General features: G+C 72.9%; 55 protein-coding genes and 1 tRNA gene (1 of these 56 cut by a window edge). 30 read left to right on the forward strand and 26 right to left on the reverse strand.

All coding sequences use genetic code 11. From position 1 onward, the window contains the following. A partial coding sequence (locus tag M8C11_RS19100; RefSeq protein WP_252451882.1) for a helix-turn-helix domain-containing protein occupies positions 1 to 99 on the reverse strand: 99 nt, incomplete at its 3' end. Positions 100 to 1,008: 909 nt separating this feature from the next. Here M8C11_RS19100 and M8C11_RS19105 point away from each other — a divergent pair. Beyond that, positions 1,009 to 1,638 (forward strand): EcsC family protein, encoded by a 630-nt coding sequence (locus M8C11_RS19105; protein ID WP_252451646.1) that lies wholly within the window; start codon positions 1,009 to 1,011, stop codon positions 1,636 to 1,638. A 128-nt stretch (positions 1,639 to 1,766) separates the two neighbouring features. Here the strand turns inward: M8C11_RS19105 and M8C11_RS19110 are convergent, their stop codons facing one another. After that, positions 1,767 to 2,540, reverse strand: coding sequence for a CPBP family intramembrane glutamic endopeptidase (locus tag M8C11_RS19110; RefSeq protein WP_252451648.1), 774 nt, complete (start codon positions 2,538 to 2,540; stop codon positions 1,767 to 1,769). Positions 2,541 to 2,662: 122 nt separating this feature from the next. Between M8C11_RS19110 and M8C11_RS19115 the strand changes: the two genes are divergently transcribed. Continuing rightward, on the forward strand, positions 2,663 to 3,784 hold the full coding sequence (locus M8C11_RS19115) for a globin domain-containing protein (RefSeq protein ID WP_252451667.1): 1,122 nt from the start codon (positions 2,663 to 2,665) through the stop codon (positions 3,782 to 3,784). A gap of 122 nt (positions 3,785 to 3,906) precedes the next feature. Here M8C11_RS19115 and M8C11_RS19120 read toward each other — a convergent pair whose 3' ends face one another. Further along, positions 3,907 to 5,439 (reverse strand): peptide deformylase, encoded by a 1,533-nt coding sequence (locus tag M8C11_RS19120; RefSeq protein WP_252451681.1) that lies wholly within the window; start codon positions 5,437 to 5,439, stop codon positions 3,907 to 3,909. A 321-nt stretch (positions 5,440 to 5,760) separates the two neighbouring features. Between M8C11_RS19120 and M8C11_RS19125 the strand changes: the two genes are divergently transcribed. Continuing rightward, positions 5,761 to 6,543, forward strand: coding sequence for a hypothetical protein (locus M8C11_RS19125; RefSeq protein WP_252451884.1), 783 nt, complete (start codon positions 5,761 to 5,763; stop codon positions 6,541 to 6,543). Between the two features lie 4 nt (positions 6,544 to 6,547). On the opposite strand, the gene M8C11_RS19130 is transcribed toward M8C11_RS19125, so the two are convergent. Further along, the gene (locus M8C11_RS19130) at positions 6,548 to 8,326 is read right to left on the reverse strand and encodes a hypothetical protein (RefSeq protein WP_252451684.1); all 1,779 of its coding nucleotides are present in this window, start codon (positions 8,324 to 8,326) and stop codon (positions 6,548 to 6,550) included. A gap of 208 nt (positions 8,327 to 8,534) precedes the next feature. Between M8C11_RS19130 and M8C11_RS19135 the strand changes: the two genes are divergently transcribed. Next, entirely contained in the window at positions 8,535 to 9,245 is a 711-nt protein-coding gene (locus M8C11_RS19135; protein WP_120572621.1) for a bifunctional 2-polyprenyl-6-hydroxyphenol methylase/3-demethylubiquinol 3-O-methyltransferase UbiG, read from the forward strand. A gap of 33 nt (positions 9,246 to 9,278) precedes the next feature. Here the strand turns inward: M8C11_RS19135 and M8C11_RS19140 are convergent, their stop codons facing one another. Further along, the gene (locus M8C11_RS19140) at positions 9,279 to 9,812 is read right to left on the reverse strand and encodes a YbhB/YbcL family Raf kinase inhibitor-like protein (protein ID WP_120572620.1); all 534 of its coding nucleotides are present in this window, start codon (positions 9,810 to 9,812) and stop codon (positions 9,279 to 9,281) included. Positions 9,813 to 9,852: 40 nt separating this feature from the next. Then, positions 9,853 to 10,542 carry a DNA alkylation repair protein gene (locus M8C11_RS19145; protein WP_252451687.1) on the reverse strand — a complete coding sequence of 230 codons (690 nt, stop codon included), beginning with the start codon at positions 10,540 to 10,542 and terminating at the stop codon, positions 9,853 to 9,855. 140 nt (positions 10,543 to 10,682) lie between these two features. On the opposite strand from M8C11_RS19145, the gene M8C11_RS19150 reads away from it, so the two are divergent. Next, entirely contained in the window at positions 10,683 to 11,510 is an 828-nt protein-coding gene (locus M8C11_RS19150; RefSeq protein WP_252451689.1) for a hypothetical protein, read from the forward strand. Positions 11,511 to 11,568: 58 nt separating this feature from the next. Here M8C11_RS19150 and M8C11_RS19155 read toward each other — a convergent pair. Beyond that, a tRNA-Ser gene (locus M8C11_RS19155) sits at positions 11,569 to 11,655 on the reverse strand. Between the two features lie 95 nt (positions 11,656 to 11,750). On the opposite strand from M8C11_RS19155, the gene M8C11_RS19160 reads away from it, so the two are divergent. Together M8C11_RS19160 and M8C11_RS19165 are read left to right on the forward strand one after the other, a co-directional pair. Continuing rightward, entirely contained in the window at positions 11,751 to 12,290 is a 540-nt protein-coding gene (locus M8C11_RS19160; protein ID WP_252451691.1) for an AAA family ATPase, read from the forward strand. 9 nt (positions 12,291 to 12,299) lie between these two features. Beyond that, complete coding sequence (locus M8C11_RS19165) at positions 12,300 to 13,274, forward strand: NAD(P)H-quinone oxidoreductase (RefSeq protein WP_252451693.1); 975 nt, start codon at positions 12,300 to 12,302, stop codon at positions 13,272 to 13,274. Between the two features lie 3 nt (positions 13,275 to 13,277). Here the strand turns inward: M8C11_RS19165 and soxR are convergent, their stop codons facing one another. Further along, a complete protein-coding gene (gene soxR, locus M8C11_RS19170) occupies positions 13,278 to 13,730 on the reverse strand; it encodes a redox-sensitive transcriptional activator SoxR (protein ID WP_120572617.1) in 453 nt (150 codons plus the stop codon). Between the two features lie 46 nt (positions 13,731 to 13,776). Between soxR and M8C11_RS19175 the strand changes: the two genes are divergently transcribed. Beyond that, positions 13,777 to 14,466, forward strand: coding sequence for a transketolase (locus M8C11_RS19175; RefSeq protein ID WP_252451695.1), 690 nt, complete (start codon positions 13,777 to 13,779; stop codon positions 14,464 to 14,466). An 8-nt stretch (positions 14,467 to 14,474) separates the two neighbouring features. After that, positions 14,475 to 15,350: a transketolase family protein gene (locus tag M8C11_RS19180; protein ID WP_252451886.1), complete on the forward strand. Its 876-nt coding sequence runs from the start codon at positions 14,475 to 14,477 to the stop codon at positions 15,348 to 15,350. A gap of 69 nt (positions 15,351 to 15,419) precedes the next feature. On the opposite strand, the gene M8C11_RS19185 is transcribed toward M8C11_RS19180, so the two are convergent. The 6 genes from M8C11_RS19185 to M8C11_RS19210 all read right to left on the reverse strand — a co-directional run bounded on the left by M8C11_RS19185 (position 15,420) and on the right by M8C11_RS19210 (position 20,806). After that, positions 15,420 to 16,130, reverse strand: a complete 711-nt coding sequence (locus M8C11_RS19185; RefSeq protein WP_120572614.1) for a glycosyltransferase family 2 protein — start codon at positions 16,128 to 16,130, stop codon at positions 15,420 to 15,422. A gap of 79 nt (positions 16,131 to 16,209) precedes the next feature. Then, a complete protein-coding gene (locus M8C11_RS19190) occupies positions 16,210 to 16,797 on the reverse strand; it encodes a hypothetical protein (RefSeq protein WP_121684354.1) in 588 nt (195 codons plus the stop codon). 64 nt (positions 16,798 to 16,861) lie between these two features. Next, positions 16,862 to 18,268, reverse strand: a complete 1,407-nt coding sequence (locus M8C11_RS19195) for a HAMP domain-containing sensor histidine kinase (RefSeq protein ID WP_308212756.1) — start codon at positions 18,266 to 18,268, stop codon at positions 16,862 to 16,864. Beyond that, positions 18,261 to 18,944: a response regulator transcription factor gene (locus tag M8C11_RS19200; RefSeq protein WP_252451697.1), complete on the reverse strand. Its 684-nt coding sequence runs from the start codon at positions 18,942 to 18,944 to the stop codon at positions 18,261 to 18,263. The genes M8C11_RS19195 and M8C11_RS19200 overlap by 8 nt, the downstream gene beginning before the upstream one ends. Before the next feature lie 68 nt (positions 18,945 to 19,012). Continuing rightward, positions 19,013 to 19,525, reverse strand: a complete 513-nt coding sequence (locus tag M8C11_RS19205; RefSeq protein WP_120572611.1) for a hypothetical protein — start codon at positions 19,523 to 19,525, stop codon at positions 19,013 to 19,015. Positions 19,526 to 19,633: 108 nt separating this feature from the next. Continuing rightward, positions 19,634 to 20,806, reverse strand: coding sequence for an acetyl-CoA C-acyltransferase (locus M8C11_RS19210; protein WP_013289257.1), 1,173 nt, complete (start codon positions 20,804 to 20,806; stop codon positions 19,634 to 19,636). 99 nt (positions 20,807 to 20,905) lie between these two features. Here M8C11_RS19210 and M8C11_RS19215 point away from each other — a divergent pair, with 99 nt between their 5' ends. Then, positions 20,906 to 21,337: a PH domain-containing protein gene (locus tag M8C11_RS19215; protein WP_252451700.1), complete on the forward strand. Its 432-nt coding sequence runs from the start codon at positions 20,906 to 20,908 to the stop codon at positions 21,335 to 21,337. 3 nt (positions 21,338 to 21,340) lie between these two features. On the opposite strand, the gene M8C11_RS19220 is transcribed toward M8C11_RS19215, so the two are convergent. Both M8C11_RS19220 and M8C11_RS19225 read right to left on the reverse strand, forming a co-directional pair. Further along, entirely contained in the window at positions 21,341 to 22,282 is a 942-nt protein-coding gene (locus M8C11_RS19220; protein ID WP_252451703.1) for a rhomboid family intramembrane serine protease, read from the reverse strand. 25 nt (positions 22,283 to 22,307) lie between these two features. Next, complete coding sequence (locus tag M8C11_RS19225) at positions 22,308 to 22,838, reverse strand: peptidylprolyl isomerase (RefSeq protein WP_121684352.1); 531 nt, start codon at positions 22,836 to 22,838, stop codon at positions 22,308 to 22,310. 84 nt (positions 22,839 to 22,922) lie between these two features. Between M8C11_RS19225 and M8C11_RS19230 the strand changes: the two genes are divergently transcribed. Next, positions 22,923 to 23,780, forward strand: coding sequence for a hypothetical protein (locus M8C11_RS19230; protein ID WP_252451705.1), 858 nt, complete (start codon positions 22,923 to 22,925; stop codon positions 23,778 to 23,780). Between the two features lie 105 nt (positions 23,781 to 23,885). Here the strand turns inward: M8C11_RS19230 and corA are convergent, their stop codons facing one another. Then, a complete protein-coding gene (gene corA, locus M8C11_RS19235) occupies positions 23,886 to 25,034 on the reverse strand; it encodes a magnesium/cobalt transporter CorA (RefSeq protein ID WP_252451720.1) in 1,149 nt (382 codons plus the stop codon). Positions 25,035 to 25,377: 343 nt separating this feature from the next. Further along, entirely contained in the window at positions 25,378 to 26,472 is a 1,095-nt protein-coding gene (locus M8C11_RS19240) for a PLP-dependent aminotransferase family protein (RefSeq protein WP_013289263.1), read from the reverse strand. A 197-nt stretch (positions 26,473 to 26,669) separates the two neighbouring features. Here M8C11_RS19240 and M8C11_RS19245 point away from each other — a divergent pair, with 197 nt between their 5' ends. Both M8C11_RS19245 and M8C11_RS19250 read left to right on the forward strand, forming a co-directional pair. Next, a complete protein-coding gene (locus tag M8C11_RS19245) occupies positions 26,670 to 27,548 on the forward strand; it encodes a 3'(2'),5'-bisphosphate nucleotidase CysQ (RefSeq protein ID WP_252451723.1) in 879 nt (292 codons plus the stop codon). A 101-nt stretch (positions 27,549 to 27,649) separates the two neighbouring features. Next, on the forward strand, positions 27,650 to 29,263 hold the full coding sequence (locus tag M8C11_RS19250; RefSeq protein WP_252451726.1) for a hypothetical protein: 1,614 nt from the start codon (positions 27,650 to 27,652) through the stop codon (positions 29,261 to 29,263). A gap of 61 nt (positions 29,264 to 29,324) precedes the next feature. Here M8C11_RS19250 and M8C11_RS19255 read toward each other — a convergent pair whose 3' ends face one another. Genes M8C11_RS19255 through M8C11_RS19270 form a run of 4 tightly spaced genes read right to left on the reverse strand, consistent with a single transcriptional unit; the run spans position 29,325 to position 32,291 of the window. Further along, positions 29,325 to 30,239, reverse strand: coding sequence for a glycosyltransferase family 2 protein (locus M8C11_RS19255; RefSeq protein ID WP_210943051.1), 915 nt, complete (start codon positions 30,237 to 30,239; stop codon positions 29,325 to 29,327). Further along, a complete protein-coding gene (locus M8C11_RS19260; protein WP_252451729.1) occupies positions 30,236 to 31,237 on the reverse strand; it encodes a sulfotransferase in 1,002 nt (333 codons plus the stop codon). The genes M8C11_RS19255 and M8C11_RS19260 overlap by 4 nt, the downstream gene beginning before the upstream one ends. Next, complete coding sequence (locus M8C11_RS19265; RefSeq protein WP_252451731.1) at positions 31,234 to 31,815, reverse strand: glycosyltransferase; 582 nt, start codon at positions 31,813 to 31,815, stop codon at positions 31,234 to 31,236. Before M8C11_RS19265 ends, M8C11_RS19260 begins: the two co-directional genes overlap by 4 nt. Continuing rightward, positions 31,815 to 32,291, reverse strand: coding sequence for a polysaccharide biosynthesis protein (locus tag M8C11_RS19270; RefSeq protein WP_013289269.1), 477 nt, complete (start codon positions 32,289 to 32,291; stop codon positions 31,815 to 31,817). Before M8C11_RS19270 ends, M8C11_RS19265 begins: the two co-directional genes overlap by 1 nt. 499 nt (positions 32,292 to 32,790) lie before the next feature. On the opposite strand from M8C11_RS19270, the gene M8C11_RS19275 reads away from it, so the two are divergent. The 9 genes from M8C11_RS19275 to M8C11_RS19315 all read left to right on the forward strand — a co-directional run bounded on the left by M8C11_RS19275 (position 32,791) and on the right by M8C11_RS19315 (position 46,211). Continuing rightward, positions 32,791 to 34,632, forward strand: coding sequence for a Wzz/FepE/Etk N-terminal domain-containing protein (locus M8C11_RS19275; RefSeq protein ID WP_252451734.1), 1,842 nt, complete (start codon positions 32,791 to 32,793; stop codon positions 34,630 to 34,632). Next, complete coding sequence (locus M8C11_RS19280) at positions 34,629 to 35,636, forward strand: DUF3048 domain-containing protein (protein WP_252451737.1); 1,008 nt, start codon at positions 34,629 to 34,631, stop codon at positions 35,634 to 35,636. The genes M8C11_RS19275 and M8C11_RS19280 overlap by 4 nt, the downstream gene beginning before the upstream one ends. Further along, on the forward strand, positions 35,633 to 37,117 hold the full coding sequence (locus M8C11_RS19285) for an O-antigen ligase (protein ID WP_252451740.1): 1,485 nt from the start codon (positions 35,633 to 35,635) through the stop codon (positions 37,115 to 37,117). The genes M8C11_RS19280 and M8C11_RS19285 overlap by 4 nt, the downstream gene beginning before the upstream one ends. After that, positions 37,117 to 38,322: a hypothetical protein gene (locus M8C11_RS19290; protein WP_252451743.1), complete on the forward strand. Its 1,206-nt coding sequence runs from the start codon at positions 37,117 to 37,119 to the stop codon at positions 38,320 to 38,322. Before M8C11_RS19285 ends, M8C11_RS19290 begins: the two co-directional genes overlap by 1 nt. Positions 38,323 to 38,339: 17 nt before the next feature. After that, a complete protein-coding gene (locus M8C11_RS19295; protein WP_121683229.1) occupies positions 38,340 to 39,203 on the forward strand; it encodes a sulfotransferase in 864 nt (287 codons plus the stop codon). After that, positions 39,170 to 40,783, forward strand: a complete 1,614-nt coding sequence (locus tag M8C11_RS19300; RefSeq protein WP_252451746.1) for a polysaccharide biosynthesis C-terminal domain-containing protein — start codon at positions 39,170 to 39,172, stop codon at positions 40,781 to 40,783. Before M8C11_RS19295 ends, M8C11_RS19300 begins: the two co-directional genes overlap by 34 nt. Positions 40,784 to 40,811: 28 nt before the next feature. Further along, complete coding sequence (locus M8C11_RS19305; RefSeq protein ID WP_121683231.1) at positions 40,812 to 41,744, forward strand: sulfotransferase; 933 nt, start codon at positions 40,812 to 40,814, stop codon at positions 41,742 to 41,744. Between the two features lie 144 nt (positions 41,745 to 41,888). Then, a complete protein-coding gene (locus tag M8C11_RS19310) occupies positions 41,889 to 42,908 on the forward strand; it encodes a glycoside hydrolase family 26 protein (protein ID WP_121683232.1) in 1,020 nt (339 codons plus the stop codon). Between the two features lie 216 nt (positions 42,909 to 43,124). Beyond that, positions 43,125 to 46,211, forward strand: a complete 3,087-nt coding sequence (locus M8C11_RS19315; RefSeq protein ID WP_121683233.1) for a malectin domain-containing carbohydrate-binding protein — start codon at positions 43,125 to 43,127, stop codon at positions 46,209 to 46,211. A 98-nt stretch (positions 46,212 to 46,309) separates the two neighbouring features. Here M8C11_RS19315 and M8C11_RS19320 read toward each other — a convergent pair whose 3' ends face one another. After that, entirely contained in the window at positions 46,310 to 46,702 is a 393-nt protein-coding gene (locus M8C11_RS19320) for a cyclic nucleotide-binding/CBS domain-containing protein (protein WP_013289279.1), read from the reverse strand. 112 nt (positions 46,703 to 46,814) lie between these two features. Here M8C11_RS19320 and M8C11_RS19325 point away from each other — a divergent pair, with 112 nt between their 5' ends. From M8C11_RS19325 to M8C11_RS19340, 4 genes are all read left to right on the forward strand, one after another. After that, positions 46,815 to 47,270, forward strand: coding sequence for an NUDIX domain-containing protein (locus tag M8C11_RS19325; RefSeq protein WP_233585397.1), 456 nt, complete (start codon positions 46,815 to 46,817; stop codon positions 47,268 to 47,270). 70 nt (positions 47,271 to 47,340) lie between these two features. After that, complete coding sequence (locus M8C11_RS19330; RefSeq protein WP_121683234.1) at positions 47,341 to 48,072, forward strand: sugar phosphate nucleotidyltransferase; 732 nt, start codon at positions 47,341 to 47,343, stop codon at positions 48,070 to 48,072. Then, positions 48,060 to 49,127, forward strand: coding sequence for an iron-containing alcohol dehydrogenase family protein (locus M8C11_RS19335; RefSeq protein ID WP_252451748.1), 1,068 nt, complete (start codon positions 48,060 to 48,062; stop codon positions 49,125 to 49,127). Before M8C11_RS19330 ends, M8C11_RS19335 begins: the two co-directional genes overlap by 13 nt. Further along, entirely contained in the window at positions 49,102 to 49,824 is a 723-nt protein-coding gene (locus M8C11_RS19340; RefSeq protein ID WP_252451750.1) for a CDP-alcohol phosphatidyltransferase family protein, read from the forward strand. Before M8C11_RS19335 ends, M8C11_RS19340 begins: the two co-directional genes overlap by 26 nt. A 12-nt stretch (positions 49,825 to 49,836) precedes the next feature. Here M8C11_RS19340 and M8C11_RS19345 read toward each other — a convergent pair whose 3' ends face one another. The 3 genes from M8C11_RS19345 to M8C11_RS19355 all read right to left on the reverse strand — a co-directional run bounded on the left by M8C11_RS19345 (position 49,837) and on the right by M8C11_RS19355 (position 51,826). Continuing rightward, complete coding sequence (locus tag M8C11_RS19345; protein ID WP_252451752.1) at positions 49,837 to 50,229, reverse strand: type II toxin-antitoxin system VapC family toxin; 393 nt, start codon at positions 50,227 to 50,229, stop codon at positions 49,837 to 49,839. Further along, positions 50,226 to 50,510: a type II toxin-antitoxin system Phd/YefM family antitoxin gene (locus M8C11_RS19350; protein WP_252451754.1), complete on the reverse strand. Its 285-nt coding sequence runs from the start codon at positions 50,508 to 50,510 to the stop codon at positions 50,226 to 50,228. Before M8C11_RS19350 ends, M8C11_RS19345 begins: the two co-directional genes overlap by 4 nt. A 65-nt stretch (positions 50,511 to 50,575) precedes the next feature. Next, positions 50,576 to 51,826, reverse strand: coding sequence for a glycosyltransferase family 4 protein (locus M8C11_RS19355; protein ID WP_252451756.1), 1,251 nt, complete (start codon positions 51,824 to 51,826; stop codon positions 50,576 to 50,578). A 24-nt stretch (positions 51,827 to 51,850) separates the two neighbouring features. Here M8C11_RS19355 and M8C11_RS19360 point away from each other — a divergent pair, with 24 nt between their 5' ends. The 4 genes from M8C11_RS19360 to M8C11_RS19375 all read left to right on the forward strand — a co-directional run. Next, on the forward strand, positions 51,851 to 52,711 hold the full coding sequence (locus M8C11_RS19360) for an Fpg/Nei family DNA glycosylase (RefSeq protein WP_047890506.1): 861 nt from the start codon (positions 51,851 to 51,853) through the stop codon (positions 52,709 to 52,711). A gap of 324 nt (positions 52,712 to 53,035) precedes the next feature. Then, on the forward strand, positions 53,036 to 54,541 hold the full coding sequence (locus M8C11_RS19365) for a sugar transferase (RefSeq protein ID WP_120572591.1): 1,506 nt from the start codon (positions 53,036 to 53,038) through the stop codon (positions 54,539 to 54,541). Positions 54,542 to 54,574: 33 nt separating this feature from the next. Beyond that, positions 54,575 to 55,798: a sensor histidine kinase gene (locus tag M8C11_RS19370; protein ID WP_252451758.1), complete on the forward strand. Its 1,224-nt coding sequence runs from the start codon at positions 54,575 to 54,577 to the stop codon at positions 55,796 to 55,798. After that, positions 55,795 to 56,098, forward strand: the 5' end (the start) of a protein-coding gene (locus M8C11_RS19375) for a LytTR family DNA-binding domain-containing protein (protein ID WP_252451760.1). The gene runs 464 nt beyond the window's last position; 304 of the gene's 768 nt are visible here — the first part of the coding sequence; it begins with the start codon at positions 55,795 to 55,797; the stop codon falls past the right edge of the window. Before M8C11_RS19370 ends, M8C11_RS19375 begins: the two co-directional genes overlap by 4 nt.

Raw genomic sequence — 56,098 nt, forward strand, 5'->3', positions numbered from 1 at the left:
GTTCCGCGAGACCCCCAGCCGACGGCAGATGGCCTTGATCGCCATCCGCTCCGCTCGGTGCAACCGACGGATCTCCGCCCAGTCCTCCACGCTCAGCACCTCCCGATGCTTCCGGAAGGGGTCAAAATTCAGCCGGAACCACGGGGTCAGTTTTCAGGCGGAGCCGACAAGCAGAAGGCGGCGGGACCTGCCACGCCCGGCACCCGATCGGGTGACCCGGGCACGGCTGAGCCGCCGCCGGTACCAGGGGAGCCCGCTCCGAGGGCCGGAGAACGCGACCCCGCAGCGGCGACACGTCGGGCAGGAGGCGGGGAGGCCGCATCGACGGCGGATGAGGTGTCCGCCACAGCGGAGCGGCGTCCAGTTGGAGGGCCGTCGGTCACCGAGCCGACGACCGGTTCAGACGCACCATCGGCCGCGGAGGTGACGCCGAAGCGGACGCGCCGCGCACCTGCGGCCAAGAAGGCCGCCCCGGGCGCGAAGAACGCAGCTCCGGCGGCCAAGAAGACCGCTCGGAAGGCGTCGTCCCCCAAGCCGGAGGCACCGTCTCCCGAGCCGGAGGCGCCGGTCGAACCCACGTTCACCGCACCGGGGCCGCGAGCCGGCGAGCGGGAGCCCGACGGCACCGAGCCGATCGCGGCGGAGAAACCGGCCACCGCGCCTCGACCCGGGCGACCCGTCAAGGCCGAGCCTGCGGCGGAGAAGGCGAGCCCGGCGAAGCGTGCGAAGCGCGCAGCACCGGCCGCCGCCGCGCCGGCCTCCGAGACCACCACCGTCTTGGCGACCGCGCCCGCCGCCCCGGATCTTGCCGCTTCCGAATCCGAGCCCCCGGCCGCCGACCAAGCGCCCGAGACAGAGCCAGCCGTCATCGAGCGGACCCCCGAGACAGAGCCAGCCATCATCGAGCGGACCCCCGAGACAGAGCCGGCCACCGTCGATCGGACACCCCAGGCAGAGCCGGCCGCCGTCGAGCAGAAGCCCGGACAACCCGGCTTCGCGCGTACCCCGGTGGTGGGCTGGCGGGCGGTGGGGCCGCAGCTGCGCGACCACCCCGGGTTCGCGCCGGAGCTGCTGGCCCTGGCGGCGGTCGACGTGCTCGGGCCGCGCGCCCGGGACTGGGTGGATCAGGTCCGGCGGGCCTATCCGGAGGCGGACGCCGACGGGGTGGCCCGGCTGGCGACGCGGCGGTTCGTCCGGATGGCCGGTACGGGTGGGGCGCTGGCGGCGGGTGCCGGGCTGTTCGCGCCGGTCGCGGAGCTGGCGGCGGTGCTGTGGACGCAGGCGAACCTGGTGCTGCATCTGGCGGCGGCGTACGGGCGGGATCCGGCGCATCCGGATCGGGCGGCCGAGCTGCTGGTGCTCACGTTGGTGCACCCGGACGACGGCACCGCGCGGGCGGCGCTGGCGTCGGCTCGGGCGGCAGACGCTCCGGCGGAGGGTCCGTGGGGTCGGGTGGCGGAGGCGGCCTGGCGGCTGGCCACGCCGGTGGCCGCGCAGGCGGGCGGCTGGCTCGGGCTGCGGTTGGCCGCGCGGTTGCTGCCGGGGGCGGCGGCGCTGGCGGCCGCGACGGGCGGTACGGCGACGGCGGAGCGGGTGGCCGCGCGGGCGGTCGCCCGGTACCGGCCACGCCGCGCCTGATCGACACACGTTCGGCGAGGTGGCGGGGTCCGTCGGGCCGCGATACCGCCACCTCGCCGATCCGGCGCAAGCCGACGATCGTGCCCGGGCCCACGAGACCACCATGCCGGGCATGCCGGCGGCCGCGGTCAGAGCCAGTCGAACCAGGACTTCGGCAGCATCGCGTAGCCGACGAACGCGAAGATGTCGAGCAGCGTGTGCGCGACGATCAGCGGGGCCACTCGGCGGGTGCGCAGGTAGAACAGCCCGAAGATCACGCCCATGACGGCGTTGCCGACGAACGCGCCGAAGCCCTGGTAGAGGTGGTACGAGCCGCGCAGCAGGGCGCTCGTGGCGAGCACGGCGCCGATCCGCCAGTTGAGCTGCCGCAGCCGGGTGATCAGGTAGCCGACCACGATCACCTCCTCCAGCACGGCGTTCTGCACGGCGGCGAGGATCAGCACCGGCACCGTCCACCAGAGGTCCGGCAGCGCGGCCGGGACCAGCGTGGCGTTGAGGCCGAGCTGCGCCGCCACCCAGAACAGCGCCAGCCCGGGCAGGCCGATGAGCGCGGTCAGGCCCGCACCCCGGGCCAGGTCGGAGGCGGGCCGCCGGAAGTCGACGCCGAGCGTCCGCGCCGGGTCGCCGGGGTCACGCGCCAGCAGGTGTACGGCGAGCAGCACCGGCAGCAGCGCGAAGACGATGCCGAGCAGCTGGTACGTGAGGTCGAGGTACGGGCGGGCCGACGCGGAGGTGTTCAGGGCGGCGGTCTGCTTGGACAGTCCACCGGTCGCGGTCAGCTTCGCGATCAGCGAGACGAGTGCGTACACGGCCGACTGGCCGAGGGACAGACCGAGCACGAGCAGCGTCTCGGTGCCCAGCATCCGGCGGGAGACCGGGCGGGCCAGCTCGTCAACCGTCACCGGACCATGAAAGCACTTCGGCGACCGGGCCGGACGGTCGCACAGTCTGTGCGACCGGCGTACACGCTCCGTGGACATTCTATGGGGGCCGATCCGCCCGTACGGAGAAGGAGCGTGCCCCTGTGGAGAACTTCGCGCGGCTGCTGAAGGAGAGCTGGACCCTGGTCGAGGAGCACCGGGAGCGGCTCAGCGGTCACTTCTACGCCCGGTTGTTCCTCCTCGACCCGGAGCTGCGCAAGCTCTTCCCGGTGCAGATGAACGGCCAGGGTGACCGCATCCTGGAGGCGATCGTCACCGCCACCCAGACGGTGGGCGACCCGGAGAGCTTCGACGAGTACCTGCGGGCGCTGGGCCGGGACCACCGCAAGTACCACGTGGCGGCCGAGCACTACGCGACGATGGGCGTCGCGCTGCTCGACGCGCTGCGCAGCACCGCCGGGGACGGCTGGAACCTGGAGTACGACCAGGCGTGGCGGGATGCGTACGCGAGCATCAGCGCGCGGATGCTGGCCGGCGCGGAATCCGACGAGAACCCGCCGTTCTGGCACGCCGAGGTGCTGACGCACGAGCGGCACGGCCCGGACACGGCGGTGCTGACCGTACGCGCGCTCCAGGATCCGCTGCCCTGGCGGGCCGGGCAGTACGTGAGCGTGGAGGTGCCCCGCTACCACCCGCGGGTGTGGCGGACGTACTCGGTGGCGAACGCGCCGAACGAGGAGAACGTGCTGGAGTTCCACGTCCGGACGCCGCCGGGCGCGGCCGGTTGGGTGTCCGGCGCGCTGGTGCGCCGCACCAAGCCGGGTGACCTGCTGCGGGTGGCCGCGCCGATGGGCTCGATGACGTTGGACCCGGAGTCCACCCGGGACGTCCTCTGCGTGGCCGGCGGCGTCGGCCTGGCGCCGATCAAGGCGCTGGTGGAGGAGCTGACCCGGGTCAACCGGACCCGCTGGGTGCACGTCTTCTACGGCGCCCGCCGCCCGGACGAGCTGTACGGGCTGCCCGGCCTGGAGGAGCTGGTGGCCTCCCACCCGTGGTTGTCGGTGACGCCGGCGTGCAGCGAGGACCCGGACTTCGGCGGCGAACTCGGTGACGTCTCCGAGGTGGTCACCCGGTACGGACCGTGGACCACGCACGACTGCTACGTCTCCGGCTCGGCGGCGATGGTCCGGGCCACCCTGCGGGCGCTCGCCGCCGACGACGTCCCGCCGGACCACATCCGGTACGACACGTTCGGCAACCTCTGAACCTTGCTCCCCCCGAGCCGGGTCGCGTGCCCCCGCCCCCTGGGGATCTTCGCCGTCTCCTGAGACCGCGGCCGGGGGGCCCCCCCCCCCCCGGGGGCCCCCGCCCCCCGGCCCCCCGTTTCTCAGTAACGCCAGGGGGTTCCGGTCTCGCGGTATTCCTCCACCGGCACCAGCGGCACGCCGGGTGCCATCCGGTCGACGTAGAGCCGCCCCTCCAGGTGGTCGATCTCGTGCGCGACCAGCCGCGCCATCGCGTACTCGTAGGACGTGATCACCCGGCTGCCGTCCCACAGGGCGTGTTCCACGTCGATCCGCAGCGGCCGGGGCACCAGGCCGCGGTGGTCGAAGAAGGAGAGGCACCCCTCGTACTGCTCGTCGGTCTCGGTCGCGGCGTCCACCACCCGGGGGTTGAGCAGCACCACCGGGTCGGCGGCCCGGTCGGCCGGGCGCACGAGCGCCGCGGACCAGCCGATGCCGAGCTGGGGCGCGGCGAGGCCGACGCCCTTGCTGAACGGGTGCAGCTCGTCCAGGCGGACCAGCATCCCGGCGAGCCGGTCGATCACCTCCCGGGCGTGCTGTTCGTCGGCCGGCAGGTCGAACTGTCGGGCCCGCTGCCGCAGCAGGTCGTCGCCGCGCTGCACGATGCCCACGGCCCGCATCCGGTCGCTGGCCCGCACCCGGGCGCCGCCGTTGGGCGCGGTGTCCGGTTCGGCGTCCGGCTCGGGGCTGCGGAACCGCCACTGCATCCGGTAGCGGGCGTTCAGCGGCGGGTCGTCGGTCCCCCAGTCGAAGACCACCCGGCCGCCGTCCACCGAACGCTGGATCGGGGTACGCAGCGGCCCCTCCTCCGCCGACAGCGAGGTCTCCGCGCCCCACACCTTGGGGTCGAGGTCCGCGGGCAGGTCGAGCCGCACCGCCAGGTGCCGGGTGGGCAGGCGTACGGCCCGCTGGAACCAGGGGCCCCACTTGTCCCGGCCGACGCGGTACGCGTACTCGATGGTGACCCGGTCGCCGGGGTAGAGCGGGAAGCGTCCCTCGTCGTTCTCGAACAGCAGCCAGATCTCCTTGAACGCGTCCCGGTCGTGCTTGGCCCGCCAGTGCATCGGCTCGCGTCCGCTGCCGTCGTCCCGGTAGGCGTTGAGTTGCAGTTCGGCGAAGGTGAGCGGGTGTTCCCGGTGGTGCCGGTTGGAGCGGCCCGGGTCGTTGGGGTAGCGGTCGACGGCGACCCGGACCAGGTAGCGGGTGACCGGTTCGGTGCCGGCGTTGTACAGCTCCCGCCGGATCGCGCAGTGGTAGCCGTCACCGGTGTGGGTGAGCGTGGCCACCTCCCGTTCCACCACGAGGCCGGTGCCGGGGGGAAGCCACTGACCGGGGACGGGTGGATCGCGGTGCGCGGTGCCGGACCGGCCGTGCCGCAGTTCGTCGTACTCCCGGAAGCGCTGCCAGATCGCGCCGCTGGCCTCCAGGACGGCCTCGGCCCGGCGGGCGAAGTCCTCGGTGGGCCGGTGCCGGCGCCCTTCGACGTGGCTGACGTAGGACGGGTCGAAGCCCATCATCGTGGCCAGTTGCTTCTTGGACAGCCCTCGGCCGGTCCGGTGCCGGGCGAGTTCGGCCGCGAACGAGTCGGCGGCACGCTCGATCGGTGAGGTCGTCATCAGCTTCCTCGTACGCGGGAAGACCATTTTCACGTTGGGTGGCCGAACGTGTACGGAAACTGCCTCGTATTCGACACTCACCTTGACTTTTCAGCGGCGTACGTCGATCCTTACGCCGTCCGCCGCCGGTTCTCCGGCGGCGTTTTCCGTCTCCGAGGCCGGGTAGTACGCCACGGCCGTGGAGTGACGGGGGCCTCCCCGCGATGCCGCGGTACCTCTTCCCCTCCCGCCGGGAGGGTAGTTAGGCTAGCCTTAGCTTGGGTCGACGGCAGGCGCCGACCGCAGGGCGACAGGACAGGGGACGGCCAGGTGACTGCGGTGATGCCGGGGCGCGACGCCGCCACCCCGCTCGCCCCGGTGACCGCGACGCTGCGCGCCATGTTCGGCACCGACGACCTGCCCGGGCTCGCACCCGGCCTGCTGGTCCACGACGAGCTGGACCGCTGGTCCCCGGCCACCCGCCTGATCGACGGCACGCTGCTGAGCGAGTTCCTGACCGCCGCCGGCCGCCGCTGGGGCGGCACCCCGCACGCCTGTGCCGCGCTGGCCTGGAAGTCCTACAGCTACTGGACCGCGCTGCCCGCGGTGCTCGGGTGGGCGTCGGCCCGCCGGGTGCCGCTGCTCGACCCGGCCGACGTGCTCGTGCACTTCGAGGACCACCACCAGCTCCTCACGCTGGGGCTGCGCGCCTCCACCCCGGTGGCGGTGCTGCCCGGCGACCCGCTGGCGCTCGCCGGCGCACCGGGCGTGCGGGTGGTGCCGGACGAGGCGGCGCTGCTCGGCGCGCTGCGCGCGTCCCTGCTCGACGCCCACTTCGCGCCGCTGATCGGCGCCATCCAGGGTGAGGTCCGGATCGGCACCCGTACGCTGCTCGGCTCGGTGGCCTCCGGCATCGCGCACGGCATCCTGCGCGCCTCGGACACGCTGCCCGGCTCGGCCGCGGCGGCCGTCGGCACGGTGCTGGACGCGCTCGACCTGAGCGACCTGGTCGAGCTGGTGCCCGGCCCGGGCGGCGAGCCGACCGTGCAGCGGCGTACCTGCTGCCTGGCGTTCACGCTCCCCCGGCCCAAGGTGTGCCAGGGCTGCTGCGTCCGCCAGGGCTGACCGCTCAGTCGGCCAGCGGCCGGACGTCCCACAACCACACCCCGCCGGTACGCCTCGGCGTGATCCCGCTCAGCTCGGTCATCGCCCGGCGCAGCGCCTCGGCCTGCGGCAGCCGGGGGTCGAGGATCACCGCGCCGGCCCGCCAGTGGCGCAGGTCGTCCACGGCGGCCACCCGGTCCTGCGGGGTGATCGGCGGGACCGCGTCGGTGCGCCGTACCGTCTCGAAGAACGTGCTGGTGGGGCGCGGCGGCGCGGTGAAGAGGGCGATCCGGTCCCCGCCGGGGCGGGTGTCCGGATAGAGGAAGTAGCCCCGGGCCAGCGGCATGTCCAGCCGGGTCTCGGCGGACCAGCGCAGCGGGACCGCGTACGTGGTGTCGGGCAGCGGCAGCGTGACGATGCTCCGCCCGTCGGCGACGTAGGGACGCCAGGCGCCGGAGGTGACGAACGCCGGGGTCGGGTCGAGGCGCTTCGCGGGCAGCGGGGTGGGCAGGACCGGCACCAGCGCCATGGCGAGCACGGTGACCGTGGCGAACCGGATCCGGTCGTGCGCGTCCGGGTGCCGCACGGCGAGCCGCCGGGCCCGGTCGGCGCCGAACGCGAGCAGCACGCCGATGATCGGGGTGAGCGCGAGCGACCAGCGGGTGGGCACCACCGAGTGCAGGACCGGCAGGTTCTCCAGCGCGGCCCACGGGCCGGGGATGCCGGTGTCGCGTCCGTCGTAGCGGATCTCCCGGCCGAGCGAGAAGAGCGCGAACACGAGCCCGACCGCCGCGAGCCCGAGCACCACGGCGTTGCGGCGCAGCCACCAGACCAGCGCGACCACCAGGATCACCAGCGGCCAGCCGAAGAACGCGTTCTCCTCGGTGGCGTTCTTGACGAGCGGTTCGCTGCCCCGGGCGTCGCCCGCGAGCGACTCGCGCGACCAGGCCACGTACGCGGCGAGGTCGGTGGAGTAGCCCCGGATCAGCGTGGAGAGCCCGCTGTACGCGCCCGGGCCGAAGAACTGGACCCAGAGCGGGTACGCGAGCAGCGCGCCGGCGACCACAGCGGCCACCCCGAGCCCGGCGGCGAACGGGCGGGCCGCCGACCGCACGGCGGGCCGCCCGAGCGCCAGCGCGAGCACCACCACGCCGAGCCCGATGGCGGTCATCAGCAGGATCTCCAGGTTGAGGAACGCCTGCCAGACGATCACCAGGCCGAGCAGGACGCCGTTGCGCAGCCAGCGGCCGGGGTCGGCCAGGCGCAGCGTCCGCCAGATGATCAGCGGCACCACGTACTGGCTGACGATGTTGGGGTGCGAGTTGGCGTGCGAGATCATCGCGGGCGCGAACGCGCAGAACGCCGCGCCGAGCCAGGCCGGGCCACGGGCGCCGATGACCACCCGGGAGAGAAGGAAATACCAGGACGCTCCGGTCGCGGCGAGCCCGAGCGTGAGGAAGAGCAGGAATGACCAGCGGGGACCGGCCCAGAGCGTTATCGGGGTCAGCGGTATGGATACGGATAATACGGACGTATTCGCCATAAGATTGACGACGTCCGGCACATTCATCCGGTCCGAGGTGAACGGATAGGCGAAATCGGTGACGACCCGCGCACCGTGCGCCATCATCCATTCGAACTGCGCCTGATCGGTACGATTGTCGCGGACTCCATTGCGCGGATCGACCCAGAGTCGGGCGGTAACCCAGAACGCGAGCAGCACGAAGCTGAGCACGGCGAGCGCGTCGATCCGCCTACCCTGCCCCGATTTCGCCGCGCTTGCGTCGCTTTCCGGAGTAGTCATGACATTTCAGAGCGTAGTCAGGGTATGACGGGCACGTGCAATGTTCCGGGGAATCACGTACTATGTGCCGAGTTCGCCGACCGCGGAGCAGGCACCCCTCCGGATCACAATTCGGCCCCCCTCCGTCCCCCGATTTCCCCATCAGCCATCCAGATGGTTGACTCTGACGGTCCAGGCGCGGGTCAGTCATATCGTGAGGAATCGACGCATGGCAGAAATCACTGGGGATCAGCGCGTCCAGTCCGAGGTGCTCGAAGGCCTCGCGACGGCTGTCAACCACCGGCAGTGGTTCGTCGAGCTGGCGGTGCCCTACCTCGGTGACAACCCGATCGAGATCGGCAGTGGCCTGGGCGACTACGCCTCGGCCTGGGCCGCCCACGCACCCCGGATCACCGCCACCGAGGCCGACCCGGACCGGCTGATCCAGCTCAAGGAGCGGCTGTCCGACCACCCGGGCGTCGAGGTCCGGCAGATGCTGCTCCCGCACCACGAGCGCGGCGACTACAGCGCGGCCGTCTCCTACAACGTGCTGGAGCACATCGACGACCACGTCGGCGCGCTGCGCAGCATGCGTGACCTGGTCCGCCCCGGCGGCGCCGTGGTCATCATCGTGCCGGCGTTCCAGTTCGCCATGAGCCCCGCCGACATCGCCACCGGCCACGTCCGCCGCTACACGAAGAAGACGCTCGCCGCGGCGATGACCGAGGCGGGCCTCACCGTCGAGCGGATCCACTACGCCAACGCGCTCGGCCTGATCGGCTACTTCATGGCCACCAAGGTCTTCCGGCTGATGCCGAAGGAGGGCCCGATGGTGAAGGTGTACGACACGCTCGTGCTGCCCGTCACCAAGGCCGCCGAGCAGCGCGTCCGGCCGCCGTTCGGCCAGTCCGTCTTCGCTGTCGCCCGCGTACCGGCCTGAGGGCCGGGGGCCGCGACGGCCCCCGGCCGCCCGTCACTCCTTGATCTGGTACGTCGGGCGGATGACCGCCCGGGCCAGGGTGTGGAACGCCAGGTTGAAGCCGACGAAGGCCGGGCTGGCCCCGGCGGGGATGTCGAGGCGGTCCACGTCCACCGCGTGCACCGCGAACACGTACCGGTGCGGGCGGTCCCCGGCCGGCGGCGCCGCGCCACCGTAGCCGGTGTCGCCGTAGTCGTTGCGGACGCTGAACGCGCCGCCGAGGTCGGCCTCACGCACGCCGGTGGGCAACTCGGTGACGGACGCGGGCACGTTCACCAGCACCCAGTGCCAGAAGCCGCTGCCGGTCGGGGCGTCCGGGTCGAAGCAGGTGACCACGAAGCTCCTGGTCTCGGCCGGGAAGCCCGACCAGGACAGCTGCGGTGAGACGTTCTCGCCGCCGGTGCTGCCGTGCGCGTACCGCGCGTCCATCGGCTCGCCGTTGTGCACGTCGTCGCTGGTCAGGTCGAACGACGGCACCGTCGGCAGCAGCTCGTACGGGTCCGGGGCGATCGGTCGTTCCAGGGTCATCGAAACGGTCCTTCCGGGTACGCGAATGTCCTGCGCCCCTTCATACCCCGTTGTCCGCGCCGGCGTGCTGCCGCCGCACCATCTCGTTGATCCAGACCGGCGCGTACGGGGACGTGCAGCCCGGTGGCGTCGGATAGTCCTTGAGCACGCCGAGCCGCTCGCCGATCCCGATCGCGCGCTCCCGGTACGCCGGGTGCTCGATCCCGATCTGCGCCAGGCAGTGGTTCATCGCCCACTGGAGGCGCTCCGGCGCGTCCGCCATCTCCGCCTCGACCACGTCGAGCAGGGCGGCCAGGTCCAGCCCGTCCGGGTTCCGCGCCACCCGCTCGGTGGTGAGCGCCCAGCCGGCGCTCGCCACCACCGGATCCCTGTCGGCCGACCAGGCCAGGCGCAGCGGCTCCGCGTGCGGGCTCTTCTTCACCACGTAGTTGACGAGCCAGTCGTGCACCTTCGGCGTGCGCGCCTCGCGCAGCATGGCGTCCAGCTCGTCCCGCCCGTACGCCTTCGGCCGGCAGATCAGCAGCGCCAGCAGCCGGGCCGCGCTGTCCCCGGTCGCCCACAGCTCGCGGGCCAGCTCCTGCTGCGTCTTCAGCCGCTTCGCGATCGCCCGCAGCTTGCCCAGGTTGACCCCGTGGTCGTCGCCGTGGCGCTCGTTGACCGCGCGGATCTTCGGGTCGTCGAGCGCGGCCAGCTCGGCCGTCACCCCGGCCACAGTCGTCGTCTCCGCCATCCCGGCCTCCCGTCGTCGCCGCGTCACGCAGCCTACGACCGGTCCGGTGCTCTCGCGCCCTCCGCCGCCCACATCCTGTCGAACGCCTCGCGCCTCAGAGCCGGCTGGACTGTCGCATCCCGTGGCTAGCCTGAACGACCATGAGTTTCGATCTCATTCTGCTACCCGAACCCGTTGGCCAGTCTTGGGTGGACGCCCTGAAGGCCGAGCGGAAGGACACCGGTGAATCGCCGGACCCGCAGGCGTGGGACGCCATCGTCGCCGGCGTGCGGGACGTCGTCGGCGAGGTGGTCCTGAGCGAGGACAGCCGGAGCCGCGCACTGACGCACAAGCCCAGCGGCCTCACGGTGCGCTACCTGTCGGGTGAGGCGACCATCAGCGTGCCGCACTGGCACATGGGCGCGGAGGCCGAGTGGGCCGTCCGGGCCGCGTACCGCATCGGCCACGTGGTGGCGGATGCGACGGGCCTTGCCGGCTACGACCCGCAACTGGGCCTGCCGTTGACCGGAGCAGAGTCCAAGGTTGATGACGCGGTGGCCATCTACGCCGACGCCGATACCGAGACCGCGCACCTCTGGACGCGCGACGGTTTCCGGGTCTACTTCACCGGGCCTTTCACCCTCGCCGACGCCGCGCAGAGACTGAGCGAGATGGTGGTGACCAAGGAGAGCGACCGGTTCACCGTACGGTTGGGTGATGGTCCCCAGATGGAGTTGACCTTCGATGAGGGGTCACGGATTCGCTTCGAGGCCATTGAGCTCGCCGAAGACTATGGCATCCCCGAGATGGCCGCCTTCGACCGCCGCTTCGAGGTCATGTTCGACGACATCGGCGAGGTGCTCGATGACTTCAACACCCTGTTCGAGGTGCAGGTGCATCTCCAAGACCTCACCGGGGGGTACGTGATGCGGTCCTGGAACGGTGAGGTGTCACCGCCGTACGTCGACGACCCGGCGGACGCCGGCTGAACGTTGGGCGCCGGGGAGGTCGGGTAGCGCCGACACGGATACAAAACGATCAGAGATGCGGAGGGTGTGGGATTCGAACCCACGAAGACATCGCTGCCTTACCGGTTTTCAAGACCAGCGCCATCGGCCACTAGGCGAACCCTCCCGGCACGCCCCCGAGGGGTGCGCGACCGGGACCAGTCTGCCACGAACGCCGTACCGGGCAAGCCGCCGTCCCGCCTCCCTTGCGAGAATGGGTGCATGTGGGAGAGCCCGGCAGTGGTGCTGATCAGCGGAATCATGGCGGCCGGAAAGTCCACAGTGGCCGAAGGGCTGGCGCGGCGGCTGCCCCGGTCGGTGCACCTACGCGGTGATGTGTTCCGCCGCATGATCGTCAGCGGGCGGGCCGACATGACCGCCGAGCCCACCGACGAGGCGCTGCGGCAGCTCCGGCTCCGCTACGACCTGGCCGCCTCGGCCGCCGATCGGTACGCGTCCGCGGGCTTCACAGTCGTACTCCAGGACGTGGTTCTCGGCGCGGACCTGCCGGCCATGGTCGGCCGCATCCGGCACCGGCCGCTGGCCGTGGTGGTGCTCGCGCCCCGCCCGGAGGTGGTCGCCGCCCGCGAGCGGGACCGGTCGAAAAAGGGGTACGGCGACTGGCCGGTCGCGGACCTGGACGCCGGGTTCCGGGCCGACACCCCCCGGATCGGGCTCTGGCTGGACACGTCCGGCCAGACCCCGGAGGAGACCGTGACGGAGATCCTCGCCCGCGCGTGGACCGACGGGCAGATCGGGTAAGACTGAACCATGCGCGCGATCACGATCACGGAACCCGGCGGACCCGAGGCGCTCGTCTGGGCCCACGTGCCCGATCCCGAGCCCGGCCCCGGCGAGGTGGTCGTCGAGGTGCGGGCCAGCGCGGTGAACCGGGCCGACCTGTTGCAGCGGCAGGGGCACTACCCGCCGCCGCCGGGCGCGTCCGCGTACCCCGGGCTGGAGTGTTCGGGGACGGTGCGTGCGCTCGGTCCCGGCGTGACCGGCTGGTCGGTGGGCCAGGAGGTCTGCGCGCTGCTGGCCGGCGGCGGCTACGCCGAGCAGGTCGCGGTGCCGGCCGGGCAGTTGCTGCCGGTGCCGGCCGGGGTGGATCTGGTCGACGCGGCGGCGCTGCCGGAGGTGGCCTGCACGGTCTGGTCGAACGTGGTGGACCTGGCCCGGCTGGCCGAGGGGGACACGCTGCTGGTGCACGGCGGCGGCAGCGGGATCGGCACGTTCGCGATCCAGCTCGGCGTGGCGCTCGGCGCGACGGTGGTGGTGACTGCCCGCTCGGCCAAGCACGAGCGGCTGCGCGAGCTGGGCGCCGCGCACACGATCGACTACCGCGAGCAGGACTTCGTCGACGAGGTACGCCGGGTCACCGACGGCCGGGGCGCGGACGTGATCCTGGACATCATGGGCGCGTCCTACCTGCCCCGGAACGTGGCCGCGCTGGCGACCGGCGGGCGGCTCGTGGTGATCGGCATGCAGGGCGGCCGCAAGGGCGAACTCGACCTGGGGATGCTGCTGGCGAAGCGGGCCGCGGTGCACGCGACAGCGTTGCGGTCCCGCCCGGTGGACGACAAGGCGGCGATCGTCCGGGGCGTACGCGAGCAGGTGTGGCCCCTGGTGGAGGCGGGCCGGGTCCGGCCGGTGGTGCACGCCCGGGTGGACATGGCCGACGCCGCCGCCGCGCACCGCCTGGTCGAGACCAACGACCACCTGGGCAAGGTGCTGCTGGTCCGGTGAGGGTCAGCCCTGGCCGGGGCGCGGGAGCATGAGGCGCGGGCCAGGGCCCTCGGCGGCGAGCGAGTCCTCCGGGTTGTAGAGCGTGCAGCGCTGCAACGACAGGCAGCCGCAGCCGATGCAGCCGTCCAGGTCGTCGCGGAGCTTGCCGAGCAGCCGGATGCGTTCGTCCAGCCGGTCCCGCCAGGCGCGGGACAGCGCGGCCCAGTCGTCGGGCGTGGGGGTACGCCCCGACGGCAGCGAGTCGAGCGCCTCGCGGATCTCCTCCAGCGAGACACCGACCTGCTGGGAGATCCGGATGAAGGCGACCCGGCGCAGCTCGGTGCGGGCGTAGCGGCGCTGGTTCCCGCCGGTGCGGGCGGCGTGGATCAGGCCGAGCCGCTCGTAGTAGCGCAGCGCCGAGGGGGCGACGCCACTGCGGTCGGCGAGCTGCCCGATGGTCAGTGTTGCTTCGTGCATCACACGGCCTTGAGTTGAAGTTCGCTTCAAGTCCGAGGCTATCGGTATGACGACGACCACCGCCACCGACCTGGGCGCGCTCCTGGACCGGGTGCGCGCCGGCCGCGAGTTCGGCGCCAACGTGTACTCGACACTCGACGTGCTCCAGGTGCTCTACGACCGGGTGCTCCGGATCACCCCGGCCACCGTGGCCGACCCGGACCGGGACCGCTTCCTGCTCTCCAAGGGCCACGCGGTCGCCGGGTACTACGCACTGCTCGCCGCCCGCGGCTTCCTGCCCGCCGAGTGGCTGGACGACCAGGGCGGCCCGGCCAGCCGGCTCGGCGACCACCCGGACCGCACGCTGGTGCCGGGCGTGGAGATCGGTTCCGGTTCGCTCGGCCACGGGCTCGGGCTGGGCGTGGGCACCGCGCTCGGGCTGCGGGCCCAGGGCCGCACCGGACCCCGGGTGTACGTGCTGCTCGGCGACGCCGAACTGGACGAGGGCTCCAACCACGAGGCGATCGCGTACGCGGGCGCGACCGGGCTGGGCAACCTGACCGCGATCGTGCTGGACAACCGGTCGGCCACGTACGGCTGGCCGGGCGGCGCGGCGAGCCGGTTCACGGTGAACGGGTGGAGCGCCGCCACGGTCGACGGGCGCGACCACGACGCCCTGCACGCCGCCCTCACCGGGCACGACGATCACCGGCCGCACGTCGTCGTCGCGGTCGTCACGGACGGGGAGCGACGATGAGCAGCACCATGCGGGACGCGTTCGTGACCAGCACCGAGGAGGTGCTCGCCGATCCGCGTACGACAGTCGTGCTCGCCGACATCTCCGCCGCCGCGTTCGAGCCGGCCGCCGCCCGGTACCCGGACCGGGTGATCAACGTGGGCATCCGGGAGCAGTTGATGATCGGGGTGGCCGGAGGGCTGGCGCTGACCGGGCAGCGGCCGATCGTGCACAGCTACGCCCCGTTCCTGGTCGAGCGGGCGTACGAGCAGATCAAGCTGGACCTCGACCACCAGGACGCCGGCGCGGTGCTCGTCGGCATCGGCGGCTCGTACGACCGGGCGTCGGCCGGCCGCACCCACCTCGGGCCGGCGGACGTGGCGCTGCTGGACACACTGGACGGCTGGACCGTGCACGTGCCGGGGCACCCGGACGAGGTCCGGCCGCTACTGCGCGACGTCGTGTGCGGACAGGACTCGGCGTACCTGCGGTTGTCGATCCGGAGCAACACCGCCGCGTACCCGCAGGCGGGCGACCTGCATGTGGTCCGGGACGCCGGGCCGGGCGCGCCGCTGCTGGTCGCGGTCGGCCCGGTGCTGGACGCGGCGGTGGCGGCGACGGCCGACCGGCCGGTCACAGTGGCCTACACCCACCGGCCGCGACCGTTCGACACGGCCGGGCTGCGGGCGCTCGCCGGGGCCGAGGTGATCCTGGTCGAGCCGTACCTGGCGGGCACCTCGGCGCGGGTGGTGTCGGAGGCGCTGGCCGACCGGCCGCACCGGCTGCTGGCGCTCGGGGTGGGCCGCAAGGACCTGCGCCGCTACGGCAGCGCCGAGGACCACGAACGCTGGCACGGCCTGGACGCCGCCGGTCTGCGCCGCTCGGTCGACGCGTTCCTCACCTGAGCGTCCCGGACACGACGGAACCCCGCGACCTCGGCTGGTGCCGGGGCGCGGGGTTCCGTCGGTACGGGCTCAGTGCGCGGCGGCGGGATTGGCCGGGCGGCGGCGGGCGCGCTCGCGGGCCAGGATCCAGATCGCCTCGACGCCGTCCTTCCAGGTGATCTTCTTGCCCTCCTCGCGGCCCCGCGCGCGGTAGCTGATCGGCACCTCGTAGGGGCGGATGCGGCGGCGCAGCAGCTTGCCGGTGACCTCGGCCTCCATGCCGAAGCCACGGGAGCGGACCTGCAGCGAGCGGTACAGCTCCAGCGGCATCAGCTTGAAGCAGGTCTCCAGGTCGCCGATGTAGGAGTTGTAGAGCACGTTCGCGGCGAGCGTGACGCCCTTGTTGCCCATCACGTACCAGAAGCTGTACGAGCTGTGGCTGCCGAAGGTCCGGTTGCCGTAGACGACTGTGGCCCGGCCGTCGAGCACCGGCTCCAGCAGGCGCGGGATGTCCTGCGGGTCGTACTCCAGGTCGGCGTCGAGGATGACCATGTACTCGCCCTCGGCGCTGTCGACAGCCGTCTTGATGGCCGCGCCCTTACCGGCGTTGCGCTGGTGGGTGATCACCCGCAGGCGGGCGTCGTCCACGCGGCCGAGGATCTCACCGGTGCCGTCCCGGCTGCCGTCGTCCACGACGACGAGCTCGATCTCGCAGGGGTAGTCGACCGCCAATGCCTGCTTGAGGGCATCCGCGATTCGTTCTTCCTCGTTGTAGACCGGCATGAGGATCGAGAGCTTCACGGAATCTCCACGGAGGCGATGGCAGGTCGGGGCATAGCGTAGCCTGGCACATTGCTCAGGTCACGACAGCCCAGGCACCCTATTCCTGACGAAGTGGTACCACGACGAGCCGGGCCACGCTGCGGTCGCCGTCCTTCGCGCCGGCCACCCCGACCGTCGTACCGATCTTGATGTCGGTCGATCGGATCGTGGTCCGCCGCTCGACGACCCGCAGCTTCTCACCGAACGTCCACGTCACAGTGAAACCGTCGGTGGACCTCACAGTCATCGACCTGTCGTCGATCGCGGTCACCTCGCCGCGCTGGACCGCGACGGTCTTCGTACCGCCGTCCCTGGTCTTCACTACCGCCTCGCCGTGCAGCGTGTTGCGCCGCAGCAGCACCCGGGCCCGGTGACGCCGTTGTCCCTCCTTCGCCCGCTCGCCCTTGCCGTCCGGCCCGGCCTGCGGCGTACCGGAGGGCGCCGGCGCGGCGACCGGATCCACGTCCAGTTCCCCGGCGTCGACGCCGAGCGCGGCGAGCGCCTGGCCGTCCGCACCCAGGGCGGCGCTCACCTCGACCCCGTCGTCCGGCGCCGCGCCGGACCGGGTCGCGCCGCACCCGGCGAGCGCGAGCGACGCGGCGGCGAGCAGTGCGGTGGCGCCGGTGACGATTCGCTGACGTCTCATCTGTGGTCCTCTTCCTCTCCTCACGGTGACGAGCCGAGCGTTCCGCACCGACGCGAGGGAACGGTCAAGCCGATGTTCGAGCCGGGTAAGGATCCGCCGGCACCCGGACGGTGAAGGCGGCGCCGCCCTCCGGGGCGTGCCCGGCGGCGATGTCCCCGCCGAGCCGGCGGACCAGCCCGGCGGCGAGCGCCAGGCCCAGCCCGCTGCCCACCTTGCGTACCCCCCGGTACCGCTCGTGCAGCGCGCCCCGCTCGAACGCCACCCGCAGGTCGTCGTCGGTGAAGCCGGGTCCGCCGTCCCGGACCTCCAGCACCCCGCCGCCCGCCGGGCCGTCGGCCCGCACCGCGAGCACCACCGGCGCCCCCGGCGGTACGACCCGCAACGCGTTCTCCAGCAGCCCGTCCAGGACCTGCCGGATCCGGCCCGGATCGGTGTACGCCGGCACCGGCGCACCCGGCGTCTCCAGCCGGAACGGCACCCCGAGCGCCGCGCACCGGCCGGACCAGCTGCGCTCCGCGTCGGCGGCCAGCCCGGTCAGGTCGACCGGCACCGGCTCCAGGGGGAAGTCGACCGCCTCCAGCCGGGCCAGCGCCAGCAGGTCACGGACCAGCCGGTCCAGGTGTTCGGCCTCGGCGAGCACGGTCCGGCCGGTCGCCGGCACCGCGTCGGCCTCGATCACGCCGTCGGCCAGCGCCTCGGCGTAGCCGCGGATCGCGGTGAGCGGGGTCCGCAACTCGTGCGAGACGGAGAGCAGGAACTCGCGCTGCCGTCCCTCGCTCGTGGCGAGCGCGGCGGCCAGGCCGTTGAGCGCGTGCGCCAGGTCGGCCACCTCGTCGGGCGGCTCGACCGGCACCCGGACCGCCCGGTCCCCGGCGCGCAGCCGCGCGGCGGCGGTGGCGGCGGTACGGATCGGCCGGGCCAGCCGGCGGGCGAGCAGCAGTCCGGCGGCCGCCCCGGCGGCGAGTCCGGCGAGCAGCGGCAGCCAGAGTCCGCGCAGCACCTGCCGCCAGGGCGCGGCGCTACGGGCCCGGGTCAGCACCACCCCGTCCCCGCCGGGCAGCGACCGCGCCTCGACCAGCCGGCGTTGCCCCTCGACCAGTCGCCGGCCGGAGACGTTCTCGCCGCCGGCCACCCGCGTCACCAGCGGCCGGGGCAGGCCCGGCCGGTCGGCCCGGCCGTCCCGGATCACGTACACGTCGATCTGCTGCTGGCGCAGTTGCCGGATGAGCCGGTCCCCGGCGCCGTCGCGCTGGCGTGCCGGCCGCACCCGGAGCACGTCGGCGGCGAGCCGGGCCTGGGCGGCGAGCGCCTCCTGGTCCCGGCGCTCCGCGCCGCGTACCGCCAGGGGCACCGCGACCAGCGCGGTGACGAGCACCGACACCAGCGCCACCGCGCAGGTGGCGAGCACGGCGCGGGCGGTGAGTGTCCGCCCGGGCCGGCGCGGCATCGGTCCGGTCGGCCGGTCAGGCATCGGCGGCGTACCCGACGCCACGATGGGTGCGGATCACACTGTCCGGGCCGAGCTTGGCCCGCACCTGCGCCACGTGCACGTCGACGGTCCGGGTGCCGGCGTGCGCCGCGTACCCCCACACTCCCGCCAGCAGCTCCTCCCGGGTGAACACCCGGCCGGGCCGGGCCATCAGGTGGGCGAGCAGGTCGAACTCGGTGGAGGTGAGCTGCACCGGCGTGCCGCCGGCGGTCACCGTCCGGCGGGCCGGGTCGAGTGTGACGGAGCCGAGCGTGCGGGGCTGCTCGGCGGGCGTGCCGGCGGTGCGGCGCAGCACCGCCCGCAGCCGGGCGAGCAGCTCGCGCGGGCTGAACGGCTTGGTGACGTAGTCGTCGGCACCGAGTTCCAGGCCGACGACGCGGTCCACCTCGTCGTCGCGGGCGGTGAGGAAGATGACCGGCGTCCAGTCGCCGGCCGCGCGCAGCCGGCGGCAGATCTCGGTGCCGGCCAGGCCGGGCAGCGCGATGTCGAGCACGCAGGCCACCGGGCGCAGCCGCCGCGCGGCGGCCAGCCCGGCCTCGCCGTCACGTTCCAGGTGTACGCCGAACCCGTCCCGGGTCAGGTAGAGCCGGACCAGGTCGGCGATGGCCGGCTCGTCCTCCACCACGAGGACGAGCCCGGCCGGGGCGGCGGTGGTCACCGGCTCATGATGACCGACCGGCGACCGCCGAGCCGGTCAGGGAATGTTCGGATCAGGTAAGGAGGACGTCAGCGGGCCGGGGCGGGCCGCAGCACCGTCGGGCGGACGGCCGCCGGCGACTCCCCGATGGTCGCCACCACCCGCTCGGCGGGCGTACGCAGGCGGGTCCGGAAGGCGTGGTTGAGCAGCGCGTCGAGCTGCCACACCTGCTTCGGGTGGTGGGTACGCAGGACGAAGCGCTCGCGCACCCCGTCGATCGCGGTCGCCGCCAGCACCACGCTGTGCGCGCGGGGATCGGGGCTCCACGTCACGTTGCTCAGCTCGCGCAGTTCGGTGTTGAGGTGCAGGCGCAGCCGGTGCAGCACCCGGGTCTGCCGGGTGACCACCAGCCGCCGGTGGGTGAGGAGCATCAGGTAGTCGCCGCCCACCGGGTCGTCCGGGCGGCTGCACCGGGTGACCAGGATGGTCGCGTCGCCGGAGCCGACGCACCGGCGGAACACCGGCATGTGCCGGGTGACGGTCTGGGTCGCCAGGCCGGTCTCGGCGGCGGCCGGAAGGAACGTTCGCGAGAACACGTCCATGCCCGGTCCAACGAGCCGATGACCAGGGGTGATATGGGTCACGCCCGATTTCTGGAACTTCCACACGTGCAAGTCGCACCAGCGGTGCGACACCGGCTGCCGGTCGGATCAGAGCAGCTCGACGATCGTGGCGTTGGCCATGCCGCCGCCCTCGCACATGGTCTGCAGGCCGTAGCGGATGCCGTTGTCCCGCATGTGCTGGAGCATCGTGGTCATGATCCGCGCGCCGGACCCGCCGAGCGGGTGACCGAGCGCGATCGCCCCGCCCCGGGGGTTGAGCCGCTCCGGGTCCGCCTCGGTCTCGGCCAGCCACGCCAGCGGCACCGGGGCGAACGCCTCGTTCACCTCGTACACCCCGATCTCCTCGATGCCCAGCCCCGCACGGCGCAGCGCCTTCGCGGTGGCCGGGATCGGCGCGGTGAGCATGGTGACCGGGTCGTCGGCGGCGACCACCGCGGTGTGCACCCGGGCCAGCGGGCGCAGGCCGTGCCGGCTGGCCCACTCGGCGGTGGTGACCGCGAGCGCGGCGGCGCCGTCGGAGATCTGCGACGCGGACCCGGCGGTGACCACGCCGTCGGCGCGGAACGGGGTGGCCAGCTCGCCGAGCTTGGCCAGCGAGGTGTCGCGGCGGATGCCCTCGTCGGCGGAGAACTTGCCGCCGTCGGCGAGCGCCACCGGCGCCAGCTCGGCCTCGAACGCGCCCGCGTCCTGCGCGGCGGCCGCCTTCTCGTGGCTGGCCAGCGCGAACTCGTCGAGCTGGGTACGCGAGAAGCGCCACCGCTGCGCGATCAGCTCGGCCCCGACGCCCTGGTTGAACGGCAGTGGCGAGTCCTCGGCGACGCCCTCGACGCCGCGGTAGCGCTCCAGGATCGCCGCGCTGAACGGCATTCCACCGGCGACGCTGGAACCCATCGGCACCCGCGTCATCGACTCGACGCCACCGGCCACGACCAGGTCGGCCTGGCCGGAGAGGACCGTCGCGGCGGCGAAGTGCAGCGCCTGCTGGCTCGACCCGCACTGGCGGTCGAGCGTGGTGCCGGGGACCGACTCCGGCCAGCCGGCGGCGAGCACGGCGTTGCGGGCCACGTTCCAGGACTGCTCGCCGACCTGCGACACGCAGCCCCACACCACGTCGTCGACCTGGCCCGGGTCGATGCCGGTGCGCTCGGCGAGCGCGCGCAGCACGTGTGCCGAGAGGTCGACCGGGTGCACTCCGGCGAGGCTGCCCTTGCGCCGCCCGACCGGGGTCCGTACCGCGCCGACGATGACCGCGTCACTCATGTCTACTCCCCGGTAACCTCGCTTGCCCCGATCCTACGTGCTGACCGGACCGGTCGTCCTCCCCCGGCGGTCGGCAGGTGCGGCTGGCATGCTGGGCGGATGGATCCACAGTCGCCGCCGGTCCGGCAGTGGCGGGTGCCGCGGGAGGTGCCGGTGATCAAGGCGGTCGGCGCGCTCGCGCTCGTCGCCCTGGGGCTGGTCTTCGCAGGCGGGGACCCGGTCCGTCCGGCGCTCGCCGGGCTGGCCGCCGCCGGTCTGCTCGGCTGGGCGCTGCGCGACGTGGTCGCGCCGGTCCGACTCGCCGTCGACCCGGACGGGCTCACCGTGCTGCGGGGGTTCGCCGGGCGGCGCCGGCTGCCCTGGGACGCGGTGGAGGCGATCCGCCTCGACCGGCGCAGCCGGCGCGGGATCACCGCCGAGACGCTGGAGATCGACGCCGGGGAGTCGCTGCACCTGTTCGGCCGCCGTGACCTGGACGCCCCGCTGGACGAGGTGGCCGCGGCGCTGACCGAGGCCCGCCCCGCGCGCTGAGGCTCAGCCGAGCAGGGCGGCGGTCCGGACGAGCGTCAGGCCGATCAGCGCGACCAGCACGATCACGCAGCCCGCCACCTGGAACACGGTCCGCCGCGACCGGGGGGCGTACGCCAGGACCAGCGCCACCAGCGCGCCGGCGACCAGCCCGCCGAGGTGCCCGGCCACCGAGATGCTCGGCACGGTGAACGTGAAGATCAGGTTGATCACGAGGATCGGCACGATCGCCGAGGTGTCCCGGCCGAGCCGCCGCATGATCACGAAGACGGCGGCGAACAGGCCGAAGACGGCGGTCGAGGCGCCGGCCGTGAACCGGTTCGGCTCGGTGAAGACGTACGCGGCGACGTTGCCGCCGAGCCCGGCGAGCAGGTAGAGCGCCAGGAAGCGCAGCGGCCCGAGCACCGCCTCCAGCGTCCGGCCGAGCACCCAGAGCGCCCACATGTTGAGCAGCAGGTGCAGCACGCCGTAGTGCAGGAACATGGCGGTGACGAGGCGGTACCACTCGCCGTCGGCCACCCCGCCGACGTGCCCGTCGGGGAAGCGCGCCAGGCCGAGCACCGCCCCCCACTCGGTGAGCGGCGTGCCGTTGCCCATCAGGCCGCCCAGGCCACCGCCGGCCACGGCGGTCCCGCTGCGCGCCGAGAGGATGGACAGCAGCATCATCACCACGTTCAGCGCGATCAGCGCCTTCGTGACGTTGCCCTGGCGGCCGGCGGCACCGCCACCGAAGGCGGTACGCGCCGGCCGCACGCTGCGGCGGCCCTCGGCGACGCACTCCGGGCACTGGTGGCCGACGGAGGCGTCCCGCATGCACTCGGTGCAGATCGGCCGATCGCATCGACTGCACCGGATGTAGGTCTCCCGGTCGGGGTGCCGGTAGCAGACCGGGGTGGTCGGCACCGGACCCCCGGTGGCGTCGCCTGGCTGGCCGGAGCGCTCAGTCATGCGAGCAAAGGTACCCGCGTGCCGCTCAGGACTGCTTGTGCTCGATCTCGACCCGCTCGATCACCACGTCCTGGATCGGCCGGTCGCTCGGACCGGTCGGGGTGTTGGCGATCGAGTCGACCACCTTCACCGACTGCTCGTCGGCCACCTGACCGAAGATGGTGTGCCGGTTGTTCAGGTGTGGCGTGGGCGACACCGTGATGAAGAACTGCGAGCCGTTCGTGCCCGGCCCGGCGTTCGCCATCGCCAGCAGGTACGGCCGGTCGAAGCGCAGCTCCGGGTGGAACTCGTCGGCGAACTTGTAGCCCGGGCCACCGCGGCCGGTGCCGGTCGGGTCGCCCATCTGAATCATGAAACCGCTGATCACGCGGTGCGAGACGGTGCCGTCGTAGTACGGCCCGTTGCCCGGCTGACCGGTACGCGGGTCGATGTACTCCCGGGTGCCCTCGGCCAGCTCCACGAAGTTGCGGACGGTCTTCGGCGCGTGGTTCGGAAAGAGCTCCAGCCGGATCGGGCCGGCGTTGGTGTGCAAGGTGGCGTAGACAGCCTCGGCCACGGGTACTCCTCACTCGTAGTTCAGTTCCTTGCGGATCCTCCCATGTGCCCGATCTGGCCATGCGGAGGCATTCGAAGGTGGAGGATGACGAAGGAACAACTCCCAGGAGGTGGGACCGTGTTTGGAATCGGGCGGCGAAAGACCCAGGGCCAGCTCGCCAAGGTCGAGCTGAACCAGGGCATCGGTCACCTGAGGCAGGCCGCCACGCACGCGGCGAAGGGTGCCGGCGCCACTGTCGGCCCGCGGGTCCAGGCAGCCCGGGTCGCCGTCGCGCCGACCGCGGTCCTGGTGCGGGACCGCGCCTCCAGCGGGTTCGCGTCGACCGCCGCGGCGCTCGCGCCGGTGCTGCTGGCCGTGCGCAACGCCCGGGTCGAGGCCGCCGGCAAGGCGTCGAGCGGCCGCAAGGTGATGGCCGCGAAGCAGTCCGCGATGACGAAGAAGGCGAAGAACATGAAGGCCGGAAAGAAGAAGCAGCGCAGGTCGCGAGGCATGACCGCGGGCCTGCTGGTGGCCGGCACCGTCGCCGGCCTGGCCGGTGCGATGGCCGTGCGCCGCCGCCGCGAGCAGCAGGAGTGGGCCGAGTACGACCCGACCGGCACGCTCGGCGCGACGGGCACGCTCGGCGCGACGGGCACGCTCGGCGCGACCGGTAGCGACAAGCTGGAGCCGATGCGGGAGGACGTGGACACGATCGTGGTGGAGACCCCGGACGCGAGCGCGAAGGTGACGCAGGCCGGCCCGACCGGCGCCGGTTCCTCGGCGGTGGCCAAGGGCAGCAGCGCGTCGACCGCCGCCGCCGGCAGCCAGCCGGTGATCCACCCGACCGACCAGGTCCCCTCCGTCGCCGAGGGCGCCCGGGACGTCTCCGGCCGTCCGGCCGACGACATCACCAAGGCCGTGCAGGCCGGCAAGAACGCCGCGAAGGCCGGCGGTCGCCGCTGACCTCGTACCGTCGGATCAGCGCCGGCACGCGGGACACCCCGCGTGGCCGGCGCTTCCGCCTGTACGGGACGGCCGGTCCGTCGGCGACCCGCCGTGGCGCGGTGGTCACAGCCAGCCGTTGCGGCGGAACAGACGGTAGAGCGTGAAGGACGCCGCGAGCATCAGCGCCCAGACGCCCGGATAGCCGTACGTCCACTTCAGCTCGGGCATGTTGTCGAAGTTCATGCCGTAGATGCCGGCGATCGCCGTCCACACCGCACCGATCGCGGCCCAAGCGGCGATCTTGCGCATGTCGTTGTTCTGGTCGACGGTGACCTGGGCCAGCCGGGCCTGGAGGATCGAGTTGAGCAGGTCGTCGTAGGAGTTCACCTGCTCGACCGTGCGGCTGAGGTGGTCCTGCACGTCGCGGAAGTAGCGCCGCACCTCCTGCGGGACCGCGCGGTTGACCTGCGAGGTGAGCGTCATCAGCGGGCGCTGCAACGGCGCCACCGCCCGCTTGAACTCGACCAGCTCCCGCTTCATCTGGTAGATCCGCTGGATCCGGCCGCTGCTCTGCCGGTCGAAGACGTCCGCCTCCAGCACGTCGAGGTCGTCCTCCAGCCGGTCGGCCACCTCCAGGTAGAGGTCCACCACGCGGTCGGTGATCGCGTACGCGACCGCCCAGGGGCCGTGCCGCAGCAGGTCCCGCTTCGCCTCCAGGTCGGCGCGCACCGGCGCCAGCCGGCAGGCGTCACCGTGCCGGACGCTGATCACGAAGTGCGGCCCGATGAAGAGCATCACCTGGCCGGTCTCCACCACCTCGGAGTTCTCGGTCAGCTCGGCGTGCTCGCAGTAGCGGGCCGTACGCAGCACCAGGAAGACGATCTCGCCGAAGTGCTCCAGCTTCGGGCGCTGCTGGGCCTTGACCGCGTCCTCCACGGCGAGTTCGTGCAGGCCGAACGTGGCGGCGATCTCGGTCATCTCGGCCAGGTCCGGCTCGTGCAGGCCGAGCCAGACGAAGCCGTCCTGCTCCTGCCGGGCGGCGGCCAGGGCCTCGGCGTACTGGGGGTGGCCGGGGCGGCGCTCGCCGTCGACGTACAGCCCGCAGTCGACGATCCCGCTGCGCTCCGGGCCGGCCGGCTGGGCCGTACGCGGGGAGCCGTCGGCGTTGAGGATGCGCGACATCGCGCGTACCGGGGCCGACCAGGCGCGGGGGCGCAGTGCCCGGCTGCCGTCGGTGCCGGCGGTTCGGTCGCGTGCCACCCGGTCCGTCATCTCTCGCCCCCTTCCCCTAGAGCTGCGGCTTGCAGGTTACGCCGACCGGCGGGAAGCGCAGCGCGGGCGCGGGTGCGGGGTACTGGTGGTTGCGACGGGCGTCACGCGGCGGCGCCGGGCGGGCCGGGCCGCGTCAGGGGGGTGAGGGGCGACACGGCCCACCCGGCACCCCTTGGGGGCGGGAGTGATGCTGGGCGTGCCGCCGGCCCGGCCGGTCGTCCGGCGTGCGGGCTGGTCACCGGCAAAAGGTGAGCGGCACTCGCAGCATTGTGGGCTGCCGGCCGGTTCAGCGGGAGAGCCGAACCGGCCAGGGGGGCCTTTTTGTCAGAAACCCGACAGAAAATCAGCCGCGTACGGCGGCCATCGCCTCGGCGAGACGCCGCACACCCTCGTCGATCCGGTCCGCGGTCACCGCCGAGTACGCCAGGCGCAGCGCGTGCCGGCCGCCGTCGACCATGAAGTCGCTGCCCTTCACCACCGCCACGCCACGCTCGGCGGCGGCCGGCGCGAGCCGGTCGACCTCGACGTCCTCCGGCAGCTCCACCCAGAGGAAGTAGCCGCCGTCCGGCTCCACGAACCGGGCCTCCGGAATGTGCCGGCGCAGCGACTCGGCCAGCACCGCCGACCGCTCGCCGAGCGCCGAACGGACCGTCCGGATCGACTCCTCGATCGCGCCGGAGACGCAGAACTGGTGCACGATCGCCTGCGCCACCATGCCGGGCGAGATGTAGAGGTTGGTGGCCCGCTTCGCGATCGCCGCGATCAGCTCGGCCGGGCCGACCAGGTAGCCGACCCGTACGCCCGGGCAGACCGTCTTGGTGAAGCTGGAGGCGTGCACCACCACGCCCCGGGTGTCCATCGACAGCATCGAGGGCAGCGGCTCGCCCCGGAACCGGATGTCCGCGTACGGGTCGTCCTCGAAGATCGTGAAGTCGTACTCGGCGGCCAGGTCCAGCAGCTCACGGCGCTTCTCCAGGGAGAGCGTCACGCCGGCCGGGTTCTGGTAGTTCGGGATCACGTGGGCCAGCCGCGGCCGCACCCCGGACTCCAGCAGCTTGCGCAGCTCGGCGGTGTCCAGACCGTCCGGCTGGATCGTCACGCCGTGCACCTCGCCGCCCATCTGCTTCAGGTTGAGCAGCGTGCGGTCGTACGTCGGGCGCTCGACCACCACCGCGTCGCCCCGGCGGACCAGGTGGTCGAAGAGGAACGCGTCGGCCTGCAACGAGCCGTTGGTGATCAGCACCTGGTCGGCCTCGACACCGTGCTTCTCGGCGATCCACTTCCGCAAGGGCGGGTAGCCGACGGAGGTGCCGTACGCGGTGACCCCGGCGGGGTCGGCGTCGAAGGCGCGGACGGCGGCGGCCTTGAGCCCTTCGACATCGACGATGTCCAGCGAAGGCGCGCCACGGGCGAACGAGATCAGCTGCTCGGCGGTCATGCGCAGAGCCTAGGGCCTGGCCCGGCGGGTCCGACCGCGATACACGCGAAGTTCAACATGCGGGCGGCCGGCCGGGGCACCGGTGCGTCCGGGGGATCCGAGACCGCCTCGCGACTGTCTACGATCCGACGGACGCTGGCGCCGGTCCGACCGGACGCCGAAGGATGACGGGTCGCGGCAGACCCGGAGAACAAGGGATGGGGCTCGTGACCGAGGACGAGGCGGGACGGCTCGACGACCAGCGGTTCGCGCAGTGGCTGGCGACCGAGGCCGGCAGGGCGCTCACCGCGCTGCGGGACCGGCAGGGCTTCGCCGACCCGAAGGCGCTCAAGGACGCCGGCGACCGCGCGTCGCACGAGCTGATGACGGCGGCGCTGGCCCGGCTGCGGCCGGCCGACGCGGTGCTCTCCGAGGAGGAGGCCGACTCGCGCCGCGCGTGGGCGGACGGCGAGCGCGCACCCCGGCACGAGGCGGACCGGGTCTGGATCATCGACCCGCTGGACGGCACGCGCGAGTTCTCCGAGGAGGGGCGGGACGACTGGGCGGTGCACGTGGCGCTCTGGCAGCGCTCCGCCGCCCCCGACGGCGCCCTGGTCGCCGGCGCGGTCGGCATGCCCGCCCGGACCACCGTGGACGGTACGCCGCTCGTGCTCGGCACCACCTGCCCGCAGCCGAAGCCGTCCGACGGGCCGATCCGGATCGCGGTCAGCCGCAGCCGCCCGCCCGCGTTCGTGGGCGAGCTGGTCGAGATGCTCGGTGCCACCGCCGTGCCGATGGGCTCGGCCGGTGTGAAGGTCTGCGCGGTGGTGACCGGCGAGGTCGACGCGTACGTCCACGCGGGCGGTCAGTACGAGTGGGACAGTGCCGCCCCGGTCGCCGTGGCGCTGGGCGCGGGCATGCACGCTTCCCGGATCGACGGTTCGCCGCTGCGCTACAACCGCGCCGACCCGCGCCTGCCGGATCTGCTGGTCTGCCGGCCCGAACTGGCCGACCAGTTGCTCGACGCGATCGCCCGGACCGGGGTCGAGATGCCCGCTTCGACCGTCACCGACAACCGGGGTGGGGCGTTCGGCTGAGTGTCACGGTACATACGGCCAGGTGGATGAGGGTTATCGTCAGGCGGGAATGCGTGACGATCTGAGCCCCGACCACGGGCCGCCGACAGCCAGGGAGGGTCATGCCGGCCGACCGAGAGTCGCACAATGCCTTCGGGCAGCCGACCGGCCTGTGGCCGGGTCAGGACATTCCGCGCCAGGTGGGCGGCCCTTCGCTGCCCTGGCCGGAGGCCGAGAGCACGCCGCCACCACCGGCCGGACCGGGGGGTGACCTGCCCTGGCCCGAGCACGACCGGCACGACGCCGGTCGCCACGACGGGCCAGGGCACGACCGGGCCGGCTGGGACGCCACGCCCGGCACGACGAACGGCTGGTCGCCGCAGCACGGGCCGGTGGGCCACGGCGACGCCGCCTGGCCGCCGCAGGGTGAGCCGCACGACGACTGGGCCACGCAGGCCGGCCCGGCGACGGACGGCCGCACCGGCTGGACGCCGCACGACGGGCCCGGCGGGGCCGGACCGTCGGGCGAGGCGGGCTGGGGTGCGGGCACCACGGCGACCGCCACCCTGACCGGACCGCCCCCGGTGGACGTGTCACACGGACCGGCCGCCGATGGGCCGGGCCGGCCGCCCGCGCCGCCGCTCACCCCGGTACCCGCGCCGTCGTCCGGCGGTTCATGGCGGCGCTGGCGCGTCGCCATCGCCGCGGCCGTGGCCGTGGCGGTGACCGGCAGCGGGGTCGCGGTGGCCGCGCTGCGACCCGACTCGACGGACCGGCAGGCGGGCGGGACGCCGGGCTCGGTCGGGCCCGCGACCTCGATGGGCCCGGGCACGCCGGCCACCTCCGGCCCGGCGTCCCCGGGCGCCGACCAGGGCCTCGGCGGCAAGCCCTCGGCGCGTCCGTCGGCCTCCGCGGCCGCCGGACCGGGCTTCACCGGTACGCGGCTGACGCTGCCCGGCGCCTCGATCGGCGTGCAGAACGGGGAGACGTTCGGCCAGGCGCTGGCCCGGTCCGACCGGACCTTCGGCAAGCTGCGGATGGCCCGGATCTTCTTCCCCGGCCTGCCGCCGGCCTGGTCCGGCAGCCGGGCCGACGTGGTGGACCGGACCGTGGTGGTGTCGTTCAAGGCGTCACCGCAGGAGGTCAACACCGGCAAGTTCGACTCCCGCCTGACCTCCTGGTTCGCCTCGATCCCGCGCGAGCACAACGTGTACTGGTCGTACTTCCACGAGCCGGAGGACGACGTCGAGCGCGGTGCGTTCAGCACGGCGGCGTACCGGACGGCGTGGAAGCGGATCGCCGGCCTGGCCGACCGGACCGGCAACCCCAAGCTGATCAACACGCTGATCCTGATGTGCTGGACGCTCGACCCGAAGTCCGGGCGCAGCTTCGACGCCTTCTACCCCGGCGGCGACGTGATCGAGGCGCTCGGCTGGGACTGCTACAACTGGGGCGCCAAGTGGAAGCGGTACGCCCCGCCGCAGGAGATCTACGGCGCGATGATCAGCAAGTCCAAGGCGCTCGGCAAGCCGTGGGGCGTCGCGGAGACCGGCAGCGACCTGGTCCCGGGTGACTCGGGCACCGGCCGGGCGGCCTGGATCCGGTCGATGACCGGCTTCCTCAACGGCCAGCGGCCGGAGTTCGTGGCGTACTACAACCAGACGGTCAGCCAGGGCGACTTCCGGCTGCTCGACCAGCCGAGCATCCAGGCGTGGAAGTCCTTCTGCACGGCCTGACCCCGGCGACGGAACGGCAACGGGCGGGCGACCTCGGTCGCCCGCCCGTTTCGCGTACGGCTCAGATGCCCCGGCCGCGCTTGTGCAGCGTGCGCAGCACCCGGTCGGCCTGCACCGCCCGGCTCGCCACCGCCAGCGCCAGGTAGGCGCGCGGCTCCTTCGGGTTGCGGGCCAGCGTGCGCCGGGCCCAGCGGACCGCGTCGCGCCGGTTGCCCATGGCCGCCTGCGCGAAGGCGATCTGCCCCGCCACCCGCGCCTCGCCGTGCGGCACGGTGGCGAACTCCGGGTAGCGACGCAGCAGCCACTGCAACGCGGTCGAGATGGTCTCCCAGCGCTGCGCGAAGTAGGACCGCTTGTGCCAGCGGACCAGCACGTACGGGCTCTCCACGTTCACCAGCGGGGCGTAGCGGGCGGCGCGGAGCAGGAACTCGTAGTCCTCCGCGTAGCTGCCCGGGATCTGCTCGTCCACCAGCCCGATCGCGTCGAGCAGCGCGGCCCGGCGGATCAGGAACGTGGACGGGTGCAGCTCGGTGAGCCGGTCGCGCAGCAGCGCCTCCAGCGAGATCCGGGCGCGGTCCAGCGAACGGTCCACCGTACGGTCGTCGTAGCTGACCCGGATGCCGCAGCTCACCAGCGCGCCGTCCGGGTGCGCGTCGAGCGCCCCGAACTGGGCGGCCAGCTTGCCGGGCAGCCACTCGTCGTCGTCGTCGCAGAACGCCACCCAGTCGCCGACGGCCGCCTCGATGCCGGTGTTGCGCGCGCCGGCCAGCCCGGCGGTACGGGTATTCGTGATCACCCGGATCCGGCGGTCACCCCGGTCGGTCTCCAGGGACCGGTCCGGTTCGGACTGGTCGTAGACCACGATCGCCTCGATCAGGCCCGGGTGCGCCTGGCTGAGGATCGCGTCGAGCGCCGCACGCAGCAGCTCCGGACGGTCCCGCGTCGGTACGACGACCGAGATGCTCGGCCCACTCATGCTCTCTCCACGGACTCGTCGGATCCCCGCTGGCCCAGATAGCCGTAGCGGACCCGCAGGGGAAGCGTGGCCAGGCTGACCACGGCACGGCTGCGGCGCGGCAGGCGGTCCCGCCACGCCTCGTCCCGGCGCACCGTCAACGGCCCGCCGCTGAACCGCAGCGGGTTGCCGGCGACGCTGTGCGCCCGGAACGGCGCGGCCGGCTCGGGCGCCGCGCCCGTCTCGTCGGCTCCGGACAGGATGCGCAGCGCGGCCGGGTCGTCCGGCAGGCCGGCGAAGTCCCGCACCCGGCGTACCGTCCCGGCCGGGTCGGCGGTGAAGTCCTCGTACCGCAGCCGCAGCACCTTCGCCCGGGAGGCGAGCAGGTGGAACGCGGCGTTCTGCGCGGTCCACAGCTTGCTCACCTCGAACGGCGAGAAGGTCGGCATGAAGTCCTCGCCGTCGACCACCTCGGGGCGGCGCACCTGCTTGCCCCACGAGTACGCCACCGCCCGGCTGTCCCGGACCAGGTGCAGCACCCGCAGGTCCAGCCCTTCGGCCCAGCGCAGCGCGAAGGCGAGCGAGGCGTGCTTGCTGGAGTCCACCACCACCCGGGCGCCGGTCACCGACAGCGCGGCCCGGTAGATCCGGGTGTACAGGTCGGCGTAGCGGCGTACGTCGGCCAGCTGCTCCGGCGGGAGCGCGTCCTTCGCGAGCCGGGGGATGTGCCGGGTCCGGTCGACCCGGTCCTTGAGCGCCAGCACGTCGTCCCGGTCGACAGCGGCCCAGCCGCCGAACGCCTGGTCGCCGACCTGCCGCCAGAACGGGCAGGCGGTGAACCGCTCACCGCAGCCGCAGCGCTCGTCGGCGCCGAGCGCCCGCTCCCACAGGTGCACCACCTCACCGACGGCACACACGTCGGCGCTCTGCGCCAGCAGCAGTTCCAGCAGCGTGGAACCGCTGCGACCCAGGCCGCCGACGAAGAGGACCCGCGGCGGCGCCGGATCGGGGGCGCTCATCCGCGACGCCCGACGGCTCGTTGCCGTACCCGGCGGGCCATCAGTTCGTCGATCACCGCGCCGACGCGGGCGACCGCCTCGGCGCGGGGGTCCGGGCGGCCCGGGTCGGCGGCCAGGACGAACCGGCTCGGGTCGGCGAGCCCTTCGTCCAGCGCGGCGAGCAGCTCGGCCTCGGACTCGCACAGCCGCACCATGCCGGCCGCGCCCAGACGGCGGGAGAACAGCTGCTGGTGGTTGTCGACGTGCTCGTCGTGCGACGGGTCGCGGGGCACCACGATCGGCAGGTGGCCGTTGCGCCGGGCCTCGGTGATGGTGGCCGGGCCGCCGTGGCTGACCACGAGCGTCGACTCCGCCATCGCCCGCTGGAGTTCCTCGTGACCGAGGAACGGGGTGGCCCCGGGCAGGGCCGGGGTGCGGCTGTGGCCGTACTGGAGGACCAGCCGGACCTCGGGCCGGGTCGCGTGCCAGCGCTCCAGCCAGCCGACCAGCCGGTCGAAGCGGTGCACGTCGGTGCCGACCACGACCAGCACGTACGGTGCCGCGGAACGCCGGTCCCGCTGCTGCGGAATGTGCGCCATCAGAGCAGATTCCCCACGACGGTGGCCTCCGGGTACATCCGGCGCTGCTCGTCCCACTGCACGAGCATCGCGGAGAGGAAGGGTCGGCAGAGCCGGGCGGTGAGCGTCGCGCTGTCGATCCGGTCGTACACCTCGATGTAGACCGTCGGGATCTTGCGCATCCGGGCCGCCACCACGAACGGCAGGGCGACCCCGGCGCCGGTGGTGACCACGGCGTCGACCTGGCGCCGGCGGATCACCTTCAGCGCGAGGAACGCGTTGCGTACCAGGTTCTTGACGTTGCGTGTGGTGGGGTGGTGCGCCCAGACCACGTCCTCACCGGCGAGCAGCGAGCGCGCGTCCGGGGTGTCGAAGGTTACCCATGCGCGGCGCCGGTCCCGGTACCACGGTTCCAGGGCCAGGAGCTGGGCCAGGTGCCCGCCACTGGAACCCACCAGCAGGACCTGCCCCGAGTCCTCGGTTGACCCGCTCACCACAAAAGTCCTCCCGTACGCGGATGACGCGTCCGGATTTTTGTGAATGCCCCTCGGACGCGTCCTGACAACCTACTGGCGCGCCCATGGGCAACTGAAGGGGCCATTGGACGGATCCTGGCTCGCCGGTCGGCTCACCTCTCGATTCCCGCCACTGGGATGTGCACCGACCGGTCACCGTCCAGGTCAGCCCGGTGCGCCCCGGCTGCCGGGCCGGGCCACCGAAAGAAAGTGAGATGTGTCAGGATTCCGTCACCGCTCCGCACGAGAGCCGCCGGCGACGTCGGCTTATCCGGGGGCAGGTCAGGCCCAACACCGGGAAACCCGCCGAATGGTCAGCGCCGATCGGCCATTTCTACGCGGGCTGCCCACACCCGGGCAGGCTTACCGGAACGTGAGCAGACTTTCCCTCGTCGTTCGGATCGGGGACACTCAAGGCCACGGTCAGGTCCAGCTGTGCCGTGGACTGCCCGGCTCGGTCGAAAGGGAGCGACAGACTCTGATGCCCTCACCCCATTTGGCCGAGAGCGACGCCGACGGTCTTGCCCTGATGGCATACCTGGGCTGGCTGCGCCGCCGCTGGTGGATCCTGCTGCTCGCCGCGGTCCTCGGGCTGGGCGGTGGGCTCGCGCTGAACCAGATCCAGGAGGCGCGCTACACCTCGACCACCTCGCTGCTGGTGCGCCCGCTCGGCACGGGCGCGGAGAGCAACCCCAACGCCAAGGTCAACCTCGACACCGAGGCCCAGGTGGTCCGCTCCCTGGTGGTGGCCGAGCGGGCCAAGGCGCTGATGAAGGTCGACACCGGCGCCGACCAGCTCGTCAAGTCGGTGACCGTCAAGGTGCCGCCGAACAGCCAGATCCTCCAGGTGGCGTACGAGACGAACAGCCCCGAGGGCGCCCAGTCGGGCTCGCACGCGTTCGCCCAGGCCTACCTGGACCTGCGCAAGGCCACCGCGCAGAAGGCGCTGGAGAACGAGACCAACGCGCTCAAGCAGCAGATCGCCGGCCTGAACAAGGAGTTGAGCGCGGTCGCCGGGCGCATCGCCGCGGCGCCGTCGAACTCGCCCGAGCGGGAGCGGGCCGAGGCCGAACGGAGCGTCCTGACCAACCAGCTCAACGGCCTGAACAACCGGCTCAGCCCGCTGGTCTCGGCCGGCTCCGACCCCGGCGAGATCATCTCCGACGCTCGCCTGCCGGAGCGGCCCAGCTCGCCGAACCGCACCCTCAACCTCGCCAGCGGCATGGGCGCGGGCCTGCTGCTCGGCATCGTGCTGGCGCTGGTGCTGGACCGGCTCGACACCCGGATCCGGCGCGGGCGCGACATCTCCGACCGGGTCGGCCTGCCGCTGCTCGTGGAACTGCCGTCGCGGGCGCCGTCGCTGGCCGTCCTGCCGGCCACCCACCGGGCCTCCCGCGAGCTGGGCCGGCTGCGCAACGTGCTGCTGTCCGCGGTGCCCGAACCGGCACAGGGCGGACGCGGTCGCCAGCTGCTGCTCTGCGACGCGTCGGCCGGCACCGCGGCCGGGTTCGTCGCCGCCAACCTCGCCGCCTCGTACGCCCGCACCGGCCAGCAGGTCGCGCTGATCACCACCAAGCCCGACTCGGCGCTGGGCGCCATCACCGGCGTGGCCGAGGGGCGGCACAGCCTCGCCTCGGTGCTCCGTCGCGACGTGCCCCCGCTCAAGGCGCTGGCGCCGGTGCCGGGGCTGGGTCAGCTCCGGGTGCTGGTGCCGGGCGACCTCGACGCCGAGGTCGAACTGCCGGTCGCCGGGCTGCTGGAGATCCTGCACGAGCTGTCCGCGCGCTTCGACCACGTGGTGATCGAGACCGCGCAGCCGACGTTCGCCGTGGAGGCACAGGCCCTGGGCCGGTACGTCGACGCGGTCATCGTGGTGGCCGAGGCGGGCAAGACCCGCAGCGGCGAGATCACCGCCGCCCTGCAGCAGTTCGAGCAGGTGAACGCGCCGGTGATCGGTGCGGTGCTGGCCCCGCGCCTGCCCGTCCCGGCCGGTGGCGCCAGCCGCCCGGCGGCGTCGGGCGGTTCGGGCAACTCGGGCGGGTCGAGCGGGTCGAGCGCACCGGCGGCTCCGGCCAACCGGCCCAAGCCCCGGCCGAGCCCCGGCCCGTCCGCCGAGTCGACGATGGTGCTGCCGCGTATGCAGTCGTCCCGCCCCGGCCCGGCGAAGCCGGCACCGGGCAAGGCCACCCCGCCGCCGAACCCGGGCAACCAGAGCATGCCGGGCAAGCCGGCGCCGCTCAACGGCACCGGCGGCACGTACCGCTCCCGCGGTGACGGCGACGGCCGCAGCTACGCCCTCGACTCCGGCGAGGACCTGGGGTGAACCGCCGGCAGATGCTCCGTGCCGCGCTCGCTCCCGCCGTCGTCCTCGGCGTCGGTACGGGATGCAGCGAACCCGAGCCCAAGCCCGGAAAGATCCAGGTGGCGGACCCGGGCGACGTCACCGCCTCGCCGTCCTCGGCGGCCCCGACGCAGAACCTGCCCACCGGCCCGCTGACCGGCGCGCCGATCGGCACCCCGGCGGCGGCCACCCGCCAGGCGGTCGCGGTGCCGCTGCGGGTGAGCCCCGCGACCACCCCGGCCGGCCTGGACGCCGCCGACCTGGTCTACGCCGAGTTCGCCGAGTCCGACACGCTGCACCTGACCGCGGTGTTCCACTCCAAGGACGCCGCCAAGATCGGCCCGGTCACCGAGATCCGGCCGGTCGACATCCGGTCGCTCGCGGTGCTGCGCCCGTTCGTCGGCTACGCCGGCGGCCCTACCGGCTTCCTGTCCCAGTTCGAGAACTCCGACCTCGACGGCGTCACGCCGGACGACGGCGGCAAGGTCTTCTCCGGCGACTACACCTCGACCGCCGCGTTGCTCAAGGCCGCCCCGAAGGGCGGGCAGCCGCCCTCCCCGCCGATCGACCACGCCGGCGAGGGCGACGCGCTCGCCGCCCGCGACCTCGCCCCCGCCACCGAACTCTCCGTCACGGTGGCCGGCGGGCCGCCGATGGTCTGGCGGTACGACCAGGCGAAGTCCCTCTGGGCCGGCAAGGTCGGCAAGGTCACCGTGACCGCCGCCTCCGTCATCGTGCTGACGATGGAATACCGCACGCTGGACGTGCGCAAGCCGTCCCCGCGCTCACTGCCGTCGGCGAACGTGTTCGGCGAGGGCGCGGTCGTCGCGGTGTCCGGGCCGAACAGCGCGAAGGGCCGGTGGCGCAAGCCCGGCCTGGGCATGGTCTGCACGCTCGCCGACACCGGCGGCGACCTCCTGCATCCCCAGCCCGGCAACGCCTGGGTGATCTACGCCCCGACCACCGCCAAGGTCTCCGTGAAATGAGCACCGCCACCCCGCCCCGCACCGCGCGCGGGACGGTCCCGGTCGGGGCGGTGTCGCCGCCGGACGGGAACCGTCTCCGGCCGGTGACGGTACGGCCGGAGGGCTGGTCGTGGCGGCTGCCGACGGCATGGCCGCTGATCGGGGTCTTCCTGCTGTACCCGCTGTGGTGGGTGCTCGGGGTGTCGAGCTTCGTCTTCGTCATCTTCGCGGTGCCGATGATCTGGCAGATGCGCAAGCGCGGCCCGGTGCGGGTGCCGCCCGGCTTCGGGATCTGGATGGTCCTGCTGCTCTGGGTGTTCCTGTCCGTGCTCACCCTCGACCTCACCGCGCCGAACACGCTGCCGCCGGGCGGCAGCGGCAAGTACATCGGCTGGGGCATCCGGCTCGCCAACTACCTCGCGATGACCGTGACGATGCTCTACGTCTACAACCTGCGCGACCGGGAGCTGTCCCAGCGCCGGATGGTCCGGCTGTTCGGGTTCATGGGCGTGGTCGTGGTCCTCGGCGGCTGGATCGGCTCGCTCTTCCCGGACCTCAAGTTCGTGGCGCCGCTGCGCTTCGTCCTGCCCCAGTCGATCGCCGGTCACCCGTACGTCACCTCCCTCATGGAGATCAAGTTCGCCCAGGTGCAGCAGGTGATCGAGGGGGAGGCCAGCTCGCCCCGCCCGTCGGCGCCGTTCACCTACACGAACTCGTGGGGCCAGAACACCGCGATCCTGCTGGTCTGGCTGATCGTCGGCTGGGTCGTGCTGGGCAAGCCACTGCGCCGTACCGCCGGCGTGGCCATCGCCCTGGCGGCGATCTTCCCGATCGTCTACTCGCTGAACCGCGGCCTCTGGATCGGTCTCGGCATCGCCGCCGCGTACGTCGCGCTGCGGCTCGCGCTGCGCGGCCGGATGGTGGTGCTCGGCGGGCTCGCCCTCGCGGTCGGGCTGATCGGGGTGCTGATCGTCGCCACACCGCTCGGCCGCACCTTCGACGAACGCCTCCAGAACGGGCACAGCGACGACATCCGGACCACGCTGTCCCAGGGCGCGGTCGCCGCGGCCAACCACTCGCCGGTCCTCGGGTACGGCGGCAACCGGGCGCTGATCGGCAGCAACCGGTCCATCGCCATCGGCAAGTCCGAGGACTGCAAGCAGTGCGGCAACCGGGAACTGGGCAGCAACGGCCAGGTCTGGGCGCTGCTCGTCGGGCAGGGCTGGGTCGGCGCCATCTGCTACAACGCCTTCTTCATCTACTGCATCTGGCGCTACCGGCGCGACCACAGCGCGATCGGGATCGCCGGCACGCTCGTGCTCATCCTCATGCTGTTCTTCCAGTTCACCTACGGTGCGATGGAAGCGACACTCGCCTACGCCCTGATCACGGTCGCCCTGCTGGCCCGCAACGACCGGATCCGCCGGTCGCTCGGGCCGGCGCCACCCGAGGGCACGATCGCCGGGCTACGGGCCCGACTGGAAAAGACCGGTGACCACTGATGGTGTTCCGCGTACCCCCGGACGGCGACGGCCGCGCCGCGTACCTCGGTGAACTGGCCGGGCTGATCTGGCCCGAGCCTGCCGAGCCCAGCCTGCGGCGCGGCGGCGCCGGCTGGGTGGTGGTGCCCTCGGCGTCCCGCCCCCGGCTGCTCGTGCCGACCGGCTCCGGCCGGGCGGCGGCGAGCGCGGTCCGGCACTCCACCGAGGCGGTCGGCCGCAAGGCCAAGCTGGTCCGGCAGGGGCTGTCCACCGCGTTCCGGCTCGGGCTGGGCCCGCTGGTGTTCCGCGACCGGCTGGTGGCCGACGGCGGCGGGCTGGACGCGTACCTGACCGAGGTGCTCGGTGAGCCGGCGCTGGTGAGCCTGCACATCGGGCCGGCCCGGGCGAACCGCAAGCCGGTGCTGCAACTGCTCGCGCCGGACGGCCGGGCCCTCGGGTACGCCAAGCTCGGCGTCGACCCGCTGACCCGCGCGCTGGTGCACGCGGAGGCGGACGCGCTGCGCCGCCTCGCCGAGGTGCCGCTCGGCCCGGTGGTCCTGGCCGGGGTCCGCCATCACGGCGACTGGCACGGCCACGCGCTGCTGGTGCAGGAGGCGCTGCCGGTGCGGCTGCCCCGGGCCACCCCGGCCGCGGCCCAGGCGGCCGAGCGCGCGGCCATGGTGGCGGTCGCCGGCTGTCTCGGCGTACGCCGGCAGTCGTGGGCGGGCAGCGGGCACGCGGCCCGGCTCACCGCGGCGGTGGACGCGCTCGGGCCCCAGCCGGAGGCCGGGCGGCTACGCGCGGCGCTGAAGTCCGTCGCGGACGCCGACCCGGTGGTCGCATTCGGCGCCTGGCACGGGGACTGGAACGGCGGCAACAGCGCGGTGCTGGCCGACGGCCGGGTGCTGGTCTGGGACTGGGAGCGGTTCGAGGCGGAGGTGCCGGCCGGCTACGACGCGCTGCACCTGGCGGTGCAGAGCGCGATGAGCCACGACGGGGTGGAACCGGTCGAGGCGGCCCGGGCGCTGATCGCCGGCGCCGGGGCCACCCTGGCGCCGTTCGACCAGACCGGCGGGGGCGCCGATCTGGTCGCCGTGCTCTACCTGGTGGAGCTGGCGGCGCGCTACCTGCGGGACCGGCAGGCGGAGGCGGGTGCGCGACTGGGGCACGTCGACACCTGGCTGCTGCCCGCCGTCGAGGAACACCTGGCCCGCCGGGCCGGGTGAGAGTGAGGAGTGGGGACGTGACGCTGGCCAAGGAGCAGGCGCTCCGCGCGGTGAAGTCGGTGAGCCGGACGGTCGGCCGCTTGACCGCCGGTTCGCGGATGGTGCCGGGATTCCTGATCGTGGGGGCGCAGCGCTGCGGCACCACCTCGCTGTTCAAGACGCTCTCGCAGCATCCCGGTGTGCTGCCGCCCGCGTACCACAAGGGCGTGCACTACTTCGACATGGACTACCACCGGGGGATGAGCTGGTACCTCGGGCACTTCCCCACCACCGGCAAGGCCGAGGCGGTGAAGGCCCAGATCGGGGTACGCGGCATCACCGGCGAGTCCAGCCCGTACTACATGTTCCACCCGCTGGCCGGGCAGCGCATCGCCCGTGACCTGCCCTCGGTGAAGCTGCTGGTGCTGCTGCGCGACCCGGTGGAGCGGGCCTACTCCGCGCACTCGCACGAGCTGGCCCGCGGCTACGAGACCGAGACGGACTTCGAGCGCGCGCTCGCGCTGGAGGAGTCCCGGACGGCGGGCGAGCGGGAGCGGATGATCAGCTCCGCGTCGTACGCCAGCGAGCACCTCCAGCACAACGCGTACCTGGCCCGGGGCCGCTACATCGAGCAGCTGGAGCGCCTGGAGGCGCTCGTCGGCCGGGACCGCATGCACGTCATCGACAGCGACGACTTCTTCGCCGACCCGCGTCCCTCCTTCGACGCGGTCTGCGACTTCCTCGGGCTGCCCCGCTGGGCGGACATCGCCTTCGGCAAGCACAACTCGCGCTCCCGTTCGCCCATGTCGGCGGAGCTGCGCACCCGGCTGGAGGACCACTTCGCCCCGTACGACGAGCGGCTGGCGGCGTGGTGGGGACGCGTGCCGTCGTGGCGGCGGTGACCCGGGCGGACGCCGGCGGCACCCCGACGCTCACCGCACCGCCTCCCGGGCCGGGCGCGGGGCTGGGCGGCGCGGCCCGGCAGGGCTTCGCCAACCTGGTCGGGGTCGGGCTGGCCGCGGTGGCCGGCTTCGGCCTGAACATCGTCATCGCCCGGGGCTGGTCGGTCCGCGAGGCGGGCATGTTCTTCGCGGCCACCAGCGCGTTCATGATCGCCGCGTCGGCGGCGCGGCTCGGCACCGACGTCGGCACCGTCTACTTCGTCAGCCGCCAGCGCACGCTCGACCGCCGCGACCAGATCCGGGGCACGATCCTGGTCGGGTTGCTGCCGGTGCTGGTGGTCGGCACGCTGCTCGGGCTGGCCGGCTGGCTGGCCGCACCGGCGCTGGCCCGGGCCACCATGCCGGAGGCCGGGCCGGAGGCGGTGACCGCGCTGCGCATCCTGCTGGCGTTCGTGCCGCTGGCCGCGCTCAACGACTACGCGCTCGCCGCCTGCCGGGGCTTCGGTCAGATGCGCCCGCTGCTGACAGTGGAGCGGCTCGGCCGCACGCTCGTGCAGTTCCTGGCCGTTGCGGTCGCCGCCTGGCTCGGGCTGTCCGCCACCGTCGCGCTGCCGCTGGCCTGGGTGGTGCCGTACCTGATCGCCGCGGTGGTCGCGCTGTTCTGGCTGAGCCGGCTGGTCGGCCGGGCCGGGCGGCAGGTGACCCGGCCGGTGCCGGCGCGCGAGCTGGCCGGGCCGTTCTGGCGCTTCACCGGGCCGCGTGCGGTCAGCAGCCTGGCCGCGATCGTGGTGCAGCGGCTGGACATCGTGCTGCTCAGCGCGTTGCGCGGGCCGGCCGAGGCGGCGATCTACACGGCGGCGACCCGGTTCCTGGCGCTGGGTCAGCTCTCCAGCGTCGCGCTGTCCAGCTCGGTGCAGCACCGGCTGGCCGCCGCGTTCGCCCGCGACGACCGGGCCGAGGCGGGCCAGCTCTACCAGGTCGCCACCGGCTGGCTCGTGATCCTCTCCTGGCCCGCGTACCTGATCTTCGCGGCGTTCGCCACGCCGATGCTGGCGCTGTTCGGATCCGGGTACGCCGACGGCCGCCGGGTCGTGGTGCTGCTGGCGCTGACCATGCTGCTGGCCACCGGCTGCGGCATGGTCGACATGGTGCTCAACATGGCCGGGCGCACCGCGTGGACGTTCTACAACGCGATGACCGGCACCGTGCTCAACGTGGTCGGCAACCTGGTGCTCATCCCGCGTTACGGCATCCTCGGCGCGGCCCTGGCCTGGACCGTCTCCATCCTGGTCACCAACCTGGTGCCGCTGACCCAGCTCTGGTGGTCGATGCGGCTGCACCCGTTCGGCGCCGGCACCCGGGCCGCGATGGCGCTGGCGGTGGTCGCGCTGGGCCTGCCGCTCGGCGCGGCGACCCTGCTCGGCGCCGGTCCGCTGGTGCTCGCGCTGGTGACCGCCGCCGGGCTGGCCGCGTACGCGGCGGGTGTCTGGCGCTGGCGGCGCACCCTGCACCTCGACGCGCTGCGCGCCCTGCGCCGCGGCCGCAACCGGGCCGGGGCGGACCCGGCCGCCCAGTCCTGACCGATCCTGCGCACCGATGGGACCTTCGATGACAAGCGACTCCCCCCTCGCCCCGCACTCCGGCCTGTCCACCGTGAAGGCCGCGAAGCTCGCCGCGGTCGGCCTGCTGGCGGACCGCAAGGAACGCCGCGAGCTGGAACGGCCGGTGGAGGGGGGCAGCCGCCGGCTCACCCTGAAGGTGGAGCGGCCGATCTTCATCCTCGGCGCCCCGCGCTCCGGCACCACGTTCCTCGGCAGTTGCGTCGGCGCGCTGCCGGACGTGTCGTACCACTTCGAACCGCGCCTGACCAAGGCCGTCGCCCGCTGTGTCTACGAGGGAAGCTGGACGCCGCAGCGGGCCGCCCGCTACTTCCGGGGCTACTACGGGGCGCTGCTCGCCGCGTCCGGGCACGGCGGCCTGCGTTTCGCCGAGAAGGACCCGGAGAACTGCTTCATCGTGCCGTTCCTGACCGAGGTCTTCCCGGACGCGGTCTTCCTGCACGTCTACCGGGACGGGCGGGACGTGGCGGTGTCGCACGCCGAGCAGCCCTGGCTGAACGCGGCGTCGACGGGCAGCGGCCGCAGTGGCCGGGGCGGTACGCCGTGGGGCGCCGCGCCCCGGTTCTGGGTGGAGCCGGAGCGGCGCGACGAGTTCACGCAGGTCTCCGACCTGGGCCGGTCGGCCTGGATGTGGCGGCGGTTCACCAGCAGCGCGCTCACCCAGCTCGCCGAGCTGCCCGCGGAGCGGGTGCGGCACCTGCGCTACGAGGACGTCGTCACCCGCCCGGCCGAGGCGGCCGACGTGGTGGCCGACTTCCTGGAGGTCCGTGACCCGGCCGGGCGGGAGGCGCTGCACGCCCGCTTCGCCAAGGCGCGGCCGGGTTCGGTGGGGCGCTGGCGGCAGCGACTGACCGAAAAGGATCTGGCCGACGTGATGGCTCAGGCCGGGCCGCTGCTGACGCGACTCGGCTACCCCGCCTGAGCGGCGCGTCACAGGTAGAGTGCCAGGGGTCGCCCGCCAGGCCCGGCGTGCCTCTCCGCCCACGCGGATTCGTCAGGGCCCCCATACCGTGGCCGGCGACCGTCCTGGGGAGAGGTTGCGGTGGTACGACGGTTACGACTGACGATGGCTGCCGTGCTGGGCCTGGCCTTGCTGGCACCGGCGGTGGCGGCCTGTGACATCGGCTCCGAGCGGTCCGACGAGACGAGCACGGCGTCCGCGCCGCCTCCGCCGACTGTGACACCGCGGACCGCTCCGGTCCGCACCACCGGACGCGGGCCGGAGCCGCCCGAGAAGGGGGCCTGGCTCGGCACCTGGGTCAAGCCGCAGTTCCACAACGCCAGCGGGCGGGCGAAGGCGTTCGACGACTTCAACCGGGCGGCCGGCGGCCAGCTCGCCATCGCGCACATGTTCCACGAGTGGAACGAGCCGTTCCCGGGCGCCACCGAGCGGGCGTTCCAGGCGCAGGGCAAGCTCCAGATGATCTCGTGGCAGGGCACCGACACCCGGTCCACCGTCAGCGGCGTCTACGACTCGCTGATCCGGGAGCGCGCGAAGGACGTCAAGGAGTTCGGCGTCCCGGTGCTGCTGCGCTACCGGTGGGAGATGGACCGGCCCAACCTGGCCGCGAGCATGCACTCGCCGGAGGACTACGTCGCCGCGTGGAAGCACGTCCGCGGCATCTTCACCGAGATGGGCGTCACCAACGCGGGCTGGGTGTGGTGCCCGCACGCCGACGGGTTCGCCGAGCCGGAGCGGCGGGCCGCCGCCTACTATCCCGGCGACGACCAGGTCGACTGGCTCTGCGCCGACGTCTACCCCAGCCCGGAGTGGAACAGCTTCTCCAACCGGATGGACCACTTCATGGCGTTCGCCAAGAAGCATCCGCGGCCGGTCATCATCGGCGAGTACGGCCTGACCCAGGACGGGCGGCCGGGGCAGCGGGCCGACTGGATGCGCGAGGTCGGGCCGTACCTGAAGAAGCACCCGCAGATCAAGGCGGCCGTCTACTTCGCCGCCCGGCAGACGGCGAAGCCCATCTACGACAGCACGTTCGGCAACGACCCGGAGAGCGAGCAGGTCTTCCGGGAGATGGCGACCGATCCGTACTTCCAGCCGCCGATGCCGGACCTGAGTGTTCCCTGAGCACCACCCTCCGTATCCACCAGGTGATCGTCGCTCGTCTTTTCGTGTGACCCGGGGCGTTTCCTCGGCCAAAAAGGCCGAACCCGGGTGGACGGGCGACGGCCGAATGCGAGAAGGTATTGCTCTCACGTCTGCGGTCGGTCGAGTGACGCCCCGCCTCATGTCGGCACCGACCACGATCGCAGCGCCTCCGACGTTTTCCCCCCGGAGTAGCCTGTGGCTTCCTCGATCCTGAGACACCGCTCGGTGTCCGCCTTCGGCGCTGCCGTGCTCGGCATCGCCACCTTGTTCACACCGGTGCCGGCGCTCGCCGCGCCGGCCACGGCCCCCGCGCCCGACCACAGCACGATGGTCGGCGAGGTGCCCTCGGACAAGACGCCGAACATCAACGACGGCAACGTCGTGGCCATCCACGACGCCGGCAGCAAGGTGATCGTCGGCGGCTCGTTCACCAACGCGCAGAACCGGGGTTCCTCACCCACCCCGGTCGACCGCCGCGGACTGCTCGCCTTCGACAAGGCGACCGGCAAGATCGACAACGCGTTCGCGCCGGTGCTCGACGGTGACGTCACCGCGATCATCGCCGGCCCGACCCCGGGCACGGTCTACGTCGCCGGCAAGTTCAACAAGGTCGGCGACAAGAACTTCCGCAAGCTGGCGCTGCTGAACGTCGCGGACGGCACCCCCGTCGACGGGTTCAAGGGCCCGGCGTTCAACGGCACCGTGAACGACATCGCGCTCGTCGACGGCCACCTGCTGGTCGGCGGCATCTTCACCACTGTCACCGCGACGACCAACCGCAACGGGCTGGCCTCGCTGAACCCGACCACCGGCGCGGTGGACGACTACCTCACCGTGTCGCTCACCGAGCACCACAACTGGACCCCGACCAACAACGGGGCCTCGGCCGGTGTCGGCGTGGAGAAGTTCACCGTCTCGCCGGACGGCAAGCACCTCGTCGTGATCGGCAACTTCAAGAAGGCCGACGACGTGGTGCACGACCAGATCGTGCGGATCAACCTGGGCGCGAGCTCGGCCACGATCGCCGACTGGAACACCGACGGCTACTCCGCGGCCTGCAAGTACGCCGCGTTCGACTCGTGGGTGCGCGACATCCAGTTCTCGCCGGACAGCAAGTACTTCGTGGTGGTCACCACCGGCGCGTCGTACCCCGGCACGCTCTGCGACTCCGCGGCCCGCTGGGAGACCGACGCCACCGGCGACGGCCAGAAGCCGACCTGGACGAACTTCTCCGGCGGCGACACGTTCCTCTCCGTCGGCATCAGCGAGAAGGCCATCTACGTCGGCGGTCACTTCCGCTGGTCGAACAACCCGCTCGCCCGCGACAAGGCCGGACCGGGCGCGGTGCCGCGGGCCAGTATCGCGGCGCTCGACCCGGTGAGCGGCCTGCCGCTGTCCTGGAACCCGGGCCGCCACCCGCGCGGCTACGGCGTCACCGAGATGCTGGTGACCCCGGAGGGCCTCTGGATGGGCAGCGACCAGGAGTACATCGGCAACTTCGACTACCAGCGCAAGCGGCTCGCCTTCTTCCCGCTGGACGGTGGCAACGCCCCGCACTCGACCAGCACGAAGGGTCTGCCGGGCAACGTCTACCAGGCCGGCCGCGCGGCGCAGACCGAGGTGCTCTACCGGGTCAACGCCGGTGGTCCGGCCATCCCGGCCACCGACGGCGGGCCGGACTGGGCCGCCGACAGCGCCACCGAGCCCAGCCCGTACCACAACACGGGCAACCAGGTCACCAGCTACGCCACGAACGCGACGTTCGACGCCACCGTGCCGGCGAGCACGCCGGCCACGCTGTTCAACACGGAGCGGTGGGACGAGGCGACCGCGCCGGACATGCAGTGGGACATCCCGGTCGCGGCCGGCACCCGGGTCGACGTCCGGATCTACATGGGCAACCGCTGGTCCGGCACGAGCAAGCCGGGCGCCCGCAAGTTCGACGTCAGCGTCGACGGTGTGCTCAAGCTGAACGACTTCGACCCGGTCGTCGCGGCCGGCGGGACCGACCGCGGCACCATGCAGTCCATCTCGGTGGTCAGCGACGGCGTGGTCGACATCGACTTCGGCCGGGTGCTCCAGAACCCGCTGCTGCACGGCATCGAGATCGTCAAGACCGCGCCCACGCCGGACGCCTCGGACGTGCTCTACCGGGTCAACGCGGGTGGCGACCAGCTGGCGGCGCCGAGCGGCCCGGCCTGGGCCGCGGACACCGCCGCCGCGCCGAGCACCTACCACAACGCCGGCAACCAGGTGACCAGCTACACCACGAACGCCTCGGTCGACGGCACGGTGCCGTCGGGCACGCCGGTCGAGCTGTTCAACGCGGAGCGGTGGGACGAGTCGCCCGCGCCGGACATGCAGTGGGACTTCCCGGTCCCGGCCGGCACGCCGGTGCAGGTGCGTCTCTACCTGGCGAACCGCTGGGCCGGCACCGCCACCGCCGGCAAGCGCAAGTTCAACGTGACCATCGACGGCGTGGTCAAGCTGAGCAACTTCGACCCGATCGCCGCGATCGGCGCCACCAACCGGGGCACCATGCGCGCGTTCCCGATCACCAGTGACGGCAACATCGACATCGACTTCGGTCGCGTCCTGGAGAACCCGCTGGTGCAGGGCATCGAGATCGTCAAGCTGCCCCCGGTACCGCCGGCCACCACCGTCGACAGCATCACCAAGCGCACGTACGACGGTGCGACCTCGGTCGGCAACGCGATGTCGGTGTCGAACGGCGACAACACCGGCTGGTCGAAGATCAAGGGCGCGTTCTGGGTCGGTGGTGACCTGTTCTACGGCGTCGGCGGCGACCTCTACAAGCGGTCGTTCGACGGCAGCGAGTTCGGCACCGCCAAGAAGCTCGACCCGTATCACGACGCCAAGTGGGACACGGTCGTCACCGGCTCCGCGCCGGAGGGCTCCACGTACGCCGGCATGACCGGCAACTTCGCCGCGGAGCTGCCGAACGTGACCGCGATGTTCTACAAGAGCGGCCGGATCTACTACTCGCTGGCCGGTCAGAGCACGCTGTTCTGGCGCGGGTTCGCGCCGGACACCGGCACCGTCGGCGCCGAGCGCAACACGGTCACCGGCACCACCGCCTTCGCCGACGCGGGCGGCCTGTTCCTGGACGGCGACACGCTCTACGTCGTCTCCCGGAGCACCGGCAACCTGTCCTCGATGGCGTGGTCGGACGGCGTGCCGACCGGCTCCGCCACGGTGCGCAGCGGTCCGGGCGTCGACGACGTGGACTGGCGCGGCACCTCGGTCTTCGTCGGCCCCTGACGGGCGGGCACGACCGAAACGGAACGCATGACGACGATGGCCCGGCCGATATCGGCCGGGCCATCGCCCTTTCCCGGCGCCGGTCGCGCCGGGGCCGGTCAGGTACGGGTCGGCGCGTGCTCTCCCGCCCAGACCCGCATCAGGTCCCGTACCGAGATCACTCCCGCCACCTCCCGGCCGTCGAGCACGACCAGGTGACGGAACCCGCCGCGGGCCATCGCCGCGGCCGCCTCCTCGACCGTCCAGTCCGGGCCGGCGTAGACGACGTCCCAGGTCAGGTGTGCTCCGGTGCGCTCGACATCCGGGTCGAGCCCGGCTCCGATCGCCTTCAGCACATCGCGTTCGGTCATGATCCCGACCCCCTCGGAGTCCGGGTCGATCACGACCGCCGACCCGACACCGCGGGCCGACATCATCCGGGCCGCCTGCCGGAGCGTGTGCTCCGGCCCGACCACGAGTACCTCGCTGGACATCGCTTCCCGTACCTGCATCACACATCACCCCTGTGGGACGGCGACTGAGTACGGACATGGTGGGCCATCGATGCGTACCGGGACAAGAACGGGCATCGCCGGAGACGGCCCGGATGGCTACTGTCGGAGGGTGCCCACCGAGCCCCTCCGCTGCGCCGGCGCGCTGATCGTCGACGACGACGGCCGCATCTTCATCCAACGCCGATCCCCCGACCGCCGTCTCTTCCCGAACTGCTGGGACATCGTCGGCGGCCACCTCGAACCGGGCGAGGAGATCGACGACGCGCTGCGCCGGGAGGTCACCGAGGAGACCGGCTGGGCCGTGTCGCACGTGCTCGGCCTGGTCGGCGAATACCGGTACACCGCCGACGACGGGCTGACCCGGGTGGAGACCGACTTCCTGATCCGGGTGGACGGCGACCTGAGCCGGCCCCGGCTGGAAGCCGGCAAGCACACCGAGTTCCGCTGGCTGGCCGAACGTGACATCGCGTTGCTCGACGAGCACCGGGACGTCAACGACGGGCTGATCCGGCGGATCGCTGAGGACGGCTTCGCCGCGCTGCGCTCGATCGGGCTGACGGGCTGAACCACTGCGGCTCGGTGCCCGGCGATATCCTCGCCGGGTGGAATCGGGTCGAGAAGAGGAGCGTGTCGGCATGATCGGGATGGTGCTCGCCGCGGGAGCGGGGCGCCGGCTGCGGCCGTACACCGACACCCTGCCCAAGGCCCTGGTGCCGGTCGACGGGGAGACCACCATCCTCGACATCGCGCTGCGCAACCTCGCCGAGGTGGGGCTGAACGAGGTGGTGATCGTGGTCGGCTACGCGGCCGACGCGGTACGGCAGCGCCAGGCCGCCCTGGAGGAGAAGTACGGCGTCACGCTCACCCTTGTCCACAACGACAAGGCCGAGGAGTGGAACAACGCGTACTCGCTCTGGCTGGCGCGTGAGCACTTCTCCCGGGGCGTGCTGCTCGTCAACGGCGACACCGTGCACCCGGTGAGCGTGGAGAAGACGCTGCTGGCCGAGCGTGGCCCCGGCATCCTGCTCGCCGTCGACACGCTCAAGCCGCTGGCCGAGGAGGAGATGAAGACCACCTTCGACGCCGCCGGCCAGCTCACCCGGATCACCAAGCTGATGGACCCGGGCGAGGCGTACGGCGAGTACATCGGCGCGACGCTGATCGAGCCGCAGGTGGCCGACGCGCTGGCCGACGCGCTGGAGACGACCTGGCGGCGGGACCCGAACCTCTACTACGAGGACGGCTACCAGGAGTTCGCCGAGCGCGGTGGCGAGGTGCGGGCGGCCCCGATCGGTGACGTCTCCTGGGTCGAGGTCGACAACCACGCCGATCTGGCCCGGGCGCGGGAGATCGCGTGCCGCTACTAGCCCGCAGCGTCCTCACCCCGCTGCACATCGACGTGCGGCGGGGCGCGGTGGCCGACCTGGCGGCGATCCTCTCCGACGGGCGGATCTCCGCCGGTGGCGACGTCGCCGTGGTGGTCGGGCCGGGGCAGGGCGAGCGGATCGCCGAACTGATCCGGCCGTCGCTGCGCTCGGCCGACGTCTTCACGGTTGCCGGCGGCACGCTCGACGCCGCCGACGACCTGGGGGCGAAGCTGCGCGCCCGGTCGTACGACGCGGTGGTCGGCATCGGCGGCGGCAAGACCATCGACGTGGCCAAGTACGCGGCGACCCGGCGCGGTCTGCCGATGGTGTCGGTGGCGACGAGCCTCGCCAACGACGGCATCGCCTCCCCGGTCGCCAGCCTGATCACCGAGGGCCTGAAGGGCTCCTACGGCGTGCACATCCCGATCGCGGTGATCGTGGACCTGGACTTCGTGGAGGCCGGGCCGGAGCGGCACAACCGGGCCGGCGTCGGGGACGTGGTCAGCAACATCAGCGCGCTGGCGGACTGGGAACTGGCCCGGCGGGTACGCGGTGAGCGGGTCGACGGGCTGGCCGCCTCGCTGTCACGGGCGGGCGCGGAGGCGGTGCTCAACCACCCGGGCGACATGAGCGACGACGGCTTCGTCACGGTGCTCGCCGACGCGCTGATCTCCAGCGGCCTGGCGATGGCGATCGAGGGCACCAGCCGGCCGTGCAGCGGCGGCTGCCACGAGATCATGCACGCGATCGACGCGCTGTTCCCCGGCACCGCCTCGCACGGCGAGCTGGCCGGGCTGGGCGCGCTGTTCTGCACGTTCCTGCGCGGCGACGAGCGCCGGTTCGCCGAGATGGCGGCCTGCCTGACCCGGCACGGGCTGCCCCGGCTGCCCGCCGAGGTCGAGCTGACCGACGACCAGTTCGTCGAGGCGGTGCAGTTCGCACCGGCCACCCGGCCGGACCGCTACACCATCCTCGAACACCTCGCGATGTCGGCTACCGAGACGCGGGAGCGGCTGGCAGACTACGCCGGTGCCCTCCGCGACCACATTGGCTGAGCCCCGCCCCACCGTCGCCGACTTCCACCGGGTCAACCGGGGAGGTGGCCTGTTCAGCGAGTCGATCAGCCAGTGGATCGGCGCGGCCTTCGCGCTTGCCGCCCAGCGCCTGGGGCTGCGCCCGACCGCGCTGACGCTGACCAACCTGGTGCTGGGGCTGGCCGCCTCGGTCACCGTGGTGGCGCTCGCCGACGACGTGGCCGCCGGCACCGTCCCGGCCTGGGTGGTCGGGCTGGTCGCCCTGGTCGCCTGGCAGATCGCGTACGCGCTGGACTGCGCCGACGGGCAGCTCGCCCGGGTGACCGGTCAGGGCAGCGCGGCCGGCGCCCGGATCGACGTGCTCTGCGACGTGGCCGCCCAGATCGCGCTGGTGGCCGCGATCGGCGCGACAGCCGTGGCGCAGCGCCCGTCCACGCCGGTCTGGCTGGTGGCGGTGTTCGCCGGCACCTGGATGGTCAACCTGGTGACCTCGGTGATGCAGTCCGGGCCGAACGCGGCGAGCATGGTCACCTCGACCTCGCTCCCGGTACGCCTGGTCAAGCTGGTCCGCGACTACGGCGCGGTGATCTTCGTGGCCGGCCTGGTGCTGGCGTTCGCGCCCGCGCTGGCGTTCTGGGTGATGGTGGCGTTCACGATCGTCAACGGCGGCTTCCTGCTGGCCAGCATCGCGTTCTCCGCCCGCGCCTCCCTGCGCTGAGGTGCAGGAGACCTAGTCGGTGCCGGGAGCCGCGACCGGTAAGCCCACCGAGACGGCGATGTCCGACATCCGCTTGTCGTATGTGAGGAGCGTGTCGAGCGCATCTCCGAGGGCCTGGGCACTCGCCACGTGTAGCGCGTCCAGCGTCCGGATGCCGGCGGGCAGGGCAGCCGCCGAATCACGGACCTCCTCGGTCACCAGGATCTCGGTGAAGTTCCGTACCAGCATCTGCATGGCGTCCGGGTAGTCGCCGATCCGGTCGAGGGTGCGTACCGTCTCGACGAATCCGACTGAGCTGGTTCCCATCGGGATGCCCGCCCGGCTCGCCAGGAATTCCTGAAGTTCCGTGACGTAGGTACGGCCGGCGATCAGAGTGATCAAGGCGGACGAGTCCAGATAGATCACCGCTCGTCGTCCTCGCGGTCGGCCAACAGCAGCTCAAGGGGCGACACGTCGGGCGGCACGTCGTAGCGGGGCAGCCGGTCGATGTCGCTCGTGGTGGTCGCCTTGAGGCGGATCACCCCTTTCGCCACCAGGGTCGCGTACCTGCCCAGCGTCCCCGAACCCGGCAGCAGCACGGCGATCACGCTGCCGTGCCGCGTGACCTCGATCGTCTCGCCCTGTTCCACGCGGGCGAACATCGCGCTGGGGTTGTAGGAGAACTCGCGCACGGACACGGTGCTCACCGCGCACCTCCCTTGTGCCGACAACAGCCCGATTGTACCTACAAGCCGGCCGCACCGGCCGACACTCAGGTGAGCGAGGCGTAGATGTCGATCAGGCGCTTGGTGATCACGTCGGGGTGGAAGGTGCGCTCGTAGCGGCTTCGGGCCGCCGGGGCCAGCGCGGTCGCCTCGGCGGCGGCCAGCGGCAGTGCCGCCGCCAGCGCGTCGGCCTCCGGCGCCACCACCCAGCCGGCCACGCCGCGCCGCACGCCGGAGGGCAACGCGACCCGCCCGTCGCCCGGCGCCGCGGTGGCCACCTCGGCCGGGCCGGTGCCGGCGGGCTCACGCGGGCCGTCCGCGCCCACCAGGTACGGGATGCCGCCGAGTGCGGTCCCGAGCACCGGCCGCCCGGCCGCCAGCGCCTCGATGATCACCGTGGGCAGCACGTCGTGCCAGGTGGACGTGGCCAGCACCACGGAGCTGTCGGCCAGCGCCGCGCGTACCCCGGGGCGGTCGAGCTGGCCCAGGTAGAGCACGTCGGGCCGCTCCGCGGCGGCCGCCTCGGCGAGCGGACGCAGCTCGCCGTCACCGGCGATGCGCAGCGGGCCGAGCGCGCCCACCGGGTGCCGCCGCCACGCCGAGAGCAGCAGGTCCAGGCCCTTCTCGGGGCTGAGCCGGCCCATGAAGAGGAAGCCGTTCCCGGCCGGCGCCGGGGTGCCCGGGTCGGGTACCGCATTCGGCTTGACCACGATCCGCTCGTCCGGGATGCCGTAGTCGCGCAGATGATCAGCCACAGCCGTGGTGAGCGCGATGTACCGGTCCACCGACTTCCAGGTGGGGCGGTGCACAGCGAGCGTGGTCGCCATCAGCGCGCTCTGCGCCCGGGAGTTGCGGTAGCAGCGGTGCACGATCGCCGGTACGCCCAGCGTCCGCCCCCGGCAGTCCTGGCAGATCACGCCGTCGCGGAAGTAGAGGCCCGAGGAGCAGACCTGCCGGTAGTTGTGCACGGTCTGCACCACCGGCACACCGCGCTTGTGCGCGGTCCGCACCACCCAGGGCGAGAGCAGGGGGTACGGGTTGTGCAGGTGCAACACGTCCGGCCGGTGCTCGGTGAGCAGGCGGTCGAGGTCGTGCTGGGCCTTCGGGGCCCAGATCGGCGAGATCGGCAGCAGCGCCTTGGCCGGCTTGGACATCGACGGGATCTCGTCCGAGCTGCGCAGGAACGGCAGCACCTCCACGCCGGCGGCGGTGAGCTGAGCGATCTCCGCGTCGACGATCGTGTTCTCGCCGGAGGGCTGGGCTTCCCGGTACCGGTTGTGCGCCACCACGATTCTCACGGGAAAGAAGGCTACCGTTGTACCGTGCCCGAACTTCCGGAGGTGGAAGCGCTCGCCGGTTACCTGCGCGAGCGTGCGGTGGGCCGCCGCGTCGAGCGGTTCGAGGTCGCCGCGATCAGCGCGCTGAAGACGTACGATCCGCCGCCGAGCGCGGTCGCCGGCCGTGCGGTCACCGGCGCCGGCCGGTACGGCAAGTTCCTGGACGTACGGTTCGACGAGGGACTGCACCTGGTGGTCCACCTGGCCCGGGCGGGCTGGCTGCACTACCGGGAGGCGTTCCCGTCGGCGACCCCGCTGCGGCCCGGCAAGGGCCCGATCGCGGTCCGGGTACGCCTCGACGACGGCTCCGGCTTCGACCTGACCGAGGCCGGCACCCAGAAGAAGCTGGCCGCCTACCTGGTCACCGACCCGGCGCAGGTGCCGGGCGTGGCGAAGCTCGGGCCGGACGCGCTGGAGGCGGACCTGCCCACATTCGCCGAGCGGCTGCGCAGCCGCCGGGGTCAGGTGAAGGGCGTGCTGACCGACCAGGCGGTGCTCGCCGGGGTGGGGAACGCGTACTCGGACGAGATCCTGCACGCGGCGCGGCTCTCGCCGTTCGCGATCACCGACCGGCTCACCGACGACCAGCTCGCCGGTCTGCACGCGGCGACACGCACGGTCCTCGGCGACGCGGTACGCCGGTCGATGGGGCAGCGGGCCGCGGAGCTGAAGGGCGAGAAGCGTTCGGGCCTGAAGGTGCACGCCCGCAAGGGACTGCCGTGTCCGGTGTGTGGCGACACCGTGCGGGAGGTCTCGTTCGCCGATTCGAGCCTCCAGTACTGCCCCACCTGTCAGACCGGCGGGAAGCCGCTGGCTGACCGAAGGTTGTCCCGCCTCGTACGGTGAGTAATGGCATTCGCCGGTTACCGAGCGGAATCGACCCCCGATCACCGAAGGTCCGGTCCGCCCCTCTACCCGAGCCGTCATCCATCGGTATAGTGGCTCGGTCCCCGGCTTCACAACTGATTCGGAGCCGGCCAGATCTCACCGAGCACCAGCGGAACGGCTTCCTCGCGGGGGCCGGTCCGGGCCGGGCCCGCGTGGGAGACTGGGACGGTGAGCGACCCGGGCCCTCACGCCGAGTGAGGACGCGGGTCATGCGGGAGGACATGGGTTGAGGTGACGACAAGCCTCCAGCGCCCGGTAACCGACAGAGGCCGGAGCAAGAGCGTGCGGCACGTCGACAGCTTTGAGATCCAGCCGCCGACTCCGCCGTCGCACAACGGCGTACCCCGGTCGGCGTGGGCTCGCGCCCGGCGCCGGGTGTCCCGGTGGCACCGGCCCTACATCGCCCTCCTGCTGCTGCTCGACTTCGGCGCGGCCGCCCTGGCCAGCTTCCTGGCCGTGCAGATCTTCGAGCAGGCCGCCTCCGGCTTCCGGAACGCGCCCGAGGCGTGGTTCTACACCGTGGCGTTCGTCCTGCTGCCGCTCGGCTGGGTGCTCATCCTCTGGGGCAACCGGGCCTACGACCGGCGCTACCTGGGCCTCGGCCCGGACGAGTACAAGCGGGTGATCCGCGGCGGCGTGGCGGTCGCCGCGACGGTGTCGTTCCTCGCCTTCGCCACGAAGACCACCCTGTCCCGCTGGACGGTCGGCTTCGCGCTGCTCGGCGCCCTGCTGCTGATCCTGCTCGTCCGCATGATCGCCCGGGCCTGCCTGCACGCGCTGCGCCGCCGCGCCGGCCACGCCGGGCACCGGATGGTGCTCGTCGGCACGCTTCCGGAGTGCCTGGAGGTCTACACCACGGTCACCCGGAACCCGTCCGTCGGCCTGGTGCCGGTGGCCATCCACCTCACCGACGGGTACGCCGCCGCGCGCGGCCTGGAGACCCCGGTGCCGGTGTACGCGGGCCGCGACGTCCTGGCCCTGGTGCGTGAGGTCGGCGGCGACACGATCGCGGTCTGCGGATCGGCCAGTGCCGAGCCGGGCGAGCTGCGTCGGCTGGCCTGGCAGCTGGAGGGCTCCGGCGTCGACCTGGTGGTCGCGCCCCAGCTCACCGACATCGCCGGTCCCCGGGTGCACATCCGCCCGATCGAGGGTCTGCCGCTGCTGCACGTCGAGGAGCCGACCCTGTCCGGGCCGGCGCTGCTGGCCAAGAACCTGATGGACCGGGTCGCCGCCGGGCTGGGCCTGCTGCTGCTGGTCCCGCTCTTCCTCGCCATCGCCGTCGCGATCCGGATCTCCGACCCCGGGCCGGTCTTCTTCCGCCAGCCCCGCGTGGGCCACGAGGGGCGGACGTTCCGGGTCTGGAAGTTCCGGACCATGTACGTGGACGCCGAGGAGCGGCTGGCCGGCCTGGTCGACCGGAACGAGACCGACGGCATGCTGTTCAAGATGAAGCAGGACCCCCGGGTCTTCCCGGTGGGCCGCTTCCTGCGTGCCACGTCGCTGGACGAGCTGCCCCAGCTGATCAACGTGCTCTGGGGCGAGATGTCGCTCGTCGGCCCGCGCCCGCTGCCCGCCGACGACGGCGACTTCCTCGGCGACGTGCGGCGCCGGCTGCTGGTCCGGCCGGGCATGACCGGTCTGTGGCAGGTCTCCGGCCGCTCCGACCTGTCCTGGGACGAGGCGGTCCGGCTCGACCTCTACTACGTCGACAACTGGTCGCTGGCGTACGACCTGAGCATCCTGTGGCGGACCGTGGGCGTGGTGCTTGCTCGCAAGGGCGCGTACTAGCGCTACCGGGCCGGCACCCGGCAGGATCGCTGCGTGGGTGGCAACCTCTCCGCCGTCTTCGCCGTCGTCTCGCTGATCACCGCGTTGGCCGCGGCGCTCTGGGCGGTGCTGCGGCTGCGCGGCCGCCGGGGCATCGCCACCGCCACGCAGCGGGCCACGTACGAGGTGCTGCACACGGCAGGGCTCGCCGCCGAGCCGCTGCGCGCGGGCCTTACCGCGGCGGACGCGGCGAAGGCCGTACGCCATCTGCGGGCCCTCGTGGGCGCGGCCGGGCTGGCGCTGACCGACCGGGACGCGTTGCTCGCGGTCGACGGGCAGGGCGCGCACCACGGCGACCAGCTGGTCGCGGCGGCCCGGCGGGCGGCCGACAGCGGGCGCTCGACAGTGCTGGGCGAGTCGGAGCTGCACTGCGACCTGGTCGACTGCCCGGTACGCGGCGCGGTGGTGGCGCCGCTGCGCGCGGACGGGCGGGTGGTCGGGGCGCTGGTGGCGGTGGCCGACGAGCGCCCGGCCCCGGGGCTGGTGCAGGCGACGCTGGAGACCGCGCACTGGGCGGGTGACCAGCTCGCGCTGGCCGAGCTGGAGTCGTCGCGGGAGCGGCTTGCGCGGGCCGAGGTGCGCGCGCTGCGCGCCCAGATCAGCCCGCACTTCATCTACAACGCGCTCACCGCGATCGGCTCGTTCGTGCGCACCGACCCGGAGCGGGCGCGGGAGCTGATCCTGGAGTTCGCCGAGTTCACCCGCTACTCGTTCCGGGCGCACGGCGAGTTCACCACGCTCGCCGAGGAGCTGCGCTCGATCGACCGCTACCTGACCATCGAGCGGGCGCGTTTCGGCGAGCGGCTCCAGGTGCGCCTCCAGATCGCGCCGGAGGTGCTGCCGGTGACGCTGCCGTTCCTCTGCCTCCAGCCGCTGGTAGAGAACGCGGTCCGCCACGGGTTGTCCCGCAAGCCGGGCACCGGCATGGTGAGCATCGAGGCCCGGGACGCGGGCGCGGAGTGTCACATCACGGTGGAGGACGACGGGGTGGGGATGGATCCGACGACGCTGACCGCCGGCATCGCGGAGGTGTCGGGTGCGACCGGCGACCCGGCCGACGACCCGGGGCAGCACGTCGGCCTCTCGAACGTCGACGAACGGCTCCGGTCGGTCTTCGGCGACGGGTTCGGCCTGGTCGTGGAGACCGGCCTGGGTTCGGGTACGAAGGTCAGCATGCGCGTACCGAAGTTCCACCCCGGCGTCCGGGCGTCGTCATGACCGTCACCGGCACCGGATTCCTCCGGGTGCTGGCGGTGGACGACGAGCCGCCCGCGCTCGACGAACTGGCGTACCACCTGCGCGCCGATCCCCGGGTGGCCCGGCTGCACACGGCCGGGGACGCGACCGAGGCGCTGCGTGTGCTGCGCGACGACGACGTGGACGTGGTGTTCCTCGACATCCGGATGCCGGGGCTGGACGGCATGGAGCTGGCCCGCGTCCTGCGCCGGTTCGCCCGTCCGCCGGCGATCGTGTTCGTCACCGCGTACGACGACGGCGCGGTGGACGCGTTCGACCTGG

It is taken from the genome of Micromonospora sp. CPM1 (assembly GCF_023896895.1).
Lineage (GTDB): Bacteria > Actinomycetota > Actinomycetes > Mycobacteriales > Micromonosporaceae > Micromonospora > Micromonospora tulbaghiae.

Excerpts from the sequence above, each read along its gene's own strand:
- M8C11_RS19255 (WP_210943051.1), bottom strand. The coding sequence starts at position 30,239 with ATGAGTGGGCCGAGCATCTCGGTCGTCGTACCGACGCGGGACCGTCCG.
- M8C11_RS19220 (WP_252451703.1), bottom strand. The coding sequence starts at position 22,282 with ATGACTGAGCGCTCCGGCCAGCCAGGCGACGCCACCGGGGGTCCGGTG.
- M8C11_RS19190 (WP_121684354.1), bottom strand. The coding sequence starts at position 16,797 with ATGAGACGTCAGCGAATCGTCACCGGCGCCACCGCACTGCTCGCCGCC.
- M8C11_RS19145 (WP_252451687.1), bottom strand. The coding sequence starts at position 10,542 with ATGGCGGAGACGACGACTGTGGCCGGGGTGACGGCCGAGCTGGCCGCG.
- M8C11_RS19175 (WP_252451695.1), top strand. The coding sequence starts at position 13,777 with ATGACGACGACCACCGCCACCGACCTGGGCGCGCTCCTGGACCGGGTG.
- M8C11_RS19195 (WP_308212756.1), bottom strand. The coding sequence starts at position 18,268 with ATGCCTGACCGGCCGACCGGACCGATGCCGCGCCGGCCCGGGCGGACA.
- M8C11_RS19275 (WP_252451734.1), top strand. The coding sequence starts at position 32,791 with ATGCCCTCACCCCATTTGGCCGAGAGCGACGCCGACGGTCTTGCCCTG.
- M8C11_RS19165 (WP_252451693.1), top strand. The coding sequence starts at position 12,300 with ATGCGCGCGATCACGATCACGGAACCCGGCGGACCCGAGGCGCTCGTC.
- M8C11_RS19230 (WP_252451705.1), top strand. The coding sequence starts at position 22,923 with ATGACGAAGGAACAACTCCCAGGAGGTGGGACCGTGTTTGGAATCGGG.
- M8C11_RS19265 (WP_252451731.1), bottom strand. The coding sequence starts at position 31,815 with ATGGCGCACATTCCGCAGCAGCGGGACCGGCGTTCCGCGGCACCGTAC.
- M8C11_RS19160 (WP_252451691.1), top strand. The coding sequence starts at position 11,751 with ATGTGGGAGAGCCCGGCAGTGGTGCTGATCAGCGGAATCATGGCGGCC.
- corA (WP_252451720.1), bottom strand. The coding sequence starts at position 25,034 with ATGACGGACCGGGTGGCACGCGACCGAACCGCCGGCACCGACGGCAGC.
- M8C11_RS19320 (WP_013289279.1), bottom strand. The coding sequence starts at position 46,702 with ATGCAGGTACGGGAAGCGATGTCCAGCGAGGTACTCGTGGTCGGGCCG.
- M8C11_RS19150 (WP_252451689.1), top strand. The coding sequence starts at position 10,683 with ATGAGTTTCGATCTCATTCTGCTACCCGAACCCGTTGGCCAGTCTTGG.
- M8C11_RS19180 (WP_252451886.1), top strand. The coding sequence starts at position 14,475 with ATGCGGGACGCGTTCGTGACCAGCACCGAGGAGGTGCTCGCCGATCCG.
- M8C11_RS19285 (WP_252451740.1), top strand. The coding sequence starts at position 35,633 with ATGAGCACCGCCACCCCGCCCCGCACCGCGCGCGGGACGGTCCCGGTC.
- M8C11_RS19140 (WP_120572620.1), bottom strand. The coding sequence starts at position 9,812 with ATGACCCTGGAACGACCGATCGCCCCGGACCCGTACGAGCTGCTGCCG.
- M8C11_RS19135 (WP_120572621.1), top strand. The coding sequence starts at position 8,535 with ATGGCAGAAATCACTGGGGATCAGCGCGTCCAGTCCGAGGTGCTCGAA.
- M8C11_RS19245 (WP_252451723.1), top strand. The coding sequence starts at position 26,670 with ATGGGGCTCGTGACCGAGGACGAGGCGGGACGGCTCGACGACCAGCGG.
- M8C11_RS19310 (WP_121683232.1), top strand. The coding sequence starts at position 41,889 with ATGGCTGCCGTGCTGGGCCTGGCCTTGCTGGCACCGGCGGTGGCGGCC.
- M8C11_RS19330 (WP_121683234.1), top strand. The coding sequence starts at position 47,341 with ATGATCGGGATGGTGCTCGCCGCGGGAGCGGGGCGCCGGCTGCGGCCG.
- M8C11_RS19210 (WP_013289257.1), bottom strand. The coding sequence starts at position 20,806 with ATGAGTGACGCGGTCATCGTCGGCGCGGTACGGACCCCGGTCGGGCGG.
- M8C11_RS19260 (WP_252451729.1), bottom strand. The coding sequence starts at position 31,237 with ATGAGCGCCCCCGATCCGGCGCCGCCGCGGGTCCTCTTCGTCGGCGGC.
- M8C11_RS19125 (WP_252451884.1), top strand. The coding sequence starts at position 5,761 with ATGCCGGGGCGCGACGCCGCCACCCCGCTCGCCCCGGTGACCGCGACG.
- M8C11_RS19215 (WP_252451700.1), top strand. The coding sequence starts at position 20,906 with ATGGATCCACAGTCGCCGCCGGTCCGGCAGTGGCGGGTGCCGCGGGAG.
- M8C11_RS19290 (WP_252451743.1), top strand. The coding sequence starts at position 37,117 with ATGGTGTTCCGCGTACCCCCGGACGGCGACGGCCGCGCCGCGTACCTC.
- M8C11_RS19130 (WP_252451684.1), bottom strand. The coding sequence starts at position 8,326 with ATGACTACTCCGGAAAGCGACGCAAGCGCGGCGAAATCGGGGCAGGGT.
- M8C11_RS19250 (WP_252451726.1), top strand. The coding sequence starts at position 27,650 with ATGCCGGCCGACCGAGAGTCGCACAATGCCTTCGGGCAGCCGACCGGC.
- soxR (WP_120572617.1), bottom strand. The coding sequence starts at position 13,730 with ATGCACGAAGCAACACTGACCATCGGGCAGCTCGCCGACCGCAGTGGC.
- M8C11_RS19120 (WP_252451681.1), bottom strand. The coding sequence starts at position 5,439 with ATGACGACCTCACCGATCGAGCGTGCCGCCGACTCGTTCGCGGCCGAA.
- M8C11_RS19305 (WP_121683231.1), top strand. The coding sequence starts at position 40,812 with ATGACAAGCGACTCCCCCCTCGCCCCGCACTCCGGCCTGTCCACCGTG.
- M8C11_RS19240 (WP_013289263.1), bottom strand. The coding sequence starts at position 26,472 with ATGACCGCCGAGCAGCTGATCTCGTTCGCCCGTGGCGCGCCTTCGCTG.
- M8C11_RS19205 (WP_120572611.1), bottom strand. The coding sequence starts at position 19,525 with ATGGACGTGTTCTCGCGAACGTTCCTTCCGGCCGCCGCCGAGACCGGC.